The organism is Pseudomonas sp. BYT-1 (assembly GCF_023611805.1).
Lineage (GTDB): Bacteria > Pseudomonadota > Gammaproteobacteria > Pseudomonadales > Pseudomonadaceae > Aquipseudomonas > Aquipseudomonas guariconensis.
In genome coordinates this window covers 4,327,869-4,383,886 of record NZ_CP072559.1, presented here as the reverse complement: position 1 = coordinate 4,383,886, position 56,018 = coordinate 4,327,869, and the positions used below count along the sequence as shown (strand labels likewise).

Annotated in this window: 50 protein-coding genes, 2 tRNA genes and 1 rRNA gene (2 of these 53 cut by a window edge); 27 read left to right on the top strand and 26 right to left on the bottom strand. The window is 62.0% G+C overall.

Annotation, left to right across the window (positions count from 1 at the left end; translation table 11 throughout):
* A protein-coding gene (locus tag J5X93_RS20525) for a cold-shock protein (protein ID WP_043213073.1) crosses the window boundary here: on the bottom strand, positions 1 to 114 show its 5' portion. The gene continues 99 nt to the left of window position 1, outside the view; only the first 114 of its 213 coding nucleotides appear in the window; its start codon is at positions 112 to 114; its stop codon lies off the left edge, out of view.
* Between the two features lie 326 nt (positions 115 to 440).
* On the opposite strand from J5X93_RS20525, the gene dcd reads away from it, so the two are divergent.
* Entirely contained in the window at positions 441 to 1,007 is a 567-nt protein-coding gene (dcd, locus tag J5X93_RS20520; protein ID WP_043213075.1) for a dCTP deaminase, read from the top strand.
* Between the two features lie 97 nt (positions 1,008 to 1,104).
* The gene (locus J5X93_RS20515) at positions 1,105 to 1,335 is read left to right on the top strand and encodes a hypothetical protein (protein WP_080642124.1); all 231 of its coding nucleotides are present in this window, start codon (positions 1,105 to 1,107) and stop codon (positions 1,333 to 1,335) included.
* A 21-nt stretch (positions 1,336 to 1,356) separates the two neighbouring features.
* Here the strand turns inward: J5X93_RS20515 and J5X93_RS20510 are convergent, their stop codons facing one another.
* The 8 genes from J5X93_RS20510 to J5X93_RS20475 all read right to left on the bottom strand — a co-directional run bounded on the left by J5X93_RS20510 (position 1,357) and on the right by J5X93_RS20475 (position 9,677).
* Positions 1,357 to 2,472, bottom strand: a complete 1,116-nt coding sequence (locus J5X93_RS20510; protein ID WP_102081837.1) for a succinylglutamate desuccinylase/aspartoacylase family protein — start codon at positions 2,470 to 2,472, stop codon at positions 1,357 to 1,359.
* Between the two features lie 107 nt (positions 2,473 to 2,579).
* Complete coding sequence (locus tag J5X93_RS20505) at positions 2,580 to 4,238, bottom strand: ATP-dependent DNA ligase (RefSeq protein WP_250033952.1); 1,659 nt, start codon at positions 4,236 to 4,238, stop codon at positions 2,580 to 2,582.
* Complete coding sequence (locus J5X93_RS20500) at positions 4,235 to 5,248, bottom strand: ligase-associated DNA damage response exonuclease (protein ID WP_043213082.1); 1,014 nt, start codon at positions 5,246 to 5,248, stop codon at positions 4,235 to 4,237. The genes J5X93_RS20505 and J5X93_RS20500 overlap by 4 nt, the downstream gene beginning before the upstream one ends.
* 118 nt (positions 5,249 to 5,366) lie before the next feature.
* On the bottom strand, positions 5,367 to 7,808 hold the full coding sequence (locus J5X93_RS20495) for a penicillin acylase family protein (protein WP_102081839.1): 2,442 nt from the start codon (positions 7,806 to 7,808) through the stop codon (positions 5,367 to 5,369).
* A 203-nt stretch (positions 7,809 to 8,011) separates the two neighbouring features.
* A complete protein-coding gene (locus tag J5X93_RS20490; RefSeq protein WP_011532538.1) occupies positions 8,012 to 8,215 on the bottom strand; it encodes an SEC-C metal-binding domain-containing protein in 204 nt (67 codons plus the stop codon).
* 7 nt (positions 8,216 to 8,222) lie between these two features.
* Complete coding sequence (locus tag J5X93_RS20485; protein ID WP_043213087.1) at positions 8,223 to 8,699, bottom strand: LEA/WHy family protein; 477 nt, start codon at positions 8,697 to 8,699, stop codon at positions 8,223 to 8,225.
* A 2-nt stretch (positions 8,700 to 8,701) separates the two neighbouring features.
* Positions 8,702 to 9,178, bottom strand: a complete 477-nt coding sequence (locus J5X93_RS20480; RefSeq protein ID WP_043213090.1) for a YchJ family protein — start codon at positions 9,176 to 9,178, stop codon at positions 8,702 to 8,704.
* Positions 9,179 to 9,182: 4 nt separating this feature from the next.
* Positions 9,183 to 9,677, bottom strand: a complete 495-nt coding sequence (locus J5X93_RS20475; protein WP_043213092.1) for a DUF6231 family protein — start codon at positions 9,675 to 9,677, stop codon at positions 9,183 to 9,185.
* A 158-nt stretch (positions 9,678 to 9,835) separates the two neighbouring features.
* On the opposite strand from J5X93_RS20475, the gene J5X93_RS20470 reads away from it, so the two are divergent.
* The 4 genes from J5X93_RS20470 to J5X93_RS20455 all read left to right on the top strand — a co-directional run bounded on the left by J5X93_RS20470 (position 9,836) and on the right by J5X93_RS20455 (position 12,450).
* Entirely contained in the window at positions 9,836 to 10,525 is a 690-nt protein-coding gene (locus J5X93_RS20470; protein WP_043213095.1) for a PA1041 family peptidoglycan-binding anchor lipoprotein, read from the top strand.
* Positions 10,526 to 10,611: 86 nt separating this feature from the next.
* Positions 10,612 to 11,328 (top strand): PA1041 family peptidoglycan-binding anchor lipoprotein, encoded by a 717-nt coding sequence (locus J5X93_RS20465; RefSeq protein ID WP_043213096.1) that lies wholly within the window; start codon positions 10,612 to 10,614, stop codon positions 11,326 to 11,328.
* 95 nt (positions 11,329 to 11,423) lie between these two features.
* Positions 11,424 to 11,699 carry a DUF1145 domain-containing protein gene (locus tag J5X93_RS20460; RefSeq protein ID WP_090345063.1) on the top strand — a complete coding sequence of 92 codons (276 nt, stop codon included), beginning with the start codon at positions 11,424 to 11,426 and terminating at the stop codon, positions 11,697 to 11,699.
* Complete coding sequence (locus J5X93_RS20455; RefSeq protein ID WP_102081840.1) at positions 11,692 to 12,450, top strand: hypothetical protein; 759 nt, start codon at positions 11,692 to 11,694, stop codon at positions 12,448 to 12,450. Before J5X93_RS20460 ends, J5X93_RS20455 begins: the two co-directional genes overlap by 8 nt.
* A gap of 313 nt (positions 12,451 to 12,763) precedes the next feature.
* On the opposite strand, the gene J5X93_RS20450 is transcribed toward J5X93_RS20455, so the two are convergent.
* Positions 12,764 to 13,228 (bottom strand): CopD family protein, encoded by a 465-nt coding sequence (locus tag J5X93_RS20450; protein WP_043213103.1) that lies wholly within the window; start codon positions 13,226 to 13,228, stop codon positions 12,764 to 12,766.
* A gap of 98 nt (positions 13,229 to 13,326) precedes the next feature.
* Between J5X93_RS20450 and dinG the strand changes: the two genes are divergently transcribed.
* The 5 genes from dinG to pdxH all read left to right on the top strand — a co-directional run bounded on the left by dinG (position 13,327) and on the right by pdxH (position 20,816).
* Positions 13,327 to 15,471, top strand: coding sequence for an ATP-dependent DNA helicase DinG (gene dinG, locus J5X93_RS20445; protein WP_102081841.1), 2,145 nt, complete (start codon positions 13,327 to 13,329; stop codon positions 15,469 to 15,471).
* A gap of 75 nt (positions 15,472 to 15,546) precedes the next feature.
* On the top strand, positions 15,547 to 17,772 hold the full coding sequence (locus tag J5X93_RS20440) for a beta-galactosidase (protein WP_102081842.1): 2,226 nt from the start codon (positions 15,547 to 15,549) through the stop codon (positions 17,770 to 17,772).
* 154 nt (positions 17,773 to 17,926) lie between these two features.
* A complete protein-coding gene (locus J5X93_RS20435) occupies positions 17,927 to 19,072 on the top strand; it encodes a serine hydrolase domain-containing protein (RefSeq protein ID WP_102081843.1) in 1,146 nt (381 codons plus the stop codon).
* Positions 19,073 to 19,171: 99 nt separating this feature from the next.
* A complete protein-coding gene (locus J5X93_RS20430; protein WP_043213109.1) occupies positions 19,172 to 20,149 on the top strand; it encodes an OmpA family protein in 978 nt (325 codons plus the stop codon).
* A 19-nt stretch (positions 20,150 to 20,168) separates the two neighbouring features.
* A complete protein-coding gene (gene pdxH / locus J5X93_RS20425) occupies positions 20,169 to 20,816 on the top strand; it encodes a pyridoxamine 5'-phosphate oxidase (RefSeq protein WP_043213110.1) in 648 nt (215 codons plus the stop codon).
* On the opposite strand, the gene J5X93_RS20420 is transcribed toward pdxH, so the two are convergent.
* Positions 20,813 to 21,046 carry a hypothetical protein gene (locus J5X93_RS20420; RefSeq protein WP_043213111.1) on the bottom strand — a complete coding sequence of 78 codons (234 nt, stop codon included), beginning with the start codon at positions 21,044 to 21,046 and terminating at the stop codon, positions 20,813 to 20,815. The genes pdxH and J5X93_RS20420 overlap by 4 nt on opposite strands.
* Positions 21,047 to 21,192: 146 nt before the next feature.
* On the opposite strand from J5X93_RS20420, the gene J5X93_RS20415 reads away from it, so the two are divergent.
* A complete protein-coding gene (locus J5X93_RS20415) occupies positions 21,193 to 21,657 on the top strand; it encodes an outer membrane lipoprotein (protein WP_043213112.1) in 465 nt (154 codons plus the stop codon).
* A gap of 67 nt (positions 21,658 to 21,724) precedes the next feature.
* Here J5X93_RS20415 and nhaA read toward each other — a convergent pair whose 3' ends face one another.
* From nhaA to J5X93_RS20370, 9 genes are all read right to left on the bottom strand, one after another.
* Complete coding sequence (gene nhaA / locus J5X93_RS20410) at positions 21,725 to 22,915, bottom strand: Na+/H+ antiporter NhaA (protein WP_102081844.1); 1,191 nt, start codon at positions 22,913 to 22,915, stop codon at positions 21,725 to 21,727.
* Between the two features lie 221 nt (positions 22,916 to 23,136).
* Positions 23,137 to 24,750 carry an NAD(P)/FAD-dependent oxidoreductase gene (locus J5X93_RS20405; RefSeq protein WP_043213115.1) on the bottom strand — a complete coding sequence of 538 codons (1,614 nt, stop codon included), beginning with the start codon at positions 24,748 to 24,750 and terminating at the stop codon, positions 23,137 to 23,139.
* Between the two features lie 104 nt (positions 24,751 to 24,854).
* Complete coding sequence (locus J5X93_RS20400) at positions 24,855 to 25,529, bottom strand: COG3650 family protein (RefSeq protein WP_102081845.1); 675 nt, start codon at positions 25,527 to 25,529, stop codon at positions 24,855 to 24,857.
* Positions 25,530 to 25,721: 192 nt separating this feature from the next.
* Positions 25,722 to 26,941, bottom strand: a protein-coding gene (locus tag J5X93_RS20395; RefSeq protein WP_102081846.1) for an IS3 family transposase whose coding sequence is annotated in 2 segments (ribosomal slippage) — positions 25,722 to 26,593 and positions 26,593 to 26,941 — 1,221 coding nt in all. Because the reading frame shifts where the segments join, the coding sequence is not laid out codon by codon here.
* 100 nt (positions 26,942 to 27,041) lie between these two features.
* Entirely contained in the window at positions 27,042 to 27,743 is a 702-nt protein-coding gene (locus tag J5X93_RS20390; RefSeq protein WP_043215137.1) for an ABC transporter ATP-binding protein, read from the bottom strand.
* Positions 27,744 to 28,511, bottom strand: a complete 768-nt coding sequence (gene livG / locus J5X93_RS20385) for a high-affinity branched-chain amino acid ABC transporter ATP-binding protein LivG (RefSeq protein ID WP_043215134.1) — start codon at positions 28,509 to 28,511, stop codon at positions 27,744 to 27,746. It abuts the gene before it with no gap.
* The gene (locus J5X93_RS20380) at positions 28,508 to 29,764 is read right to left on the bottom strand and encodes a high-affinity branched-chain amino acid ABC transporter permease LivM (RefSeq protein ID WP_043215133.1); all 1,257 of its coding nucleotides are present in this window, start codon (positions 29,762 to 29,764) and stop codon (positions 28,508 to 28,510) included. Before J5X93_RS20380 ends, livG begins: the two co-directional genes overlap by 4 nt.
* Positions 29,761 to 30,684: a high-affinity branched-chain amino acid ABC transporter permease LivH gene (livH, locus tag J5X93_RS20375; RefSeq protein ID WP_043215131.1), complete on the bottom strand. Its 924-nt coding sequence runs from the start codon at positions 30,682 to 30,684 to the stop codon at positions 29,761 to 29,763. Before livH ends, J5X93_RS20380 begins: the two co-directional genes overlap by 4 nt.
* Before the next feature lie 221 nt (positions 30,685 to 30,905).
* The gene (locus tag J5X93_RS20370; protein WP_043215128.1) at positions 30,906 to 32,024 is read right to left on the bottom strand and encodes a branched-chain amino acid ABC transporter substrate-binding protein; all 1,119 of its coding nucleotides are present in this window, start codon (positions 32,022 to 32,024) and stop codon (positions 30,906 to 30,908) included.
* Positions 32,025 to 32,381: 357 nt separating this feature from the next.
* Here J5X93_RS20370 and J5X93_RS20365 point away from each other — a divergent pair, with 357 nt between their 5' ends.
* Positions 32,382 to 32,687, top strand: a complete 306-nt coding sequence (locus J5X93_RS20365) for a DUF2288 domain-containing protein (RefSeq protein ID WP_043215123.1) — start codon at positions 32,382 to 32,384, stop codon at positions 32,685 to 32,687.
* Between the two features lie 223 nt (positions 32,688 to 32,910).
* On the opposite strand, the gene J5X93_RS20360 is transcribed toward J5X93_RS20365, so the two are convergent.
* Positions 32,911 to 35,091: a hypothetical protein gene (locus J5X93_RS20360; RefSeq protein WP_043215121.1), complete on the bottom strand. Its 2,181-nt coding sequence runs from the start codon at positions 35,089 to 35,091 to the stop codon at positions 32,911 to 32,913.
* Positions 35,092 to 35,216: 125 nt separating this feature from the next.
* On the opposite strand from J5X93_RS20360, the gene J5X93_RS20355 reads away from it, so the two are divergent.
* Positions 35,217 to 36,104: an NAD(P)-dependent oxidoreductase gene (locus tag J5X93_RS20355; RefSeq protein WP_043215117.1), complete on the top strand. Its 888-nt coding sequence runs from the start codon at positions 35,217 to 35,219 to the stop codon at positions 36,102 to 36,104.
* Here the strand turns inward: J5X93_RS20355 and J5X93_RS20350 are convergent.
* On the bottom strand, positions 36,004 to 38,268 hold the full coding sequence (locus tag J5X93_RS20350) for a putative bifunctional diguanylate cyclase/phosphodiesterase (protein WP_102081847.1): 2,265 nt from the start codon (positions 38,266 to 38,268) through the stop codon (positions 36,004 to 36,006). The genes J5X93_RS20355 and J5X93_RS20350 overlap by 101 nt on opposite strands.
* A 227-nt stretch (positions 38,269 to 38,495) precedes the next feature.
* On the bottom strand, positions 38,496 to 41,342 hold the full coding sequence (rapA, locus tag J5X93_RS20345; RefSeq protein ID WP_250033949.1) for an RNA polymerase-associated protein RapA: 2,847 nt from the start codon (positions 41,340 to 41,342) through the stop codon (positions 38,496 to 38,498).
* Between the two features lie 116 nt (positions 41,343 to 41,458).
* Between rapA and J5X93_RS20340 the strand changes: the two genes are divergently transcribed.
* The 7 genes from J5X93_RS20340 to J5X93_RS20315 all read left to right on the top strand — a co-directional run bounded on the left by J5X93_RS20340 (position 41,459) and on the right by J5X93_RS20315 (position 46,332).
* Positions 41,459 to 42,157, top strand: a complete 699-nt coding sequence (locus J5X93_RS20340) for a M949_RS01915 family surface polysaccharide biosynthesis protein (protein WP_090345079.1) — start codon at positions 41,459 to 41,461, stop codon at positions 42,155 to 42,157.
* A 105-nt stretch (positions 42,158 to 42,262) separates the two neighbouring features.
* Positions 42,263 to 42,592: an aspartate-semialdehyde dehydrogenase gene (locus J5X93_RS20335; protein WP_102081848.1), complete on the top strand. Its 330-nt coding sequence runs from the start codon at positions 42,263 to 42,265 to the stop codon at positions 42,590 to 42,592.
* A gap of 60 nt (positions 42,593 to 42,652) precedes the next feature.
* The gene (locus tag J5X93_RS20330; RefSeq protein WP_090345081.1) at positions 42,653 to 42,811 is read left to right on the top strand and encodes a hypothetical protein; all 159 of its coding nucleotides are present in this window, start codon (positions 42,653 to 42,655) and stop codon (positions 42,809 to 42,811) included.
* Positions 42,812 to 42,945: 134 nt separating this feature from the next.
* Positions 42,946 to 43,062, top strand: a complete 117-nt coding sequence (gene ccoM / locus J5X93_RS28345; RefSeq protein WP_043215106.1) for a cytochrome c oxidase subunit CcoM — start codon at positions 42,946 to 42,948, stop codon at positions 43,060 to 43,062.
* Positions 43,063 to 43,271: 209 nt separating this feature from the next.
* A complete protein-coding gene (locus J5X93_RS20325) occupies positions 43,272 to 45,260 on the top strand; it encodes an FUSC family protein (RefSeq protein ID WP_102081849.1) in 1,989 nt (662 codons plus the stop codon).
* Positions 45,247 to 45,453, top strand: coding sequence for a DUF1656 domain-containing protein (locus tag J5X93_RS20320; protein WP_043215762.1), 207 nt, complete (start codon positions 45,247 to 45,249; stop codon positions 45,451 to 45,453). Before J5X93_RS20325 ends, J5X93_RS20320 begins: the two co-directional genes overlap by 14 nt.
* A gap of 12 nt (positions 45,454 to 45,465) precedes the next feature.
* Complete coding sequence (locus tag J5X93_RS20315; protein WP_070575119.1) at positions 45,466 to 46,332, top strand: efflux RND transporter periplasmic adaptor subunit; 867 nt, start codon at positions 45,466 to 45,468, stop codon at positions 46,330 to 46,332.
* Between the two features lie 8 nt (positions 46,333 to 46,340).
* On the opposite strand, the gene J5X93_RS20310 is transcribed toward J5X93_RS20315, so the two are convergent.
* Positions 46,341 to 47,099, bottom strand: coding sequence for an SDR family NAD(P)-dependent oxidoreductase (locus tag J5X93_RS20310; RefSeq protein ID WP_102081850.1), 759 nt, complete (start codon positions 47,097 to 47,099; stop codon positions 46,341 to 46,343).
* Positions 47,100 to 47,213: 114 nt separating this feature from the next.
* Here J5X93_RS20310 and J5X93_RS20305 point away from each other — a divergent pair, with 114 nt between their 5' ends.
* The gene (locus J5X93_RS20305) at positions 47,214 to 48,131 is read left to right on the top strand and encodes a LysR family transcriptional regulator (protein ID WP_102081851.1); all 918 of its coding nucleotides are present in this window, start codon (positions 47,214 to 47,216) and stop codon (positions 48,129 to 48,131) included.
* On the opposite strand, the gene J5X93_RS20300 is transcribed toward J5X93_RS20305, so the two are convergent.
* Positions 48,070 to 49,284: a GAF domain-containing sensor histidine kinase gene (locus tag J5X93_RS20300; protein WP_102081852.1), complete on the bottom strand. Its 1,215-nt coding sequence runs from the start codon at positions 49,282 to 49,284 to the stop codon at positions 48,070 to 48,072. The two genes, J5X93_RS20305 and J5X93_RS20300, sit on opposite strands and share 62 nt — an antisense overlap.
* Before the next feature lie 175 nt (positions 49,285 to 49,459).
* Between J5X93_RS20300 and J5X93_RS20295 the strand changes: the two genes are divergently transcribed.
* The gene (locus tag J5X93_RS20295) at positions 49,460 to 49,780 is read left to right on the top strand and encodes a DUF2025 family protein (protein WP_043215770.1); all 321 of its coding nucleotides are present in this window, start codon (positions 49,460 to 49,462) and stop codon (positions 49,778 to 49,780) included.
* A 9-nt stretch (positions 49,781 to 49,789) separates the two neighbouring features.
* Here the strand turns inward: J5X93_RS20295 and J5X93_RS20290 are convergent, their stop codons facing one another.
* A complete protein-coding gene (locus J5X93_RS20290) occupies positions 49,790 to 52,372 on the bottom strand; it encodes a bifunctional diguanylate cyclase/phosphodiesterase (RefSeq protein ID WP_182816216.1) in 2,583 nt (860 codons plus the stop codon).
* A gap of 302 nt (positions 52,373 to 52,674) precedes the next feature.
* Between J5X93_RS20290 and J5X93_RS20285 the strand changes: the two genes are divergently transcribed.
* From J5X93_RS20285 to J5X93_RS20270, 4 genes are all read left to right on the top strand, one after another.
* Complete coding sequence (locus J5X93_RS20285) at positions 52,675 to 53,769, top strand: MBL fold metallo-hydrolase (RefSeq protein ID WP_090345095.1); 1,095 nt, start codon at positions 52,675 to 52,677, stop codon at positions 53,767 to 53,769.
* A 512-nt stretch (positions 53,770 to 54,281) separates the two neighbouring features.
* Positions 54,282 to 55,818, top strand: a 16S ribosomal RNA gene (locus J5X93_RS20280).
* Between the two features lie 85 nt (positions 55,819 to 55,903).
* Positions 55,904 to 55,980 (top strand) — tRNA-Ile (locus tag J5X93_RS20275).
* Positions 55,981 to 56,002: 22 nt separating this feature from the next.
* Positions 56,003 to 56,018 (top strand) — tRNA-Ala (locus tag J5X93_RS20270) (it continues 60 nt past the right edge of the window).

Sequence of the window (56,018 nt, the reverse complement as noted above, 5' to 3'; positions counted from 1 at the left end):
AGCCTGGATGGCCTTGAAGTGTACGAACAGATCGTCACCCGACTGAGGGGTGATGAAGCCGTAGCCCTTCTCATCGTTGAACCACTTGACGGTACCGGATTGGCGGTTGGACATGGTATGTCTCCTTGGACAAAGTAGATTTCGGCACAGGAACACCCTGGCCGGGACTGAGTGCAAAGAGAGCGGAAAATTCAGCGATGGGCCGATAGGAATCGTGCATCAAACAGAGATTCTCGGTGTCACGTGCAGCACAGTGGCGCCACCTTAACCCACTTTCCCCGACCTGCCAATGGTCAATGACGGCTTTGTCGAAAATCGGATCGGCGGCGGCTGCAGCTCCCGTCCGGCGCGGGATTGCGGGATGGAACTTTGCCGTAGCCGCCGGGACCGGTAAGATGCGCGTCTCGTTTTTCACCTAGCACTTTCAGGACACTCCCGCCATGAGCATCAAATCGGACAAGTGGATTCGCCGCATGGCGCAGGAACACGGCATGATCGAACCGTTCGTCGAGCGCCAGGTGCGCGGCGGCGAGGACAGCCGAGTCATTTCCTTCGGCGTGTCCAGCTACGGCTACGACGTGCGCTGCGCCGATGAATTCAAGGTCTTCACCAACATCAATTCGGCCACTGTCGACCCGAAAAACTTCGACGCCGGCAGCTTCGTCGACGTCAAGAGCGACGTGTGCATCATTCCTCCGAACTCCTTCGCCCTGGCCCGCACCGTCGAGTACTTCCGCATTCCGCGCAATGTGCTGACCATCTGCCTGGGCAAGAGCACCTACGCGCGTTGCGGCATCATCGTCAACGTCACGCCGCTGGAACCGGAGTGGGAGGGTCACGTGACCCTGGAGTTCTCCAATACCACCACCTTGCCGGCGAAGATCTATGCCAATGAAGGCGTGGCGCAGATGCTCTTCCTCGAATCCGATGAGGAGTGCGAAGTGTCCTACAAGGATCGCGGTGGTAAATACCAAGGGCAGCGCGGCGTCACCCTGCCACGCACCTGAGGCGACGAGCGCGGGGAATTCCTCGTCCGCCAGGCACTCCAATGGCTAGAACGATCCGGTGCGCATGACGCGCATCGGGCATCGCCGGGAGCCGCCAATGAAACTTCACCCCGCAATCAGTGCGAAGCTCGCCGTCCTGCAGCCCAACCAGATAGGGCTGCTGGCTTGGTCATTGCTGGCGCACCCTTCAACGCCCGTACAAGCCGGTGGCGTACCCCATCAGCCCGACCCCGACACACCTCAGCCCCCGGATCCTGGCGAGTCGCCACCCATGGAGCCGGGAGAGCCGACCTTGCCTGACGAACCACCTCCTTCGCCGGTGGCCTGAGGGCCAGCCAGCACGACGGGCTCAGTTGGCCAGCAGGTAACCGCTGCGACAGACCTGCTCGCCCGCCACGTGGGCGACGACCATGCCCGCTGTGGCCATGCGCCTGACGCTGCGTGCATAAAGGAGGCCAGGCTGGGTATTGCGCACCGCGGTCACCCGGTCGTTCAGCGGATCGATGACTTCCGCGATCAGCTCGCCCGCCTCCAGGTATTGGCCGGGTGTCGCGTGGAAGACCAACAGCCCGCCCAACGGCGCCACCACAGGCTCCACGGCGGCCAGCGGCGTTGCCGGGTACGCCAATGGCGGCAGGGCGGGCGCTTCTCCTGAAATCACCCCAGCATGGGTCAGGAAATTGAGTATCCCTTGGCAATCCTGAGTGGCCAGGTCGTGGCTGACATCTGCCTGCCCGCGTAGCTCGACAGTCACAGAGAAACTGCCCAGAGGGATGGGGAACTGCTTGCCAAAACGTTGCTGCAACTGCCACCACACCAGGCTGAAGCATTCATCGAAAGACTGGCCGCCGGAGTCCGTGGCCAGCAGGCTGGCCTGCACGCCCAGATAGCGGGCCAGCGGCTCTACCTGATCCCAGGCCTCCGGTGTGGTGTACAGATGCTCCACGGCCTCGAAGTCGCAATGCAGGTCCAAAACCATATCGGCATCGCACGCCAGGCGTTGCAGGGTCAGGCGCTGGGATTGCAGTGGGGTGCGCGCGGGATGCGCATCCAGGCCCCGGCGCAGGTACTCGCGGATCAGGGCCAGGTTGTGCGAAGGATCATGGGTCAGATGGCCCTCGATCTGATCGCCGATACTGTCGGACAAATCAACGAAGTTGCGGTTGAAGTTTTCGCCACTTTGCAGCTCGAAGCGCCCCAAGGGCGCGTCCAGGAGCACCTGTTCCAGGCCCACGGGGTTGGCCACCGGAACGAGGATGATCTCGCGTTGCAGCCGCCCGTCCTGTTCCAGCTCCAGCAAACGGCGCTTCAGGTGCCAGGCCACCAGCATGCCGGGTAGCTCGTCGGCATGCAGTGACGCCTGGATGTACACCTTGCCACCGCCGCGAGGGCCGAAGTGGAAGCTATGAAGCTGGCGGGCAATGCCCGGGACAGGGGACAGCAGGTCGTGGGTCGAATGATGCATGGTGGTCCTGGCTGAAGTGGCGAATACGGTCTGCGATGACAGTCGGCAGAAAGATAGAAGCATAACTTCTGCCGTTGCGCAGCTTCCTTGCGCGGGTTTGCCCGCACTCAGGCAAGCAAGGCCTGCAAGGTGGCCAGGTCGTCGGCTTCTTGCACAGGTTTGTCATGGCGCCAGCGCAGCATGCGCGGAAAGCGCACCGCGATGCCGCTCTTGTGGCGTTTGGACAAGGCAATACCCTCGAAGCCCAGCTCGAACACCAGTGTCGGGGTCACACTGCGCACCGGGCCGAAGGTTTCCACCGTAGTCTTGCGGATGATGGCGTCGACTTGGCGCATTTCTGCATCGCTCAGTCCGGAATACGCCTTGGCGAAAGGCACCAGGGTGCGTCCGGGAGTCCCCGGTGGCCCGTCCCAGACGGCAAAGGTGTAATCGCTGTACAGGCTGGCACGACGGCCATGACCGCGCTGGGCGTAGATCAACACGGCATCGACGCTGAAAGGATCGATCTTCCACTTCCACCACAGGCCCATGTCTTTGGTGCGGCCCACGCCATAGAGGGCATCGCGCTGCTTGAGCATCAGACCTTCGACGCCCAGACTGCGTGACTGCTCGCGCTGGCGGGCGAGGTCATGCCAGTCGCTGCCCTGTAGCAACGGTGACAGCAGCACCGGGGCCAGTGGGTACTGCTGCGTCAGGTGTTGCAGTTGGGCCCGACGTTCATGTTGAGGCCGGTTGCGCCAATCTTCACCCTGCCATTCGAGCAGGTCATAGGCTTGCAGCACCACCGGCGCCTCGGTGAGCAACTTCTTGCCCAGCGTCTTGCGGCCCAAGCGCTGTTGCAGCAGGGCGAAAGGTTGCACGGCGACATCGCCGGCTTGGCTGCCCGGTTTCCACACCAGGATTTCACCATCGAGCACTACACCGTCAGGCAAAGTGGTGGCCAGGCTGTGCAGTTCCGGAAAGCGCTCGGTGACCAGTTCCTCTCCCCGCGACCATATCCACAGCTGGCCATCGCGCTTGACCACCTGTGCGCGAATGCCATCCCACTTCCACTCCGCCTGCCAGGCAGACACCGGGCCGAGCAACGTCTCGAACTGCTCGACGGGAGCCTGCAGCGCGTGGGCGAGGAAGAACGGGTAGGGCTGGCCGCCGCGTTGGCGATGTTCGTCGGCAGATTCGGCGGCGATCAGCTGCAGGTAGTCTTGCGCCGTCGTGCGGTGGCTGAGATCGGTATAGCCCACCAGGCGCTGCGCCACGCGTTTGGCATCCAGACCGGCGAGCTGGGCCAGGGCGCGGGTCACCAGCAGTTTGGACACCCCGACGCGGAAGCTGCCGGTGATAAGTTTCAGGCATAGCATCAAACCGGGCCGATCCAGCTGCGACCACAAGCCTGGCAGGCGTTGACGGATGGTTTCCGGCGGTAGGCCGCGCAGGGACAGCAGGTGCTCCTCGACCCAAAAGGCCAGTCCCTCGTCATTGCCATGCGGGTTGTCCGGGAGCACCAGGGAAATAGTCTCTGCCAGATCGCCCACAGCCTGGTAGCTTTCTTCGAACAGCCAGTCGGGCAAGTGCGAAAGTTCAAGGGTGAGCTCGCGCAGCAGACGGGTAGGGACCATTTGCCGCGGACGGCCGCCGGCCAGGAAGTACACGGCCCAGGCTGCATCCTCGGCAGGTGCGTCTGCGAAGTAGTCGCGCAGGGCCTCGAGCTTGGCATTGCTGGATGTGGTCGCGTCCAGGCGCAGATAGAGCTCGGCGAAGGTCTTCATGTGCCAGCCTCGGTGTCGGTCTCGTCCTCGTCGCCGTATTCGGTAGCGAAGGCGCGGGCATCGAGGCCCTGTTCGTTGAGGTAGCGCACCAACACATCGACCGAGCCGTGAGTGACCATCACCCGCTCGGCGCCGGTCTGCTCGATCGCCCATAGCAGCCCCGGCCAATCGGCATGATCGGAGAGCACGAATCCGCGGTCCACGCCGCGGCGTCGTCGGGTGCCGCGCAGGCGCATCCAACCGCTGGCCAAGGCGTCACTGTAATCGCCGAAGCGCTTCATCCAACTGCTACCGGCCGCCGAAGGCGGAGCCAGCACCAGGGCCTGGCGCAACATCGGATCGTTGCGGGGGATGTCGCCTGCATAGTGCGTCGGGGCCAGGTGCACGCCCGCTTCCCGATAGACGCGGTTCAGAGGTTCCATCGCGCCATGGACCAGAATTGGGCCGGCGTGCGGGTCCAAGCCGTGGAGGATCCGCTGGGCCTTTCCGAAGGCATAGCAGAACAGCACGCTGGTTTTGCCCTGTTCACGATTGGCCCGCCACCAGGCATCGATCTGCGCCATCACCTCGGCCTGAGGTTGCCAGCGGTAGATCGGCAGGCCGAAAGTCGACTCACTGATGAAGGTATGGCAGCGCACCGGCTCGAACGCAGCGCAGGTGCCGTCCGGCTCGATCTTGTAATCTCCCGAGGCGACCCAGACCTCGCCTCGGTATTCCAGGCGCACCTGGCCCGAGCCGAGCACGTGGCCAGCGGGGTGAAAACTCAAGGTCACGCCCCGGTGTTCGAGGCGTTCGCCATAGGCAAGCGTCTGCAGCTGGATGTCCGGCCCCAATCGGCTGCGCAGGATGCCTGCACCGGGGGCGGCAGTCAGGTAATGGTGATTGCCGGGCCGGGCGTGATCGCCGTGGCCGTGGGTAATCACTGCGCGGTCCACCGGGCGCCACGGGTCGATGTAGAAATCACCGGGCGGGCAATAGAGGCCTTCGGGGCGGGCGATGACGAGATCCATAGGCGTGCCGGTTGGCTAAGGGCTTGTAACCTCAGAGCACGACAGGGTCACGGAAGTTCTTGGTGAAGGAACCGCGAGCGTCCAACGGCGGACGTCGCGGTTCAAAGGGGGCTTGCGATCAGCGGCCAGGGACCAGGGTGAGTCGCTGCGAGCCATAGGCGCGGGAGAAGTTCTGCTGTTGCAGCGGCAGGTTCATGAAACGGCCCTGGAACCAGGCGTCCAGGCCATCGCTGTAATGCCGGCTCGCCGGGTTGCCGGACTGGCCATTGCTCGTCAGCACCTGCAGCGGTTCGGCCTGCCCGAAATCGACGATCATGCGCGCCGATGCCGGCAGGTAGGTATCGAAGCTGCCGCCCCAGGCATAAGGCGTCAGCGCCAGAGTGCTGAAATCGCCGCCTGCGGCCATGGGGTTGCGGCTGATGGCGTCACCCAGGCCATGGTAGGTCGGTGCTGGCCAGCGATACTGGTGCAGCTTGCCCCATTGCCAGGCGCGACGGTCGCTGCCCAGCTGGGCGACGCCAGCATCCACGGCCCCCGCCAGGCTACGGGCGAGAATGGCAGGCTTGTCTTCTTTTTGCGGCGTGTTGCGGTCATCCCAGAACGGGCTGTCCTCGCGGCCCAGCAAGTGGTCGGCCTGGGCCGAGTAGGAAAGCTGCGCATTGCCGATGAACGCTTGCCAGGCCGGGCTGGACTCCGGGCCCAGATCGTCGAGGAAGGTCTGGCGAGCGACCTCCTGCAGGAACAATGCATACAGCGCGGCATCGGCCGATACCGGGCTCAGGCGGCCATCGAAAGCCTTTAGCCGGGTCAGTGCTTCACGCGCTTTGTCCCGCTGGGCGGCCGGTAATGCGTCGATCGCTTGAGTGAGCGACTGGGCCATGCCGGGGGCGTCGAACATCTGCTTGAGTTTGTCTGCCAGCAGAGCGACCTGGTCGTTCTGCAGGGCCATCAGGCTACGGCTGTCGTGGCGGCCGTTGCCGGCCAGCTGGGCCAGGCGCTCGGCGCGCTCGGGGTAGTACCAGGTGTTGGACAGCTGCATCCCGTAGCCACGTGGCAGGCTGCGTTGGTTGGCATGGCCGACCCAGCCGGCGACCGGGTCCTGGTCGTAAGGGTGCAGCATTGGATCGGCGTAGCCATCCCAGTCGTAACGGCTATCCCAGCCGGGCGAGGGCAGCAGGCCCTGGCCTTCGCGGCGATTGGGGTAGCGGCCGCTGACCTGCCAGCCGATGTGCTGCGGTTCGGCGAAGACGAAGTTCAGGGCAGCGGCGCCGACTTCACGGGTATTGTCGAAGGCCCGCTCCACCGACGATGCGCGGGTCAGGTCGAACAGCGCGTCAAGGCTGCGATCGCCTTTGAGTTGTGGCAGGTTCAGGGCCAGGCCGAGGCTGGCATTGGCCGGTTGGCTGAGCAGAGTGCCGTGGCGGGTGTCGTACATGACTTCACGCAGGGGACGTTGACCGCGGACGAAGAAGGTTTCGCTGCGTGCGCGGGCAGGTTGCCACTTGCCATCGGCCAAGTAGCTCACCTGGCTGCCCTGGTGACGCAATTGCTCCAGATACAGGTCCTGGTTGTCGGCCATCACCGCGCTGCTGCTCCAGGCCAGCTTGCCGTTGTAGCCGGCGAGGATGATGGGCAGGCCCGGCAGTGCCAGGCCTGCGACTTGATACTTGCCGGTGTGGATCTGTACCGGGGCGAGGGCCCACGTGGCGCGGCTATCGCTGGCCAACAGGCTCTTGCCGCTGCGGCTGCGTTGCGGCGACAGTGCCAGGTTGGCCGAGCCGGGGCTGCCCAGCAGGCCCAGGTCGGCGAGCTTCTGCCCTGCAGCGCCCAAGCGCTCCAGGCCTGGCAGTTGGCTCTTGAGGTTCAAACCCTTGAGCTTGTCCAGTTCGGCTTCGGCCAGTGGCTCGTCGGGAGCACCTGGCAGCAGCCAGGCGAGCTTGTCGCTGCCGACTTTCTGCGCCAGGGTCAGGGCGGTCAGTTCTTCCTGCAGGTTCACCGACTGGCTGAAGGCATACAGGCTGAAGATCAGCGCCGAGTCCTCAGGCTTCCAATATTCCGGGCGATAGCCGCTGCGGGCCAGGTCCGCAGGCAACTTGTCGCGGTAACGGAACAGATAGGCGTTGACGCCGCGGGCATAGACCTCGAAGAACCGCTTCAGGCGTGGCGAGGCGTCGGCGTAAAGCTGTCCAGCGCTTTGCTTGAGGTTGGCAGCGCGCATCAGACGATCGATGTCCAAGGCGTCAGGGCCGGCCAGTTCAGCCAGGCGCCCTTGGGCCAGCAGGCGCATGGCGACCATCTGCTCGATGCGATCGCCGGCCTGCACGTAGCCCAGGCTGAACAGGGCATCATGGAAACTGCTGCTTTCGATCAGCGGTGCGCCCATGGCGTTGCGGCGTACCGAGACATTCTGTGCCAGGCCTTTGAGCGGTTGCACACCAGTGGTCGGAGGCACGCTGTCCTGGTAGCCGCCCACCTGACAGCCGGCAAGGCCGAACATGCCGAGCACGACGGCAGCGGGGCCGAACCGAAGGCGGAAGGGGGGAAGGACGGGGGCTGCCATGACAAGGCTCCTGCAGGGCGTGGCGGGATTCGGAAAGGCGCTACGTTAGTGAGCGCGCGGTCGCCATGCAAGGTGCCTGTAGGCTTTATTTTCAGGGGGCTGCCCAGTGGTTGGCCGGACCTGAAGTTTCAAGCTTCAAGTCAAAGCAGGTCGAGGGCGAGTCTGCTTTTTCTTGTCGCTTGAAACGTGCCGCTGCCGCGGGGTCAGGCCCCGTGGCACTTCTTGAATTTCTTCTGGCTACCGCACGGGCACGGGTCGTTGCGGCCAACGTCTTTCAGAGCGTTGCGCACCGGCTCCTGATGGCCATGGTTGCAGTGCGGGCCGTGCACGTGGCCGTGGTCGTGATCATGGTGATGGTCGTGACCGTGGTTGCAGTCCGGGCCATGAACATGGGGTTGCTGGGTCATTGCAGGGTTACTCCGGTTGAAGATCGCCGGGGATTATCTCACCACTGCGCGACAAGTGCAGGTCCCGATGGATGATCAGTCCCGTGTGCAGTTCGGCTTGCAGGCGGTAGTGCAGAGGCTGCTCGCGCTTGAGCATCTTGGCCAAGGGCTTGAGCTTTTGCCACAAGTTGGTTCGGGCCGTGATCTTGAACGTGCGCTGGGCGTGGCCGCCGACGCTTCGCCACAGGCTGGCTTCATCCTGCACCAGCAACAGGTCGTTCAGGCGTACCGAGTAGTCCAGGCTGCGGATGAACAAGCGGCTGTCGTTGGGGTTTTCGACCCGCACGTGGAGAATGAACTCCTGTTGCAGCAACCGGGCCTTGACCGTCTCGACCCGGACCAGGTGCACCTGCGGTTCGCGCCATTCGTCGTCACCCCAGCTCGCACAGCCCGCCAGGAGCGTCATCAGCAATGACAGGGCAAGCAGGCGGGCCAGGGTGCTCATGGTCAGCTACCAATGTAACTGGCGCAGCATTTCTTGAACTTCTGTCCGCTGGCGCAGGGGCAAGGGTCGTTGCGTCCGGCCTTGAGTGAAACTGTCGGGTCGATGAAGTACCAACGACCACTGTTCTGAACGAAGGCAGAGCGCTCGCGGTGCTGGTGATCGCCGTGCTGGTCATGCCAGCGTGCGGTAAAGCTGACGAAGGCGTGCTCAGGCTGTCCGCCCAATACCTCGGCGTTCTCGACCTCTAGGCCAAGCCAGGTGCTCTGGGCGCTCCAGGCAGCGATCGCGGCGCGGTCCAGGCCGGCCTGCTGGGCCGGCAGGGTGGTGTCCACCAGATAGTCGACCAAGCCCAGCACATAGGCGCTGTAGCGCGAGCGCATCAGGGCCTGGGCGTCGGGCGCCGGGGTGCCGGCATGGTATCGCCCGCAACAGGCATCGAGCAGGTTGCCACTGCCGCATGGACAGACCGAGACACTCATTGAATCACCACCAGTACTTGCCGAAGTTTTCAGGGTTTGCCCAGAACTTGGCGTTGAGCCAGTCCGGGACCTGCTTGTAGTCATGTAGATCATAGGTGAACAGGCTCAATACCTGCTCGTCTCGCCGGAACTTCTCGCTGGCCGACAGCGCCAGGGCGAAGAAGTCCGTGTCCTGCCAGCCGCAGGCTTGCAGGTCGGCGAGCACTGCGACCCGGCTGGCATTGAGGTTGCGGATGCCGCCGAGCAACTGAAGGCCGGTGCGCTTGGGCAGGTGCTCCAGACAATCCACCAGTACCGCCAGGTCGAAGCGCTGGGCGGCGGCCGGTGCGGGCAGCGGGCCTGGCGGGACCACTTCGATATGCACTTGCGGATGCGCCTGGGCGAAGGCTTCCAAGGCCGGGAAGCGCGTGCCCACCAGCAGCAGACGCTGGGGTGTGAAGCGCTCGAGCAAGGCTGCCAGGGCCTGCTGTGGGGTGCGCTGGGAGAAACTGTCGGTCATTGCCAATCCTCGTTCAGGTCGTCCTAGCCTATCGGGCCGGGCGCGCTCGGCAAAGAGGCGTGGTGCCCTGTGTGGCTTATTGCTGGCAGAGAGGAAGCGGGCGGTCTTTACTCCGAAGGATCGGTCTTATGCCGATTCCCCCTAGGAGATGCGACAAAATGAGCATAGTACGCACAGCGATACCCCTGGTCCTGCTCACCAGCGTGTTGACTGGTTGTGCAGGTTTGCAAAAAACCGACTGGCCGAAGTGTGCTGCCGTCGGGGGTGTAAGTGGCGCAGCCCTCGGCGCCATCGAGAGTTCCACTTGGGCGGGTTGGGGCGCGCTGCTTGGCGGTGGCCTGGCGGCGGGCTACTGCTGGGCCCACGGCGATGGCGACGAAGATGGCGATGGCGTACCGGACAGCCGGGACAAGTGCCCTGGCACGCCACGCGGTGTACAGGTCGATGCCAACGGCTGCCCACCGGCACCGGCGCCGGTCGAGGAGGTGGTGGTACAGAAGGAAGAGGTCATCGTCATCCGCGACGTGCACTTCGAATTCGATTCCGCCCGCCTGACTGCCACCGACAAGGAGCGACTGAACACCATTGCCACCCGACTGAAGCAGGAAGCGCCCAGCGCCCGCCTGACCGTCACCGGACATACCGACAGTGTGGGTTCTGATACCTACAACCAGAAACTGTCCGAGCGCCGTGCGCATTCGGTCACCGACTATCTGGTCGAAAGCGGTGTGCCACGTAGCAGCTTCGTTGCGGTGGTAGGGGCCGGGGAGTCCCAGCCGGTTGCCGACAACGCGACGGCTGATGGCCGTGCCATGAACCGCCGCACCGAGATCAAGATCCAGCGCTGACGGCATGCGCCCATGCCTTGAGCAGTGGCATGGGCGCGTCTTTACTCGGGTGACCGGTAGAGACCGGTGACACAGGAGCATTGATCATGGGTGTTATGTCGAAGGCGGCGTTGCCGCTGGTGCTGGTTACAGGCCTGCTCGCCGGTTGTGCCACCCACAGCGATGGCAGCGCGCCCCTCAATCAAAGGACCTGGCCCCTGTGCAGCCTGCTAGGCGGGCTGGTCGGCGGCGGCCTGGGTGCCATCGAGAATTCCAGTTGGGCTGCCGGTGCCGGAGCGCTCGGCGCCATCGCCGGTGGCTTGATCTGCTACGCCCAGGACGGTGACGGGGATGGTGATGGCGTGTTCGACCGTCGCGACCGCTGCCCTGATACCCCGGCCGGGACGTCGGTCAATCACATGGGCTGCCCGTTGCCGCAGTATCCGACAACGCCACCGGCAGGCGAAGCGCCGGTGCCTGAGGTCATTACCCTGGATGACCAGGGGCAGGTGCTGTTCGCCTTCGACTCGGCACAGTTGACCGTCGAGGCCCAGCAACGCCTGCGCGCCTTGCTCCCTCAGCTGAGCGATCCGCAGGTGACCCGTATCAAGGTCATTGGCTTTACCGACAGCGTCGGCACCGATGCCTACAACCAGGGCCTGTCTGAACAGCGTGCCGGCAGTGTCGCGGAGTTCCTGATCGCTCAGGGTCTGGCCGCGGACAAGGTGACCAGCCAAGGCCGCGGCGAAAGTGAGCCTGTGGCCGACAACGACACAGAAGAAGGTCGGGCTCGTAATCGACGGGTAGAACTGCACCTGAATTGACACCTCTAGCGCCTACCCTGGCATAGGTTTACTGTTGGCTGCACGGCCTGCTCGCTCGGGCCTTGCAGCCATAACAACAAATTCAGGGGGCGGGTATGAAATTCATCCTGGGCCTGGGCAAGGCTCTGACGGTGGTGTTCTGGTGGGTGGTGCTGGTGAACCTGTTCATGCCGCAACCGCTGCCGTTCAATCTGTTACTCAATGCCGTGGGGATTTTCCTGCTGAGCCTGCACTGCCTGGAAGTGCTGTTCTTCAATGCCAGCTTGCGCGGGCGTAGCCACCGTTGGTTCGATCGGCTGCAGATCCTGCTGACGGGCATTTTTCATGTCATGTCCATTCCCAAGCCCTTGGAGACGCCACGCCATGCGTAAGGTGATGTTGATGCTGGCGTTGACCAGTCCCATGGTCCAGGCCGAAAGCCTGGACGTTGCGGCCCATTCGGTGCTGCGCCTACCGAACAAAGCGAGCAGCGTGCACCTTGAGCAATTGCAGATCGCCGATTCGGCGACACTGTTGCTGCCCGCGACGCTGACGGAACTGAAGGTGGATCGTCTGGTGCTGGGGCGCGATGCGCGCATAGCCATTACCCCCGCCGAGGCCCCTTTGCGTATCGAGACCGGTGTTGCCGAGCTGGGTGACGGCAGCGAAATCAGTGCCACCGGCGCTGCCGGCACTTATGAACGCGCCGCTCGGCCTGGGCGGGATCTGGAACTCAGGCTGAACGGGTTGCAGGCGCAGCGGCTGTCGATCGATGCCCGAGGCGGCGCCGGTGCGCCAGGCTATGTCGGGCTCGATGGTGCCAACGGCAAAGCCGGCGGTTGTACCTGGGGCCAGGCTAGCCGCGGCGCTAATGGAGACGACGGTGGAAACGGGCATGATGGCGCTTCCGGTGGGCGCATTCGCCTGGCTGTGCCGGAGGGGTTCCCGCCGGAGCGTATCCAGGTTCGGCTCGATGGCGGTGCGCCGGGCAAGCCGGGTGCGGCGGGCAAGGCTGGCTTGGGCGGCGCCAGCAAGGGATGCCTTGTTTATCGAACCGACGCCGGTGCGGATGGGCGGCCAGGCGTGGAGGGGCAGCCCGGGTTGGCAGGAGCGGCTGGGGAGTTGGTCCTGGAGCGCTTATGAGTTGATTCTTGGGGCGAAGCTGGTTCAGTTCGTCCCAAGCACCTCCACTCGGCGCGCTGATGGTGGCCCGTTTGGGACGGTGGAGCGACCCTCAACCATTCAAGCTGGTGCCGCTGCGCGGCCCATCGCAGGCTTCGCCAGCGCCAGGTTCTGTGCTGTTTCGCCTTTGATGCGCGATAGTCCAGGCGCTATCAATGGCGACCTCAAGGCCGCGTGGAGGTTTATGTAGAGCTGGCGCGCAGTGCCCTTCGGCGTGAGCCGAAGTCGCGAGATGGAGGCTTGCACCGCTAGCCGGAGAAGCCCAAGCACAACCTCAAACCAAAACCCGCGAACTGGCCACCACCACAACCAAAATCCCCAACAGCAAATTAACCCCGACCATTCGACGAATCTGCCCAAGCACGCCAGCCCCCGTCGCCCAGTCCTCAGCCGTCACTGCCGCCCGCAGCTGTGGCAGCAACAGCGCCTGAACCCGCATGAACAACGCAAACATGGCAATCCCACCCCCAATCATCACCTGGATGTAACGCGGTGCGGTCTCGAAGCCATTGAAGCGCAGGTGCAACATCCCGATACCGCTTATCGCAAGAATGACCACTGCCAGCCAGACCCATCGGAAGAACCGTCGGAAAACTTCCACCCACAACTTCAGTCGTGCAGGCCCTTCGAGGGCTGAAACCGCCGCTGGCCGCAGTACCAGCCAGGCGAAGAACATACCGCCGACCCAAACCAGGGCCGCGAGGACATGCAATGTGTAGGGCAGGGCAAAGGCAAGCATCCGGATCTCCATGCGGCATAAAGGGCAATAGCGGGGTATGATAGCCGGCCCATGCGAAACACTGAAAATTTATCCAGCCCTCCGGGCGCCTGCAGACCATGATCAGCAACGAACTCAAAGCCACCATCCAGGGCGCCTACTCGCGTTTTCTCGAAGCCAAGAGCCTAAAGCCCCGCTACGGCCAGCGCCTGATGATCGCCGAAGTGGCCAAGGTGCTCGGCGACATCGCCTGTGACGATGAAGGACGCCGTGCAGGCGAGCCCGCCGTGGTCGCGGTCGAGGCCGGTACCGGTACCGGCAAGACGGTCGCCTACAGCCTGGCCGCCATTCCCGCCGCCAAGGCTGCCGGCAAGCGGTTGGTGATCGCCACAGCAACCGTCGCCCTGCAAGAGCAGATCGTCTTCAAGGATCTGCCCGACCTGATGCGCAGCAGCGGGCTCAACTTCAGTTTCGCCCTGGCCAAGGGCCGTGGCCGCTATCTGTGCCTGTCCAAGCTCGACATCCTGTTGCAGGAGGGGCATGCCCAATCGGCCACCGCGCAGCTGTTCGAGGAAGAGGGCTTCCGCATCGAGGTCGATGAAAAGAGCCAGAAGCTGTTCAACAGCATGATCGAGCGGCTCGCCGGCAACCGCTGGGACGGCGACCGCGACAGCTGGCCCGAGGCACTCGAGGACCAGGACTGGGCCCGTCTGACCACCGACCACAGCCAATGCACGGGGCGCCACTGCCCGAACTTCCAGCAGTGCGTGTTCTACAAGGCCCGTGAGGGTATGGGCAAGGTCGATGTGATCGTCACCAACCATGACATGGTCCTGGCCGATCTGGCCCTGGGCGGCGGTGCCGTATTGCCCGATCCGCGCGATACCATTTACGTCTTTGACGAAGGCCATCACCTGCCGGACAAGGCCATTGGCCACTTCGCCCATTACTCGCGGCTGCGCTCGACCGCGGATTGGCTGGAGCAGACCGCCAAGAACCTCACCAAGCTCTTGGCTCAGCATCCTTTGCCGGGTGACCTGGGCAAGCTGATCGAACAAGTGCCGGAACTGGCGCGGGAAGTGCGTACCCAGCAACAGTTCATGTTCACCCTGTGCGAGCAGGTCGCGGATTTCCGTCCCGGTGAAGACATGGAAGGCCGGGAGCGTCCACGCTACCGCTTCGAGGGCGGTGTGGTGCCGGAGCAGATTCGCGAGGTTGGGATCGAGCTGAAGAAAGGCTTCGCCCGTCTCAATGATGTGTTCACCCGGCTGGCCGACCTGCTCAAGGAAGGCATGGACGGTGAGGTCAACATCGGTATCGCCAGTCATCAGGCCGAGGAATGGTACCCGCTGTTCGGCAGCCTGGTGACCCGTGCCCAGGGCAACTGGGAGCTATGGACCGCCTTTACCACCGAGGACCCCGAAGACAGCCCGCCCATGGCGCGTTGGCTCACACTTGCCGAAAGTGGTGCGCTGTTCGACATCGAGGTCAACGCCAGCCCCATTCTGGCTGCTGAAATGCTGCGTCGCAGCCTGTGGAACGTCGCTCATGGCGCCTTGGTGACCTCCGCGACCCTCACTGCCTTGGGTAAATTCGATCGATTCCGCATGCGCTCGGGCCTGCCACGCGATGCGATCACCTGTGTCGTACCCAGTCCGTTCGTGCACGGCGATGCAGGCCTGTTGCGGGTCCCTGACCTGGGAGCCGACCCGCGCGACGTGCCGGGACACACTGCAGCCATCATCCGCGAACTGCCGGGCATGCTCGAGGAGGCCCGTGGCGCGTTGGTGCTGTTCTCGTCGCGCAAGCAAATGCAAGACGTGTTCGATGGCCTGGATCGAGACTGGCGCAAGCTGGTGCTCATCCAGGGCAATCTGTCCAAGCAGGAAACCCTGAACAAGCACAAGGCGCGCGTAGATGACGGCCAGCACAGTGTGCTTTTCGGCCTGGCGAGCTTTGCCGAGGGTGTCGACCTGCCCGGCGCTTACTGCGAACACGTGGTCATCGCCAAGATCCCCTTCGCCGTACCGGACGATCCGGTCGAAGCGGCCCTGGCCGAGTGGATCGAAGCCCGTGGCGGCAACCCGTTCATGGAGATCGCCGTCCCCGACGCCTCGTTGCGCTTGATCCAGGCCTGCGGTCGCCTGCTGCGTACCGAGCAGGACCGCGGGGTGATCACGTTGCTCGATCGTCGCCTGGTCACCCAGCGCTATGGCAAGGCTATCCTCAATGCGCTGCCGCCGTTCCGGCGGGAAATTTCCTGACGGTCGCGGCTCGGCTACGACCTGCTGTTCATTACCTGTCACGGACCCATGGTCCTGAAGGAGAGCTTCAACCCTATGATCCGCCGCACCCTGCCTGCCGTTCTCGCCCTGTTGTTCAGCTCGCCCTTGCTGGCCGGGCAGCAGACGTTGTTCAGTTTCGTGCGTCCGGCAGCGGTGGTCAATGTGACTACAGCCGATGCCCATATGCCGCAATACAACGCCGAGCAGACCACTGAAGGCGAGGTGCTGCGGCGCGTGGTGTTCAACCCAGTGCAGCAGCCGACCTTGCGCCTGAGCCCGCAGAATGGCGCCTGGGATTGGTCAGCCGGCCAGGCCCTGACCCTACGATTGCAAAGCGCCATGGACTGGGCATTGACTGTGGACGTAACGGTGCAGAGTAGCGACGGTCGCACCCTGAGCAGCCGTATCGACCTACCTGCGGGCCCTGCTCAGACGGTGCTGGTGCCTTTGCGGGCCCGTTCGCCATTGAGCCAGGGCATGCGCGCCGGGCCGCCAATGCCCTGGATGTATGAGGGGCAGCGCGTATTGCTCGCCAGCAGTGCAGGGGAGGTGGATCTTGCGCAGGTGGTTGGCGTCAGCCTGAGCATCCCCAATCCGAAGGTGGCCCAGAGCCTGCTGATCGAGAGGGTCGGTATCCAGGACGATGACCAGGTCTTCACGGCCGCCTACGAAGGGCTGCTCGACGCCTACGGCCAGTCTACGCGCGGGCGATGGCCTGAAAAAATCACCAGTGATGAGCAGTTGAAAGCCGCCCGAGGACGTGAGCAGCAGCAGCTCAAGGGCTGGCTTGATGCCCGCGGCAAACAGCAGCTCGATGCCTACGGGGGGCTGCTGGCCGGGCCTGCATTCGAAGCCAAAGGGTTCTTTCGAACCGAGAAGCGCGACGGACGCTGGTACCTGGTGACGCCGGATGGGCACGCGTTCTATTCCCTGGGCGTCAATGCAGTGGCCGCCGATGGCGGGCGTACATATGTGGCGGGCCGCGAAAGCATGTTCAAGGCTTTGCCTGGCGAGGGTGAACCGCTGGCAGCCTTCTATGGGCAGGGTAACAACGACGATGGCAATGCCTCATCCCAGGGGCGCAATTTCAAGCAAGGTCGCTGGTTCGACTTCTATGCAGCCAATCTATACCGCACCTATGGCGAGCCTTGTCCGGCAAGCCCAGCGGTGCCGTGCCCACCAGCCTCCCTGGATGCTGCACGCTGGCAGGCCCATACCTTGGACCGGCTGCAGGCCTGGGGCTTCAACACCCTGGGCAACTGGAGCGATCCGGCGCTGGGGCAGGCTCGGCGGATGCCCTATACCCTGCCGTTGTCAATCGTCGGCGACTACACCAGCATCAGCACCGGCATGGATTGGTGGGGCCGCATGCCCGATCCGTTCGACCCGCGCTTTGCCATGGCGACCGAGCGTGCGGTCGCCATCGCGGCTCGGGATCACCGTGATGACCCATGGCTGATCGGCTACTTCGCTGACAACGAACTGGCCTGGGCGGCCCCTGGCGAAGACCCCAAGGCCCGCTATGGCCTGGCTTACGGCACCTTGCGCCTGACGACCGATGTGCCGGCCAAGCGCGCCTTCCTCAAACAGTTGCGCGACAAGTACCGCAACCAGCAAGGTTTGTCCAAGGCTTGGGGCATCGACCTGCAGGCCTGGGAGCTGATGGAAGACCCTGGTTTCGAAGCGCCTTTGCCGAACCCCGAGCATCCCGAGATTGAGCGCGACTACCAGTACTTCCAGCAGGTATTTGCCGAGACGTATTTCAAGACCATCTCCGACGCGCTCAAATGGCATGCACCCAACCACCTGTTGCTGGGCGGTCGATATGCAGTGAGCACCCCGGAAGCGGTCAAGGCCTGCGCCGAGTTCTGCGACGTGCTCAGCTTCAATTTCTATACCCTCAAGCCTGAGGACGGCTATGACTTCGCTCGCTTGGCTGAACTGGACAGGCCCGTACTGGTCTCGGAGTTCCAGTTCGGCTCGCGCGATCGTGGACCGTTCTGGCCGGGGCCGGTGGAGGTCGCAAGGGAGGAGGACCGTGGGCCGGCCTATGGCAACTTCCTCAAGGCGGCTCTGGGCCAGCCGATGATCGTCGGTGCGCACTGGTTCCAGTACCTTGATCAGCCAGCCAGCGGGCGCCTGCTCGATGGGGAAAACGGCCACCTTGGCCTGGTCGCCATCACCGACGTGCCGTATCCGGGGTTTGTGGAGGCGGTGCGCAAGAGCAACCAGCAGGCGCTCGAGCACCTACGCAAAGGCCTGGAGCAGCCTGTGCAATGAGGGCAGGGCCGCTAGGCGGCTATATGGCAGTACCAACAGAGCGTAGCGGCCCCGTGCCACGTATGACCATCCGGCCACATTCAGTTTGCAAATTGGCCAACTACTGGAACAATGCACAACTTTCGTTGAGATGAGTCGTACGGAGAGCTGTCGGGTGCAGATCCAGGGTCACTATGAGCTGAAGTTCGAGGCGGTGCGAGAAGCCTTCGCCGCGTTGTTCGACGATCCCCAGGAGCGTGGTGCGGGACTGTGCATCCAGGTTGGCGGCGAAACCGTGGTGGATCTGTGGGCCGGCAGTGCCGACAAGGACGGCCGCGAGGCCTGGCACAGCGACACCATCGCCAACTTGTTCTCGTGCACCAAGACCTTCACTGCCGTCACCGCGTTGCAACTGGTCGGGGAGGGCAAGCTCAGCCTGGATGCTCCTGTGGTGCGCTACTGGGCTGAGTTCGGCCAGGCCGGCAAAGCGTCCGTGACCTTACGCCAATTGCTCAGCCACCGGGCTGGCCTACCGGCCATTCGCGAACTGCTGCCGGCCGAGGCGCTTTACGACTGGCAAGCCATGGTCGACGTCTTGGCAGCCGAAGCCCCCTGGTGGACGCCGGGCACCGAGCACGGTTATGCCGCTATCACCTATGGCTGGCTGATCGGTGAGCTCATCCGGCGTGTCGATGGGCGTGGCCCAGGCGAGTCGATCGTCGCCCGTACTGCTCGTCCCCTGGGGCTGGATTTCCATGTCGGTCTGGCCGACGAAGAGTTCCATCGCGTGGCGCACATCGCCCGCGGCAAGGGTAACCCCGGCGACGCGGCGGCCCAGCGCCTGCTACAGGTGACCCTGCGTGAGCCCGAGGCCTTGTCCACTCGTGCCTTCACCAATCCCCCGGCCATTCTCACCAGCACCAACAAACCTGAGTGGCGACGCATGCAGCAGCCAGCGGCCAATGGCCATGGCAATGCCCGTAGCCTCGCGGGGTTTTACGCCGGCCTGCTCGACGGCAGCTTGCTGGAGTCGGAACTGCTCGATGAGCTGACCCGTGAGCACAGCCTTGGCCAGGACCGAACCTTGTTGACCCAGACACGCTTCGGCCTGGGTTGCATGCTCGACCAGCCTGATGTGGCCAACGCGACGTTCGGATTGGGCGCCCGGGCCTTCGGTCACCCAGGGGCCGGCGGTTCGGTCGGATTTGCCGATCCGGAGTACGACGTAGCCTTTGGTTTCGTGACCAATACGCTGGGCCCCTATGTGCTGATGGACCCTCGTGCCCAGAAGCTGGTACGCGTTCTTGGCACTTGCCTTTGATCGGGTAGTGCGGGTAATGCCCAGGCCCTTTGACTATCCTCAATGCCAACGCCTGATGTGTGTTGGCAAAATTTCTTTCTATTTCATGGTGTATCGCTGATGTCTTCACATAAAACCTTAGCACTCGCTCTGTGCCTGGCCGTTACCGGCTGTGCCCAGCATTCGCAAAATGCGTCGAGCGACGCAGGCCACAGCTGGTGGCCGTTCGGCTCGGACAAAGTGGCCGAGCAGGAAGTGAAGGAAGCCGTGACTGAAAAGGTGGCCAAGGCCGATGCCAAGTCCGAGAGCGGCAGCCGCTGGTGGTGGCCGTTTGGCGGGGACGACAAGCAGGCCAAGGGCCCGGTTGCACCCAAGATCGACCAGAAGGCCACCCAGGCCTGGCTCGATGAATACGAGCCAAAGCTGCGTGAAGCCATCAAAGACAGCAAGTTCGAGTTGGAACGCCGTGACAACGTGCTCGCGGTGACCATCCCCGTGGACGGCTCCTACAACCCGGATCGCCCTAACATGCTGCTACCGATGACCCTGGGCCCGATCACTCGCGTGGCCAAGACCGTCGAAACCGACCCCAAGACCGCCGTGCTGATTCTCGGTCACGCCGACACCAGCGGCGCCGCCGCAGCCAATCAGAAGCTCAGCCTGGAGCGCGCAGCTTCGGTATCGGCGATTTTCCGCCTCAGCGGCCTGCAGCGTGACCGCTTGACCCTCAAGGGCATGGGCTCGGTAATGCCACGTGCTGCTAACGACAGCGCCGAAGGCCGCGCTCTGAACCGCCGCGTTGAAATGCTGCTGACCCCGCAGAACACCATGGTTGCGCTGCTGGCCAAGTACCAACAGGCAGCGCCTGCACCTGCGCCTGCGTCGATGGTTGCCACCCAGGACGCTCCGGCTCCCGCAGCCAAGGCAGCCGCCGGCAAGCCTGCGGCGAAGGCAGCCGCCAAGCCGGCCGCCAAAAAGCCAGCCGCCAAGGCCAAGGCTCCTGCCAAAGCTACTGCGAAAAAGAAAGCCGCACCGGCCAAGCCGGTTGCAAAGAAGGCCACGACTGAAAAGAAAGTAGCCTCTGCGAAGACCAATTGATCGTCAAGGAAACGCAGTCATGACCCAATCTCTGGCCGATATGCGGCGCGACTACACCCGTGATGGCCTGGCCGAAGCCCAGGCACCGGGTGAGCCGTTCGCCTTGTTCCACCAGTGGTTCGGCGAAGCCGTGAAAACCGAGCAGGCACCGGTTGAGGCGAACGCCATGACCCTGGCCACTGTCGATGAGCAAGGGCGTCCCCATTGCCGGGTGCTGTTGCTAAAGGGGCTCGACGAGCGTGGTTTCACCTTTTTCACCAACTACGACAGTGCCAAAGGCCAGCAACTGCTGGCCAATCCATACGCTGCCATGACGTTTTTCTGGCCGGCGCTGGAACGCCAGGTGCGTATCGAGGGGCGGGTGGAAAAGGTTACGGCCAAGGAGTCTGACGACTATTACCAGGTGCGTCCGCTGGGGAGTCGCCTGGGGGCCTGGGCTTCGCCGCAGAGCCGAGTGATTGCCGGTCGTGAGGAACTCGAAGGCCTGGTCAAGGCTACCGAGGCGCGATTCTCCGATACTCAGCCCCACTGTCCCGAGCATTGGGGGGGGTATCGCCTGCTGCCTGAGCGTATCGAGTTCTGGCAGGGGCGCGCCAGCCGGCTGCATGATCGTTTGAACTATCGATGGGTAGAGGGTCAGTGGCTGCGTGAGCGCCTGGCGCCTTAACCTGTGTAAGCGGCGGCCTGGCGTTCAAGCCAGGCTGCCAATTCCTTCCGCTTGATCTTCTGTCCCCGCGCCTGCTCCAGGCAATCAAGCATGTAGGCCCGTTTGACCGGGTCCTCGCCCGCCAGTGACAAGGCCAGGTCGCGGTCCATCCAGCGGCGCATGCGCACATACAGCCACCAATGGAAGTACAGGCCTGTAACAGTCACCACAACGACGATGAAGTAATCCATGGCTATCCTTGGTTTTCGATAGTCGAGCCCGCAATGGGGTGTGCAGGCTGTACTGCAGCTGAATAAAAGCAAATTTGTAACGTCTGTGTCGTGACAGTCATCAACGCGCGGGGTCTAATGGACACCTGACTTATGGAGAGTTTCCCATGCGTAAATCCGTTTTGCTGGTGGCGAGTTTCACCACCATGTCGCTGCTGCTCGGCGGTTGTGCTTCCAGTCTGACCGGCGACAGCTATTCCCGAGATGAGGCCCGTCGCGTACAGACCGTGCGTATGGGCACCATCGAGTCCCTGCGTCCGGTGAAAATCGAAGGCACCAAGACCCCTATCGGTGGTGGTGCAGGTGCCGTGGTCGGCGGCGTGGCGGGTAGCGCCATTGGTGGCGGTCGCGGCAGCATCGTCGCCGCCGTGATCGGTGCCGTGGCCGGTGGCCTGGCAGGCTCCGCCGCCGAAGAAGGCCTGACCCGCACCCAGGGTGTGGAAATCACCGTTCGTGAAGACGATGGCAGCATGCGTGCCTATGTGCAGCAAGTGCAGCAGAACGAAATCTTCCGTGTGGGTGAGCGCGTGCGCATCATGACCGTCGATGGCACTAGCCGTGTGACGCACTGATCGTTCTGTGGCAATGAAAAACCCCGACTCGGTTTACGCCGGTCGGGGTTTTTTATTGCCGTAGTGTTCAGTTGATGGGCTTGCGACTGGCCATCGCAGTCATTGCGTAACCGATCAGGGCCGCGAACAGGGAGCCGGTCAGGATGCCCATGCGGTCCATGCCGGCGAACTCGCTGTCCCCAGGTACGAAGGCCAGGGAGCCGACGAACAAGCTCATGGTGAAGCCGATGCCACACAGGGTCGCAACACCCAGCACCTGCCCCCAGTTTGCGCCTGCAGGCAGCGCAGCCAGGCGCAGCTTGACCGCAAGCCAAGTCAGGCCGAACACGCCGACCGTCTTGCCCAACACCAGGCCGACGGCGATACCCATGGGAACCGGATGAGTGAAGCTGTCCAGGTTCATGCCCGCGAGAGAGACACCGGCATTGGCAAAGGCGAACAGAGGCAGGATGGCATAGGCGACCCAGGGATGCAGGGCGTGCTCCAGTCGCAGCAGTGGCGAGGAGGCGGCGTGGCGAGTGCGCAGTGGAATGCACAGGGCCAGGGCCACTCCGGCCAGGGTCGCGTGGACGCCGCTCTTGAGCACGCAGACCCAGAGGATCAGGCCCACCAGCAGGTAGGGTGTCAGCTTGATCACGCCCAGCCGGTTCATCGCCAGCAGGGTCAGCAGGCAAGCACCCGCCAGCATCAGCGAAACGTTCGACAGGGTACCGGAGTAGAACAGGGCGATGATGACGATGGCGCCCAGGTCGTCGATGATCGCCAGGGTCATCAGGAACAGTTTCAGCGACACCGGTACCCGCTTGCCGAGCAGCGCCAGCACGCCCAGGGCGAACGCGATATCGGTGGCGGTGGGAATGGCCCAGCCGGCGATGGCAGCCGGGTTGTCCCGGTTGATCAGCCAATAGATCAGCGCGGGCACCACCATGCCGCCAATGGCTGCGGTGGCCGGGAGGATCACCTGGGAAGGTTTGGACAACTGTCCCTCGATGACTTCGCGCTTGACCTCCAGACCGATCAGCAGGAAGAACAGCGCCATCAGGCCATCGTTGATCCACAGCAGCAGAGGCTTGGCGATCTGCAGGGCGCCGACCTGCACGGCGACCGGCACGTCGAGCAGGCCGCCATACAGATACGAAAGGGGAGAATTGTTGATGATCAGGGCAAGGACCGCCGCGGCGATCAGTAGCAGGCCACCGGCGGCCTCCAGCTGGAGAAAACGGGTAATGAGGGTACGCACGGCCTGACGGGTCTCCATGAACGGGCTCGGATGAAAAAGACGTACACCCTAGCGTGGGGGCGTGGGGTATTGGAACAAAAACGCCCTGCGCTTTTGTTATAGGTTTTTACGGCTCGATCTGCGAAGCCTAAAGGGCTTTTGCCGGACACGGTGATGGAAAAAGTCTGGCGGGTGTGAGGGTTCTTTCTGATCTTTGAACTCAGTTGAGGGCTGTGCTGCAGCCCTCGTTTCCATTTGAGTCAGGCATCGAGACCGAGCATGTCCCGTGCCACGGCTTCGGCGATACGAATGCCATCGACGCCTGCGGAAAGGATGCCGCCGGCATAGCCTGCGCCTTCACCTGCCGGGAACAACCCCTTCAGGTTGAGGCTTTGGTAGTCCGCACCTCGCGTGATACGCACCGGCGAGGACGTGCGTGTCTCGATGCCGGTCAGCACGGCGTCGTGCAGGTTGTAGCCCTTGATTTGGCGATCGAACGCCGGCAGCGCTTCGCGGATGGCCTCGATGGCGAAGTCCGGCAGGCTCGGCGCCAAGTCGCCCAGGGTCACACCTGGCTTGTAGGAAGGTTCAACGCTGCCCAGTTCAGTAGAGGGACGGCCGGCGACGAAATCGCCTACCAACTGCGCAGGCGCCTGATAATTGCTGCCGCCCATCACGTAGGCATGGGACTCTAGGCGTTCCTGCAGTTCGATACCCGCCAGCGGGCCGCCCGGGTAATCGCGCTCCGGATCGATGCCGACAACGATGCCGGAGTTGGCGTTGCGCTCGTTACGCGAGTACTGGCTCATGCCGTTGGTGACCACTCGGCCCGGCTCGCTGGTGGCGGCGACCACGGTGCCGCCCGGGCACATGCAGAAGCTGTAGACCGAGCGGCCGTTCTTGGCATGGTGCACCAGCTTGTAGTCGGCAGCGCCCAGCTTCGGGTGCCCGGCATATTTACCCAGGCGCGCCTTGTCGATCAGTGACTGCGGGTGTTCGATGCGGAAGCCGACCGAGAACGGCTTGGCTTCCATGTAGATGCCTTTGGCATGGAGCATGCGGAAGGTATCGCGAGCACTGTGGCCCAAGGCCAGGACCACATGGCGCGAGTGCAGTTGTTCGCCGCTCTCCAAGACCACGCCGGTCAGTTGACCGTCATCGATCAGCAGGTCGGTGACCTTTTGCTCGAAGCGGACTTCCGCGCCCAGGGCAATCATGTCCTGACGCATCTGCTCGACCATGCCGGTCAGTCGGAAGGTGCCGATGTGCGGTTTGTTGATGTAGAGGATTTCTTCTGGCGCACCGGCCTTGACGAATTCTTCCAGGACCTTGCGGCCATGGTGGTTCGGATCCTTGATCTGGCTGTACAGCTTGCCGTCGGAGAAGGTGCCGGCGCCGCCTTCACCGAACTGGACGTTGGACTCGGGGTTGAGCACGCTCTTGCGCCACAGGCCCCAGGTATCCTTGGTGCGCTGGCGTACTTCCTTGCCACGCTCCAGGATGATCGGGCGAAAGCCCATCTGCGCCAGCAAAAGGCCTGCGAAGATGCCGCAAGGGCCGAAGCCGACCACGATCGGCCGTTCCTGCAGGTCGGTAGGTGCATGACCGACGAACTTGTAGCTGACATCGGGGGCAACGCCGATGTTGCGATCGTCAGCGAACTTGCGCAGCAGTTGCGCTTCGTTGCTCGCTTCCAGGTCGATGGTGTAGATGAACAGCATTTCGCTGTTCTTCTTGCGGGCATCGTAGCTGCGCTTGAACAGGGTGAAGCTGAGCAGTTGTTCATCGGTGATGCCCAGGCGCTCGACGATCGCGTCACGCAGGGCTTCATCGGAGTGGTCCAGGGGCAGCTTCAGTTCGGTGATTCGTAGCATGGCAGGGTCCAGTATCCCGGCCATGGGGCGGCCGGCGGCTTTACACAAACCGCCAAGTATAAGCTGTTAGCCTTCCTGACTGGAGGATAAAAGCGCCCCGGTGATCAGTTGTCGCGGGCACCGCCGTAGTAGCCGCAGCCTTGCAGTGTCTGGCCATCGATACGCAGCTCGGCGCGCAGATGGCGAACAGCTCCGGTGGCGCCATCGATGCAGCGTTGCGGGGCGACCCACAGCTCGATGCGTTGGCCGTTGGCTTCGCTGGACAGGCTCAAGCCACCGCCAGGCATCTGCTCTTCCAGGTAAGGTAGAGGCAGTGGGTCCTTGCCGACACGCTCCAGCACCATGCCCTTGCCGCTGGCCTTGATCGCCCAGTCCGGCTCGTGGCCGTCGGCGCGCAGGGTCAGTTGCTTGAAGTTGGGGTCTTCGCAGGCCTGTGTGGAAGGTTCGAGGCGATACAGGCGTTGCACTTCCAGGCGGCCGTCGTTGTTGGCCTGCTTGGTGCCGGTCAGGCTGCCGCGCACATCGGCGAACAGCTTGTCGCCTGCGTCGTCGGCCAGATTGGCAGCCTCCTGCAGGATGCCGGTGCCGGCAGCATCGCTGACCACGAAACGGCGGGCTTCATTGCAGGGTTTGAACAGCAACTGGCCGCCCCCGGCGCTCAGCTCGCCCTGCATGCGGGTGGTGCCGATATTCGGATCGACCGGCTTGTCCGCCATGAGCTGACAGCCGGCGAACAGCGGCAGCAGGGTGACGAGCAGCAGGGGAGGGGTCAGACGCATGGGGCGGGCTCCGAAAACGTTGCAAAAGAGCTGGCCACGTTACTCAGGCTGGACGTCTATCACAAGCGTGGGGTTGATTGTGCCGGCTCGTTCGTGGGTAAAACGGGAGGGCATGCCCGGTGGATGAGGCGCCTGCCTTTCAGTGTCTAGTCCTGAAATAGGTTTACACCTGTTCAGGTAGGCCGGTAGGCCTCAAAACGCCCGATGCACCGCATCGGGCGTTTTGTGTTTCAGGGCCATGTGAGGCCGCTCCGTGTTATAGATCTGCACGGCCTCATCAACCATCTTCCGTGCCTGCTCCAGATCTTCTGGGTTACTCAGCAACAGCTCTGTTTTGAGGATTCCGTTGATGCGCTCGGCTAGAGCGTTCTGGTAGCAGTCGTACCCGTCAGTCATCGAGCAATGAACTCCGTGCCTTGTATGCAGCGACTGGTATAGCGCTGAGCAGTATTGAATACCGCGGTCGGAGTGATGGACTAACGGCTGGTGGCGCCGCCGCTTGCGCAGGGCCTGTCTAAAGGCTTGTGCAACCGACTCGGCATGTAGGCTTTCATGGACATGATGGCCAACAATCTTTCTGGAATATGCATCCGTTACCAGGCTCAGGTACAGCGGGCCGCTTCTGGAGGGCAGGTAGGTAATATCCGCCACCCAGACGTGCTCTGGCCCTGACGGAACTACCTGATTTGGGCCTGCTTTGAGAAGATTGGGATGACGGTAGAAGCGATGATAGCTTTGGGTTGTCTTGTGATACGCCCGCTTGGGCAGCACCAGCAAGCGGCGCTCGCCCAAAACCTCAAACAGCCGGTCTCGGCCAACTTGGACTCGTTTATCAGGCTGGCAATGCAGCAGATAGTGCAGTTTCCGTGTTCCCAGTCGCGGCTGACGCATCCGGATTTTCTGAACAAACTCGACAACCCGATCTGCCTGATGAGCTTTACTGTCGGCAGCTCGATTGCGCTTGTAATAAGCCTGCCGGCTAATGCCTAGAAACTGACAAGCCCTGGCAATGCTCAGTCCTGCGACTTGACCTTGCGAGAGGACTTGCCGGATCGCTTTTTTACGACCGATACACCGTAGTCATTCTTCAGGACATCAACGACGGTCTCAAAGAACTGAGCCTTCTGGCTCATCAGCTCAAGCTGCTGCTCAAGCTCTTTGATCCGCTGCTCTGGAGTGAGCGTTTTGGGGTCGGACATCGCGAAGCTCCTCTCGGCCCGGATCGACGCCCCTTGGCTCCAATCCTGCCGACCATGCTTACGCAACCATACCAGAACTGTAGATTTGCCCTGGATACCGTACCGCTCCTGGGCCTGAGTACAGGTCAATTCACCTTTTTCGACCTGATCCACTACAGCCAATTTAAAAGTCAGCGAGTAATCACGCTGTGTTCGCTTCACACCATGCACCATCGAGGTCTCCAGATTCTCGGGGGAAAGGTGTAAACCTTATTCAGGACGGGACACAGGCATGAAAAAAGGGCCCGAAGGCCCTTTTTCAATCGTAGGTCGATCAGCCGCCCAGATAGGCGTCGCGCACCTTCGGGTCGACCAGCAGCGCTTCACCGGTACCCTGCATCACTACCTTGCCGTTCTCCAGCACATAGGCGCGGTCGGCGATCTTCAACGCCTGGTTGGCGTTCTGCTCGACCAGGAACACCGTCACGCCGTCACGGCGCAGTTGTTCGATGATGTCGAAGATCTGCTGGATGATGATCGGCGCCAGGCCCAGCGAAGGCTCATCGAGCAGCAGCAGCTTGGGCTTGCTCATCAGCGCCCGGCCGATGGCCAGCATTTGCTGCTCGCCACCGGACATGGTGCCGCCTCGCTGTACGTAGCGTTCCTTCAGGCGCGGGAACAGCTGCAGAACCTTGTCCAACTGCTCCTGGTAATCGCCCTTGTTGGTGAAGAAACCGCCCATTGCCAGGTTCTCCTCCACGGTCAGGCGGGCGAACACACGGCGGCCTTCCGGCACCACCGCGATGCTCTTGCGCATGATGTGCGAGGAGGGCTGGCCGACCAGTTCCTCACCCAGGTACTTGATGCTGCCGCTGTGGGCCTGGGGCGAGCCGCAGAGGGTCATCAGCAGGGTGGATTTGCCGGCGCCGTTGGCGCCGATCAAGGTGACGATCTCGCCCTGGTTGATCTCCACGTTGACGCTGTGCAGCGCCTGGATCTTGCCGTAGAAGGTGGAAACGTTCTCGAACTTCAGCATTTACGCCTCCCCCAGGTAGGCCTTGATCACATCAGGGTTGCCGCGAATTTCTTCCGGCGTGCCATCGGCCAGGGGCGTGCCCTGGTTGATCACCACGATGTGGTCGGAAATGCTCATCACCAGTTTCATGTCGTGCTCGATCAGCAGCACGGTCACGTTATGGGATTCGCGCAGGTAGGCGATCAGGGCCTTGAGGTCCTCGGTCTCCTTGGGGTTCAGGCCGGCGGCTGGTTCGTCGAGCATGATGATCCGAGGCTGGGTCATCATGCAGCGGGCGATCTCCAGCCGGCGTTGCTGGCCGTAGGCCAGGGTGCCGGCGGTACGGTTGGCGAACTCGGTCAGGTTGACCTTCTCCAGCCAGTACTGTGCGCGCTCCATGGCCTCCTTCTCGCTGCGGCGGAAGCTCGGGGTCTTGAACAGGCCTGCGAAGAAGTTGGTGTTCAGGTGGCGGTGCTGGGCGATCAGCAGGTTTTCCAGGGCGGTCATTTCCTTGAACAGACGCACGTTCTGGAAGGTCCGTACCACGCCTTTGCGAGCGATCTCATGGCCGGCCAAGCCCTGGATCGGCTGGCCGTCGAGCAGGATGGTGCCACCGCTGGGCTTGTAGAAGCCGGTCAGGCAGTTGAAGACGGTGGTCTTGCCGGCGCCGTTCGGGCCGATCAGCGCCACCACTTGTTTCTCCTTGACGGTCAGGCCCACGCCGTTGACCGCCAACAAGCCGCCGAAGCGCATGCTCAGGCCGCTGACTTGCAGAATTTCGCGGCTCATCGACGCAGCTCCATATGGGGACGTTGCATAGGCAGAAGGCCTTGCGGACGCCAGATCATCATCAACACCATCAGGGCACCGAACATCAACATCCGGTACTCGCTGAACTCACGCATCAGCTCCGGCAGCAGGATCATCACGATGGCCGCGAGGATCACGCCCAGCTGCGAACCCATGCCGCCCAGCACGACGATGGCGAGGATGATCGCCGACTCGATGAAGGTGAACGACTCCGGTGTCACCAGACCCTGACGGGCGGCGAAGAAGCTTCCGGCGAAACCTGCGAAGCACGCGCCGAGGGTGAAGGCCGACAGCTTGATCACGGTCGGGTTCAGGCCCAGTGCACGGCAGGCGATCTCGTCCTCGCGCAACGCTTCCCAGGCGCGGCCGATCGGCATGCGCAGCAGGCGGTTGATGACGAACAGCGCCAGCAACGCCAGCAGCAGGGCCACCAGGTAGAGGAAGATGACCTTGTTGATCGAGTTGTACGGCAGGCCGAAGAACTCATGGAAGGTCTGCATTCCCTCGGCGGCGCGGCGTTCGAAGGTCAGGCCGAAGAACTCCGGCTTGGGGATGTTGCTGATGCCGTTGGGGCCGCCGGTCCAGTCGGTGAGGTTACGCAGGAACAGGCGGATGATCTCGCCGAAGCCGAGGGTCACGATCGCCAGGTAGTCACCGCGTAGGCGCAGCACCGGGAAACCGAGCAGGAAGCCGAACGTGGCGGCCATCAAGCCGGCGATCGGCAAGCATACCCAGAAGCTCCAGCCCAGATAGTGCGAGAGCATGGCGTAGCTGTAGGCGCCGACGGCGTAGAAGCCGACATAACCCAGGTCGAGCAGTCCAGCCAAGCCGACCACGATGTTCAGGCCAAGGCCCAGCAACACGTAGATCAGGATCAGTGTGGCGATGTCGACCGCGCCGCGCGAGCCGAAGAACGGCCATACGAGCGCCGCGACGATCAAACCCATGATCACATAGCGCTGGGTTTTGGGCAGGGTCAGGTAGTTGCTGACGGCCGGAGGGATCAGTTTGCGATCCGAGCGGCGGCCCATCACCGAGTTCCATTGCTTGTCGAACAACACGCGCAGGAACATCAGTACCGAGCACACGGCGATGATGCTGATGGTGAACGAGCCCTGGCTGTGCACGGCCAGGCTGATGCCGTCGATGCTCAGTTTCAGGCCCAGTACCGGGAAGGCCACCGCCCATACCAGCAAGGCGCTGAAGAACGCCTGTTTGAGATTTCTGTTCATACTTTTTCAACCTCCGGACGGCCCAGGATGCCGGTCGGCCGGAACAGCAGGACAAGAACCAACAAGCCGAACGCCACGACGTCCTTGTACTGGTCGCCGAAGATATCGGCACCAAACGCTTCGGCCACGCCCAGCACCAGCCCGCCGAGCATGGCGCCCGGGATGCTGCCGATGCCGCCCAGTACCGCCGCGGTGAAGGCTTTGAGGCCCACCAAGAAGCCGGCGTTGGGGTTGATAACCCCGTACTGCATGCTCAGCAGCACGGCCGCCACCGCCGCCAGCGCGGCGCCGATGACGAAGGTCAGGGCGATGATGTTGTTGGTGTTGATGCCCAGCAGGTTGGCCATCTTGATGTCCTCGGCGCAGGCACGGCAGGCGCGCCCCAGACGGGAACGGGAGATGAACAGGGTCAGGCAGGTCATGGCCACCAATGTGACCACGAACACCAGGATCTGCATGTAGGACACCAGGACTTCCTCCGCACCGCCCGGCCCGAACGAGAAAGCGCCCGGAATCAGGTTGGGGATAGATTTGTCCTTGGAGTCCTGGGAAAGCAGGACAGTGTTTTGCAGGAAGATCGACATACCGATGGCAGAGATCAGCGGGATCAGGCGGTTGCTGTTGCGCAGCGGCCGGTAGGCGACCCGTTCGATGCTATAGCCATAGGCACTGGTGACGAAGATCGTCGCGACGAAAGCGACGGTCATCAGGATCGGCAGCGAATGGATACCCATCATGGCCAGGCCCGCAAGGGCGATGAAGGCCACGTAGGAACCGATCATGTACACCTCGCCGTGGGCGAAGTTGATCATGCCAATGATGCCGTACACCATCGTGTAGCCGATGGCGATCAAGGCATAGGTGCTGCCGATGGTCAATCCATTAACCAGTTGTTGGAAGAAATGGTAGATCTCAGGCATTACAGCGCTCCTAAAAACCTGATTTGCATTCGCTGGCGGGTGGTGAACCCGTCCCGCATCGTGGGCTTGGCAACGATGACAGGCACGGCCAGGGAACCGCGGGTGACGGTTTTAAGATTTTCAGGTGAACCCCCTCCCGGATCGCGGGAATCGGGCCCATGAACCTCGTAAAACAAAGCCCACTGCTCACACAGTGGGCTTTCGGTTAGCTAGTCACGCTGTTACTGGGGGGAGACTTCGGTCTTCGGCTTGCCGAAGTGCCATTCGTAAACCACGAACTTGAAGTCCTTCAGGTCGCCCTTGTCGTCGAACGACAGGTCGCCGGTCGGGGTCTTGAAGGTGCCTTTGTGGATTTCGGCCGCGACTTTCTCGGCGTCGTCGCTGGTGCCGGCGGCCTTGATGCCGTCAGCGATCACCTGGACGGCGGAGTAAGCCGGGAACACGAACGGGCCGCTCGGATCCTGGTTCTTGGCCTTGATGCCGTCGACGATGGCCTTGTTCGCAGGGTCGGCGTCGAAGGACTTGGGCAGGGTGACCAGCAGGCCTTCGGAGGCATTCTGGGCAATCTGCGAGATGGAATCGTTGCCGACGCCTTCTGGACCCATGAACTTGGCTTTCAGGCCTTTTTCCTGGGCTTGGCGCAGGATCAGGCCCAGTTCTGGGTGATAGCCACCGTAGTAGACGAAGTCGACGTTGTTCTGCTTGAGCTTCTGGATGATCGAGGAGAAGTCCTTGTCACCAGCGTTCAGGCCTTCGAAGACAGCGACCTTGACGTTCTTGCCTTCCAGGGTCTGCTTGACCGCGGTGGCGATGCCTTCGCCGTACTGCTGCTTGTCGTGCAGGACCGCGACGACCTTCGGTTTGACGTGGTCGGCAATGTAGTTGCCGGCGGCAGGGCCCTGGGCGCTGTCCAGGCCGATGGTGCGGAAGATCAGCTTGTAGCCACGGGCGGTGATTTCCGGGCTGGTGGCAGCCGGGGTGATCATGATCACGCCTTCGTCTTCGTAGATATCCGACGCAGGCTGAGTGGAGCTGGAGCACAGGTGGCCGACCACGAACTTGACGCCATCGTTGACCACTTTGTTGGCGACCGCAACGGCCTGTTTAGGGTCGCACGCGTCGTCGTATTCCTTGGCCTCGAGCATCTTGCCGTCGATACCGCCTTTGGCGTTGATGTCCTCGATGGCTTTTTTCGCGCCGATGAACTGCATGTCGCCATACTGGGTGACCGGACCGGTCTTAGGGCCGGCGATACCAATCTTGATGGTGTCGGCGGCAAACGAATGGCTGGCAACCCCGGCCAGAACCATTGCGGCGAACAGCTTGGAAATCTTGATCATAGTGCTCCACTCATTCTGTTGTAATTCTTATAGTCCTGGCGGCCAGGGCTACAGATCGGGCGGCTCCGGCATGGCCACGCCATGTCGCAAGCCTACCTTCCCCCGGAACATGTCCCGGAACTGTACCGGTACAGTGTAGAGCGCCCTTCGAGCGCTTGAAAAGCGGGCGAAAAGCGCGACTTTCTCCGGGTGTCGCCTGATCGAAACAAAGATACAGAAAAGCGCCATTACTTTGCCTGCATCCTTGGCCCCACCCCACAACTTCGGGACTGATCGACCAATTTACGTATTTGAAACCGGGTTTTTCTGCAAAAATGCCGGCCTTTTCAAATGCCACATTTCTGCCGGTAGGAACCCATGACTGATCAAGCAAGCACCCTCTATGCCAAATTGCTCGGCGAGACGGCAATCATCGAGTGGAAAGCATTGGAGCGTTTCTGGGCCAAAGGTGACCTGATTTGGGTCGACCCCAGCCTGGACCTGATCGCTGTTGCCGAGGCGATGGCCGAGAATCGCAGCGAGATCTTTGCCAAGTGGCGCAATGATGGCACTGTGGCGCCCGTCACCGCAGAGCAGGCGCTGGACCTGCAAAGCCGCGATCCAGAGATCTGGGCGGTGGTCGTTTCGCCGTTTATCGTGATCCAGGTAAAAAAACCGGAATAAGCACGGGCGTTTTTAGTGCGCAAAAACGCACAGCGCGCCACAAGGGTGCGCATTGACGCTCACGTAAGGTGGAAACAAGTAACAACGGCGCCGTGGTTCGGCGTGGCGGTAACAGTTTACGGCATGCGTAATGCACATCCCGCTTCAGCCTTGGCCAGCGCCAGTTGAATCCCTGGAGCTGGCCAAGCCTGCGATGGGCCGCGACGCGGCCCCAAGCGGTCCGTTAGTAATCTACCCGCCCGGTATGGTTGTTCAGAGAGATGACCCGGGTCTTGCCAATCCGGTGGCGGAAGATCTCGCGCAGGTATTTCACTGCTTTCTTCACGCACTCGCGTGACAGGCGGATGTCGTTGATCGAGACGAAGCGGCTCTTGTCGTTGATCAACTCGCGGTACTTCTTCTCGTACATCGGTTTGATCGCGTACCAGTTGGTGTCGAGGATCTTGGCCGGGTTTTCGAACTCGTTGAGCAGGTCGTCGATGCGTTCTTCGGCGAAGTGCTCGCTGGTGATGAATTCGAGGATGGCGTTGTCCAGCGTGTCGTCGAAGCGGTACGGGGTACGCGCGAAGCAGCGCTTGATGAAGGCCACGATCAGTGTCAGGAAGTCGTCCGACAGGCACGGACTCTTGGCGATCAGGGTGGTCAGCGACAGATTCGCCGAGGCGCCGATGACCAGCGCGTAGCGCTTGAGCGTGGTATTGGGGAACAGGCTGTTGAGGTGGGTCTTGAGCCGGTTCAGGTCCATGTACGACAGCTTGTAGTCCTTGGGCAGCGACACGATCGACACCACCGAGGAGCAGTTCTTGAAGAAGTGCAGGTCATGCAGGGCCGCGGCGTCATAGCCGGAGGCTTGGTATTGCTCGAGCGCCGCGCGGTAGCGACGCGATTCGATCGGCAGCAGGCTGATCCCTTCGATGGCTTGGGTCTGCTTGTTGAAGTGCGGCAGGTCGATGGAGCGGAAGAACAGATCGTCGATGTCCAGCCGCGGGCTTTCTTTCTCGAACACCTTGAACTTGTCCGAAGCCGGCGCAGGGCGCTCCGGCACCACCGACTCGGCATAGGCGATGGCGACCGGGCCTGCCAGGCTCATGAACAGGTCGTTGGCGTCCAGGCGAATGGTTTCGCCAATGTCGATGCCGGCGCGACGGAAGTAGTTCTGGTCGTAGTCGGTGGTCACGGCCTGGGCCGTAAGGATGTTGAAGATCTGCTGGGAGATGTACTGGTTGGCGTGCTTCTCCATGGCGTTGACGTCGATGTTCTGGATCGTGCCGTCGTCGCTTTCCTCGGCGTAGCGCATGATGTCGTTGGAGATGAGCATCATGGCATTCCAGGGGCGGATGCGCCCCATGACGCTGGCTTCGCTGCTGTCTTCGTTATCGAAGTTGTACGAGAAGTCCCATTCTTCCGACAGGTACTTGCACAACAGGCGCCCGGCATTGATGTGCAATGCCTCGGACATCTCGCTGCGGTGGTCGGAGATATTCGGCAGCACGCAGATGCCGCTGGTGAAGATCGGTTCGAAGACGAACGAGTGACCGCTCTTGCCGTCGTTCTCGTCGGCTGGCTTGGTATCGAAGGTCTTGTTCATGTACGAGTACTGCTGGGCCAGGCCGAATTCCGAGGCCATGCCCGAGCCGGTACCGCCGCCGGCGCTGAAGATGTAGAAATACAGGCGCGACTGGTTGGCTTTGATGCCGCAGGAGTCGATCAGGTACGAGTGGATCAGTTTCCAGTCGGCGCTGGAGAAACGCTGGGTGTCCTTGTTGAGGATGATTTTGGCCAGGTACTGGCCTAGGATCGGCGCATTACCGGCCCCGCCGGCGTGGACCTCGGACAGATCCATGATTTTCATCTTGCTGTAGTCACGCAAGAATCCACCGCGCTCGCCTTGGCGGGAGAAGCGGATGCGCCCGGCAATGTCCTTGTCCAGGTCACCGAGCATCACCAGCGGCTCCACCAGAAACACCGGCTTCATGGCCTTGTTCTGTACCAGACGCAGGTTCTGGCGGATCCAGCGCGCTGGGCTGTAGCCAGTTTCGCCTTTGTGCCGATCCTCGTTGTTGAACTCGTTGAGGAAGAATGTCCGGGCGTTGTAGACCAGCTCGGCCACGTCAAGGGCGATGTTCGAGCCACAGCGGCCCAGGCCGATCAAGCACACCGAAGGGAACTGCTGCTCCAGGCGCAGCTGGTTCTCATCCTCGGCATGCAGGTTCTGCGGAAACACCAGATCGCGCAGGCCATCGAGATTATCGAGGATGCGTTGGATGTCCGGTTCGGTGTAGTACAGGTATTGCTGCGTGGGCACACTGCGCAACGGCGCGAGGTCCCGGGCGGCACCCGTGGGCAGGGGGGAGGGGATCGACGACTCGGGCACCGCATTGGCAGAAGTAGTTGTTAGGGTCATAGTGCGCCATTTGCCTTGGGTGGTGGGCCGTCGGACAAGTTATGTCATCTAGCCATCACGGGTGGGATTACGCGACTGTATCGTCTGTTTGTCATGCTTCTTTAATCGTCTGCTTGGAGTAGTTCATGAGTACTGCATTGCCTTCGCTGGGGTTCGCCGGAATCGGACTGATGGGATTGCCGATGTGCCAGCGCTTGCTGGCGGCGGGTTACCCGTTGACGGTCTGGAACCGCAACCGGCAAAAGTGCGCCGAACTGGTGGCGGCCGGTGCGCGCCAAGCCGCCAGCCCCGCCGAGTTGTGCCGCGACACGGATATCGTGCTGCTGTGTCTGGCCGATACGGCTGTGGTGCGGGAGGTGGTATTCGGCGAGCAAGGTATTGCCCAGGGCGGACGTGCCGGCCAGCTATTGGTGGATTTCTCCAGCCTGGAGCCGACCGCTACCCGTGAGATGGCGGCCGAGCTTGCCGCGCTGTGCGGCATGGCCTGGCTGGATGCGCCGGTCTCCGGCGGTACTCCGGGCGCCGAGGCCGGCACGCTGGCGATCATGGTGGGAGGCGAGGCGCAGGATCTGGAGCGCGTGCGCCCAGTGTTGTTGACCCTGGGGCAGCGGGTCACGCACATGGGCGGTGTGGGGGCAGGCCAGGTGACCAAGGCCTGCAACCAGATGATCGTGGCGTGCAACGCGCTGGTCATCGCCGAGGTTGTCGCGCTGGCCGAGCAATCGGGCGTTGACGCTCGCCTGATCGCCGAGGCCCTGGCCGGGGGCTTTGCCGACTCCAAGCCACTGCAGATCCTGGCGCCTCAAATGGCTGAGAGTCGGTTCGAGCCGATCAAGTGGCATGTGCGCACGCTACTCAAGGACCTGGATACCGCAGTGAAATTCTCGCGCGAGCAGGGTTCGGCGACACCGGTCAGTGGCCTGGCTGCGCAACTGATGCGCTTGCACGGTAGCCAGGGGTATCTGCAAAAAGATCCGGCGACACTGGTAGAGCTGTATCGCAACAAGGACTGAACGTTGGCGCTTGGCCGTCGAGGCGCTCGAGGATCGGCTGAAGTTCGGCCAGGGGCACCGGGCGGCTGAGCAGGTAGCCCTGCAGGAAATCACAACCGTGGGCGGCGAGGAAGGCATGCTGCTCGGTGGTCTCGACGCCCTCGGTGACGACCTGCAGGTGCAGGGTGTGGGCCATGATGATGATCGCCTGGACAATCTCGCGATCCTTCTGGCTCCCCGGCACGTCCTGGATAAACGACCGATCGATCTTGAGTACGTCCAGCGGCAGGCGCCTGAGGTAGGCCAGTGATGAATATCCAGTGCCGAAATCATCGATCGACAGGGCTACGCCTTGGGCGCGGATGCGCTTGAGCAGGCTGACGACCCGCTGGATATCGCCCATCAAGGCATTCTCGGTAACTTCCAGCTCCAGTTGACGAGCGGACACGCCGGCCTGGAACAGCGCCCTTTCCACTTCATTGGGCAACTCCTCGCGGCCAAGGGTCACCGCCGAGCAATTGACCGTGACCTTGAGGTTGCTATAGCCGTGGTGATTGAGCTGCGCCAGGTCATGACACGCCCGGCGCAGTACCCACAAGTCCAGGTCGGCGATCAAACCGTTGGTTTCGGCGATACCGATGAAACGGTCCGGGCTGAGCAGGCCGTGCTGGGGGTGCTGCCAGCGCACCAGGGCTTCGAGCTTTGCGACCTGGCCATTGTGCAGGTCGAAGATCGGCTGGTAGTGAACGCACAGTCCTCGCTCTTCGAGCAGGGCCACGCGCAGCTCTTCTTCCAGTTGCAACTCCAGTGTCGCGCGCGTCTTCAGGCTGCTGTTGAAGAAGTTCAGGCTGTTGCGCCCGCAACCCTTGGATTGGTACAGCGCCAGATCGGCATTCTTGAGCAGCTCTTCGGCCGTGCGTCCGTCATCAGGGAAGATGCTGATGCCGATGCTGGTGGTCATGACCATGCGCCGGCCGCCTAGGTCGATCGGGTCCTTCATTCTCTGCATGATGCGCTGGGCCAGGTGGCGTGCTTCGTCGCGGTTGTTGAGGCTGGTGACGATGCAGAACTCGTCTCCGCCAAAACGGGCTACCAGATCCTGGTTACGGGTTGCGGCCTTGATGTGGCCGGCGATGACCTTGAGCAGCTCGTCGCCTGCGGCGTGGCCAAGGCTGTCGTTGATCCGTTTGAAATGATCGATGTCCAGGAACATCACCGCCAGCCGGTTTTCGCTGTTGGCGTGTTCACACAGGCGTTCGGCGAAGACTTGGTTGAAACCGCGGCGGTTGACCAGGTTGGTAAGGGCATCGTAATGGGCGGCCTGCTGCAGGGAGGCGCGCGCCTGGTCCAATTGGCTGAGCAGGACATTGACCCGACGCAGGTCGTGCTCTTTGCTCTGCAGTTTTCTGTCGGACAAGGCGGCGCTGATGCTGCTACCGCTGATCAGAAGGGTAATCAAGGCGACGGTCAGGCCCAATTGCAGACTGTTGTCGGCCGAAGGCAGACGCAAGGCAGTGTCGACGGGAACCACCAGCGTCATGGCAGCCATGTTGATGAAATGCGTGCCGATCAGGCCGCCTGCTATCAGCAGGCTGGCGGCGTACTTGCTGGCCAGATGCAGGGTGCCGCTGCCTCGGCTGAAAAAACGTCCCATCGACAGCACCAGCAGGCTGGCGCCGAGGGTGACGGCCAGCGCCAGGAACGTCAGGACGGGTTCGTAGAATTGGTTGGCGTTGATCTTAAGGCCCGCCATCCCCGCGAAATGCATGAGCACGATGCCCAGCCCGGTCAGCAGGGCGCTTTGCACGTAATGGCCCAGACGCATTTCGTCCCGATCGAGACTGTTCATCGCGAACCAGGCGGTGAGCAGGGCGATCAGCAGTGACAAGCCGGTCATCGGCACGTCGTAGCGAATATCGACCGGTGCCTGCAAGGCCAGTGTGCTGATGAAGTGCAGCGCCCAAATGCCGGCGGCCAGACAACAGGCGCCCAGCACACGCCATTGCCGTCGGGCCATGGGGTCTTCGCTCTGGCTCTGGCGTTCGGCCATGTCCAGCGTCGCGAAACAGGCAATGCAGGCCACCCCATAGGCCAGCAGAACCAGCAGGGGGTCATGGCGGCAGTCCAGGAAGATCTGGCCGGTAGTTGGCAGCTTGGCGAACAATTGCAGTCCCAACCACTCCATTGCATGCCTCTTCGTCGAGTTCGCACTCGTCCCCAAAAAAGCCGGTGGAGACCGTTCTGCAGCAGTATAGAAATGAGTGGTTAAGCCTTCCTGATTAATGGCACTTTGATTTCAACCATTTGGATATTGGCTTAATAGCGCGCGGATCTAAGCTTGGCGGTGAGCGCCAGCGCCTACAGGTCGTCGAAACACGGTAGGCGCTGGCGAAGCCTGCGCGAGGATGCAGATCAGCCCGCGACCAAGACGCGGATCGCCTCCAGGCGCAGGGCGGCTTTTTCCAGCATGGCCAGGCCTTCTTCGCGCTGCTTGCGCAGGGCGTCGATTTCGCTGTCGCGTACGCTCGGGTTGACGGCCTTGAGTGCGGTCAGGCGGGCCAGTTCTTCGTCAGCTTCGGCGGCCAGGCGGCGCTGCGCCTCGGCCACGCGCTCTACATGGCTAGGCATGACCTTGGCTTCGCCGCTGGCGATGCGCTTGGCCAGTACATCGCGCTGGGCTTGGACGAACTTGTTGGCGCTGGCCTTGGGCACGCTTTCCAACTGGTCATTGAGGGTTTCGAAAGCCACACGAGGGCTCAGGTCGTTGCCGTTGGCATCGAGCAGGCAGCGCAGGGCCGCCGAAGGCAGGTAACGACCCAGCTGCAGGCTGCGAGGGGCGACCACTTCACTGACATAGAGCAGCTCGAGCAGCACGGTGCCAGGCTTGAGCGCCTTGTTCTTGATCAGCGCCACCGCGGTATTGCCCATGGAACCGGACAGCACCAGATCCATGCCGCCCTGGACCATCGGGTGTTCCCAGGTCAGGAACTGCATGTCCTCGCGCGAGAGCGCCTGGTTGCGGTCATAGGTGATGGTCACGCCTTCGTCGTCGCCCAGCGGGAAGCTGGCGTCGAGCATCTTCTCGCTCGGCTTGAGGATCAGCGCGTTTTCCGAGTGGTCTTCGCTGTCGATGCCAAAGGCGTCGAACAGGGTTTCCATATAGATCGGCAGGGCGAACTGGTCGTCCTGTTCGAGAATCGCCTCCACCAGCGCCTGACCTTCGCCCGCACCACCGGAGTTGAGCTCCAGTAGCCGATCGCGGCCGCTGTGCAGCTCGGCTTCCAGACGCTCGCGCTCTGCACGGGCTTCATCTACCAGCGCCTCCCAGGCCTTGCTGTCGCCCCCTTCGAGCAGCTGCAGCAGGCGCGGGCCGAACTGGTGCTGCAAGGCGTTACCCGTCGGGCAGGTGGCCAGGAAGGCGTTAAGGCCCTGGTGGTACCACTGGAACAGGCGCTCCTGCGGGCTGTCCTGCAGGTAGGGGATGTGCAGCTCGATGGTGTGTTTCTGGCCGATACGGTCCAGGCGGCCGATGCGCTGCTCGAGCAGATCGGGGTGGGCCGGCAGATCGAACATTACCAGGTGGTGGGCGAACTGGAAGTTGCGGCCTTCGCTGCCGATTTCCGAGCAGATCAGCACCTGGGCGCCAAACTCTTCGTCGGCGAAGTAGGCAGCGGCGCGGTCGCGCTCCAGGATACTCATACTCTCGTGGAACACCGTGGCCGGAATGCCGGAGCGCACGCGCAGAGCGTCTTCCAGGTCCATGGCGGTCTCGGCGTGGGCGCAGATCACCAAAACTTTGGTGCGCTTGAGCATCTTGAGGGTGTCGATCAGCCAGTCGACCCGCGGATCGAAGCGCCACCAACGCTCGTCGTCGCTGGTTTCGCCCTGGGCCTGGAAGGCCACTTCCGGATAGAGCTCGGCACGTTCGCCGCTCGGCAGATCGTGGTATTGCGCCGGATTGGCCAATGGGTAGGGGTGCAGCTGGCGCTCCGGGAAGCCCTGGATCGCCGCGCGAGTGTTACGGAACAGCACGCGGCCGGTACCGTGGCGATCGAGCAGCTCACGGATCAGGCGTGCGCTGGCCTGGCTGTCGCCGTCGGTGACAGCGGCCAGCAGCGCTTCGCCCTCGGCACCGAGGAAGCCTTCGATGGTGGCGTGGGCCTTGGGTGACAGACGGCCTTCGTCGAGCAGTTCCTGAACGGCTTCGGCAACCGGGCGATAGTGCTCGCTCTCGGCGCGGAAGGCGGCCAGGTCATGGAAACGGTTGGGGTCGAGCAGGCGCAGGCGGGCGAAGTGGCTGTCCTGGCCCAATTGCTCGGGAGTGGCGGTGAGCAGCAGCACGCCCGGGATGACTTGGGCCAGTTGCTCGACCAAGGCGTACTCGGGGCTTGCCTGTTCTTCGTGCCAGACCAGGTGGTGCGCTTCGTCGACGACCATCAGGTCCCAGCCAGCGGCGAACAGAGCGTCCTGGGCCTTCTCGTCTTCGACCAGCCACTCCAGCGCCACCAGCGCGAGCTGGGCGTCTTCGAACGGGTTGCTGGCGTCGCTTTCGATGAAGCGCTCCGCATCGAACAGCGCCACTTGCAGGTTGAAGCGCCGACGCATTTCCACCAGCCACTGATGCTGCAGGTTTTCCGGCACCAGGATCAGCACGCGGCTGGCGCGCCCGCAGAGCAGCTGGCGATGGATCACCAGGCCTGCTTCGATGGTCTTGCCCAGGCCTACTTCGTCGGCCAGCAGTACCCGTGGCGCAATGCGGTCAGCCACTTCACGGGCGATGTGCAACTGGTGCGCGATCGGCTGGGCGCGGCAGCCGCCCAGACCCCACAGGGTCGAGAGCATCTGTTTGCTGGTGTGCTGCAAGGTGTTGTAGCGCAGGGAGAACCACGACAGCGGGTCGATCTGCCCGGCGAACAGGCGGTCGCTGGCCAGACGGAACTGGATGAAGTTGGACAGCTGGGTCTCCGGCAGGACTCGCGCTTGGTTCTGGCCGTCGAGGCCGTGGTAGACCAGAAGGCCATCGGCGTCCTCGACCTCGCGCACGGTCAGCTTCCAACCCTCGAAATGAGTGATCTGGTCGCCAGGCGAGAAGCGCACGCGGGTCAGCGGCGCATTGCGCAGGGAATACTGGCGGGTGTCGCCAGTGGCCGGGTAGAGCACGGTCAGCAGGCGGCCATCCTGCGCCAGGATGGTCCCCAGGCCGAGCTCGGCTTCGCTGTCACTGATCCAGCGTTGCCCCGGTTGATACTGCTGCGCCATACTGCCTGAACTCCCGCGATGAAAAGCCGGCTATGTTAACGGATAGGGCCGGTTAGACCAAAGAGTCTAGCTGTTCATCGACGAATACCGTTGCACAACGAGGGCCCCACGCCACCATGCTTGCCAAGCACCGCTGGTTGTATGCCTCCCTGGCCCTGAGCAGTTTGTTGCTGGCTGCCTGTGACCAGAAAAACTTCGAGACCTTGCCGCCGATTCCCGCCGAGCAGCTGGAAGTGCTGGGCGTGCAGACCCCGATCAAGAGCGTGCATTTCCGTGACCGTGACGGCGAAGGCCTGCTGGTGCTCAGCCGAACCGACGGCCAGGCCACCGACGCCGAAACCGAGCAGGAAGTCGACAAGGTGGTGCTCAAGGCCACCCTCTATGGGCGTAGCGCGCAGGCGGATGCGTTCAAGTCCCGCTGGCAGATTGAACAGGAGACCAGTTGCCCGGGGTTGGATCTGGACGTGGACTTCTACACCGATGTCAGTGATGTCAGCGACCTGAACAAAGATGGCGTCGCCGAACTGACCGTGGCCAGCCATGCCTTCTGTGGTGGCGGTATCGATCCCCATGACATCGCCATCGAGATGCGCGAAGGGCAGGCGGTCTACAGCATTACCGGCCAGTCACTGATCACGCCGGCCGGTGAGGAACCAGTCGGCGGCGAGCGCGAGGACAGCGCCTCGCTCAAGAGTGCGCCGCAGGTGTTGCGCGATCATATGGATGCGGTGTGGCAGCAGGTCTACAAGCGGCCCTGGAGCGAAACCAGTCCATCGGCCGATGAGCCGACCGAAGATGACGTCGAGGTCCAATGAAGGCGGTGTCCTATACTCCGGGCACCTGACCATGAAGGGGCTTGCGAGCGGTCGCTCAAGGCGGCCGGGCGTTGGCCGATACAAGGGTAACAGGAGACGATTTCCATGCTGCCGCCCATCATTCCGCTCAGCGCCGCACCGGTGACTTCGCAACAGGATCCGGTCAAACAGACCCCGCCCATTCCGCCGGTGGTCCCCGCGCAGCCCAGCTCGAGCGACGGCACCATCGATCTGCGTCACCAGCGCGACCCGCAGGAGCAGGCCCTGTTGTTGCGCGAAGAGCAACGCCGGCAACAACAGCAGCGTCAGCAAAAAGGTCAGGACGAGCCGTTCAGCGCCGTGCCGGATGATGAGCTTAACGCCGACAACACTGTACCGGTATCGCCGCTGGGCGAGCGACCGCGCCAGGGGCTGCTGGTGGATATCGAAGTCTGAGCTGGTCAGCATCGGCGTCAGGCTTCATCATGCAAGCCTCTGCTGTCAGTCGAGCCTGCCATGAGCCAAGACAACCTGATCGATTTCGATGCCGAGCGCAGCAAGCGCATCCATGACCTCAAGGAAAAGCGCCTGAACGAAGTGCGCCAGGCCTTCGAACAGGCCATGCCGTTGGGCAAATCCAAGAAGAAGCCCAAGGGCAAGCCGAAAAAACGCTGAAATTTGACGCATGTCAAATCTGTACACGCCTCGCGTGCCCGCCCCCGGGCACCATTGACGCCCGTCAATTTTTTCCACTCCCGCATTCGTTACCTTGCATCCATCGGACAACGGCAAACGAACGGGAGGCCGACATGTTCTTCGACAACGTGGTTATCGCCGGTGTGGTAACGGTCGGGTTGATGTTGGTGTTCTTCGCCGGTCTGGGCATTTTCATCTGGAAGGACTCGAGCAAGCGCAAGTCGCGCTGATCCTTCCCGATTCACGAGCACGCAAGGCATTTAGGGCGACTTCGGTCGCCCATTTTTTTGCCTGTGTTTTCGCTATCCGCGTAACTGCTGATGCAGATGGAGCGGGAGTGGATCCAGAATGATGCTTAGCTAGCTAATCAAACGATTCCGCTTTATCCTTGCGCCGTTGTCTATCTTTCATCCATTACCGCTGCGCAAGGCCCGATTCCGTGCCCATCACCCTCACGGCCCTTTTTGCTCCCACCCCCCTCGCTGTCAAGTTCGCCATCAAGACCTTGCTCGGTGGGGGGCTGGCGCTGTGGCTGGCCATGCGTTGGGGCCTGGAGCAGCCTTCCTGGGCGTTGATGACGGCTTTCATCGTGGCCCAGCCGCTGTCTGGCATGCTGGTGCAGAAGGGCTTGGCCCGGTTGGCCGGGACCTTGGTAGGCACGTTCATGTCGGTGGTGTTCATGGGGCTGTTCGCCCAGACACCGTGGTTGTTCCTGCTCACTTTGGCGTTGTGGCTGGCGCTGTGTACGGCGGCGTCCACTCAATTACGTAGCGCCTGGGCTTACGCCTTCGTGCTGGCCGGCTATACCGTTGCGATCATCGCCTTGCCGGCGATCAACCATCCGCTGCAAGTGTTCGACCAGGCGGTGGCACGCTGCACGGAGATCTGCCTGGGGATCGTCTGCGCCACCGCCACCAGCGCCTTGCTCTGGCCGCTGCGGGTCGAACAGCAGCTCGCAGGCCAGGCACGCCAGGCCTGGCAGAACGGCCTGCAGGCGTGCAGTGCCATGCTCGGTGGCGAAGACGAAGCGCGTAAGGGGCTGTTGGAAATTCTGGGACGAATCGTTGCCATCGATGCCCAGCGCGAACACGCCTGGTTCGAAGGACACCGCGGCCGTCAGCGCGCCCGGGCCATTCGTGGATTGAGCCAGAAATTGATGATGCTGCTGCGTATTTCGCGATCGGTGCGGCGCCAATGGAGCCAGCTTGACGAGACCGAGGCCGGTCGGCTGGCGCCATGGCTGGATGAGGTTCGCGCACAGTTGATCACGCCTGAACCCGCGAACCTGCTGCTGTTGCGCCAGCGCCTCTGGGATGCAGCTCATGACGGGCAGATCAGCTCTGCCGAGCATTACTGCCTGGCGCGCCTGACTCTGTTGCTGGATTTTGCCATGGCTGCGACCCAGGCTTTGCAGGACGTGGAGCAGGGCAGGGCTCCCAAAGAAGTGTCCCAGAGCCTGGCCGCTCACCGGGATTTGCCGTTGGCGCTGTTGTTTGGGTCGCGCAGCGCCTTGGCGTTCCTGGCCATGAGCAGTTTCTGGCTGGCCACTGCATGGCCGGCGGCACCGGGTGGATTGGTGCTCACTTGTGTGGTCTGCAGTTTGTTCGCCAGCCGTGAGAACGGTGCGCAGATCGGGCTGAGTTTCCTGCGCGGGATTCTCCTGGCAATCCCAGTGGCGTTTCTGGTGGGACAGATCCTCCTGCCACAGTGGAGCAGCTTCGCGATGCTATGCCTCGGGATGGGCGTGCCGCTGTTCTTCGGTGCTTTGGGCATGGCGCACCCGCGCACAGGCGCCACGGCGACCTCTTATTGCCTGCATTTCATCGTGCTGGTGGCGCCACTGAACACCATGCATTTCGATGTGGCTGCCATGCTCAACAGCGCCCAGGCCATGTTGATCGGTGTGGGGGCGGCGGTGTTGGCGTTTCGGCTGCTGGTGCTGCGTCATCCGGCCTGGCTCGGTCGGCGCCTGCGCAAGGCGACTCAGGGCGATCTGGTGCGCCTGACCCGCCGTGACCTGCGGGGAGCCGATAGCTGGTTCGGCGGGCGCATGGCCGACCGTCTGATGCAGCTGGCGCGACACGCCAGCGAGCTGCCGGAGGCTGAGCGCAAGCGTTGGGACGATGGGTTGCACGGCCTGGATATCGGCGATGAGCTGGTGCATCTGCGCATGTGCCTTGCCGTCGCTCAGGCGCCGTTGGCTGCAGCCGAGCGTCATTACTTGCAACAGTTGGAAGCAGTGCTCGCCAGCGGCCCGGCGCCGGGCCGTGGTCAGCGCCTGGACGCGGCCAGCGAGCAATTCATCGAGGCCCTGCGTCGCCAGCCGCCAAGCGACCCGCTGCACCTGGCTATTGGCGCGGTGCTGCAACTGCAAAGAAGCTGGGGCAAGTGGTGCCGCCGGCAGGAGGAAATCCATGGGCTTGCGTGAGTGGGCGCTGGGCGGCGTGTTGCTCAGCCCGTTTCTGGTCTATGTGCTGATGGCCCTGGCGCTTACCGGATTGCTGCGTCTGGTGGTGCAGGCCACGCCTTTGGGGCGCTGGATCTGGCACGAAGCATTGTTCGATGCCGCATTGTTCGTTTGTGTTCTGTCCCTGGTGGTGCACCTGCTAGGGCCTTTGTAAGGAGTGAAGTCCATGCGTACAGCCGTACGTACCCTGGTCACCCTGTGTGTGGTGGCGCTGGCGGTGTTCGCCGGTTACCAGCTCTGGCAGTACTACATGCTCACCCCCTGGACGCGGGACGCACGGGTCCGCGCGGACGTGGTGGTCATCGCCCCGGACGTCTCCGGATGGGTACGCGAGCTGAAGGTCCATGATAATCAGCAGGTCAAGGCCGGCGATGTGCTAATGAACATCGACCGCGAGCGCTTCCAGGCCGCCTACGACCAAGCCAGCGCTGTGGCCGAAACCCGTGCCCAGCAATTGCGCCTGCGTGAGCGCGAGGCGGCCCGGCGTACTGCGCTCGGCCCAGAGGCCATCAGCGCTGAGCTGCGCGAGAACGCCCAGATCAACGCGGCGATCGCCCGTGGTGAACTGCACGAAGCCCAGGCACAGCTGCAGGTGGCCAAGATAAACCTGGACCGCAGCGAAGTGCGTGCGCCGCGCAGCGGGCACATCACCAACCTGCGTCTGGCCCAGGGCAACTACGTTAACACCGGGCAATCGGTGATGGCCTTGGTGGACGACTCGACTTTTTATATCCAGGCCTATTTCGAGGAGACCAAGCTGCCGCGCATTCGCGTGGGCGACCCGGTCAAAGTCTGGTTGATGGGCGCAGGTGAGTCGATCGATGGGCACGTGGAAAGCATCAGCCGCGGCATCACCGACAGCAACAGCAATCCCGACAGCCAGTTGCTGCCGGAGGTCGAGCCGACCTTCAACTGGGTGCGCCTGGCCCAACGGATCCCGGTGCGCATTCGTCTTGACCAGATCCCGGAGGGCATGAACCTGAGCGCGGGCATGACGGCCAGCGTGCAGGTTCATGAGCAGGCGCAGCGCTGAGCGCCGGCTTAGAGGAACATGCCGCCGGATACTTCCAGCCGTTGGCCGGTAATCCAGCCGTTGCCGTCTTCGAGCAGCAGGGCGATTGCCGCGCCGATGTCATCGGGCAGACCGACCCGGCCCAGGGCTGTGTTACCGGCAATGAAGTCATTGACCTGCTGGTTGTCGCGAACCACGCCACCGCCGAAGTCTGTCTCGATCGCCCCAGGGGCCAGGATGTTCACACGAATGCCCCGGGCTCCTAGCTCCTTGGCCTGGTAGCGGGTGAGCACCTCCATCGCACCTTTCATGGCCGCGTAGGCGGCATAGCCAGGCAGGGCGAAGCGGGTCAGGCCGGTGGAGATATTGACGATGCGCCCGCCATCGACCATCAGCGGCAACAGGCGCTGGGTCAGGAAGAACGGCCCTTTGAGCTGGATGTTGAGCAACTGGTCGAACTGGGCCTCGCTGGTCTCGGTGAACGGCACGTTCAGCCCGATGCCGGCATTGTTCACAAGAAAGTCGAAACGCTCCCGGCCAAAGTGCTGTCGCAGGGTCTGGTCTACACGCTCGGCGAAGGTCGCGAAACTGGCGTTGTCACTCACATCCAATTGCAGCATGGCGGCTTTCACTCCGGCCTGTTCCAGGCGGCGTGCGAGCGCTTGGGCTTCGTCGGCCTTGCTGTGGAAGGTGCCGATGATGTCGATGCCTCGCGCGGCCAAGTGTTCTGCGGTGTTCTTGCCCAGGCCTCGGCTGGCGCCGGTGATCAAAGCGAGTTTGCGGGTCATGTCGGTTACCTCGTTGATGGCTGTGGGTAACAGACTATTGGTCTGCACAGGGGTGATAAATCCGGTATTTATGGAAATACTGTTCGAATGTTTTGGACAATGAGCGACGTTTCAATGAACAAGCTGGAGCTGCTGCGCACTTTCGTCAGGGTCAGTGAACTGTCCAGTTTCACCCTGGCCGGCGACAGCCTGGGGTTGCCGCGATCAACAGTGTCTGAGCAGATTCGGGCGCTAGAGCATCTGCTGGGCACCCGGCTGTTCAACCGCACCACCCGACGTGTGCAGGCCACTCAGGACGGCATGCTGTTGTATGAGCGCAGCAAGAATCTGCTGTCGGGCATGGAAGAAATCGAGGGGCTGTTTCGTGCTGACGATGTTGATCTGACGGGGCGTTTGCGCATCGATTTGCCGACCATGATGGCCAGGCAAGTGATCATTCCGGCGCTGCCTGGGTTCCTGGATCGCTACCCGCGTCTGGAGGTCGAGATCAGTTGCACCGACCGGCGGGTTGATCTACTGCGCGAAGGCTTCGACTGTGTGCTGCGAATTGGTGTGCTGAACGACCTGGACGTGGTGGCGCGACCGGTTGGCCAATTGAGCATGCGCAACTGCGTAAGCCCAGGGTACCTGGCGCGTTACGGTGAGCCGCGCAGCCTCGAGGATCTGGCTGAGCATCGCCTGGTTCATTACGTCGGCACCCTGGGCGCGCGCAGCCCAGGGTTCGAATACGAGCGCAACGGACAAGTGCATGTCCAGGCCATGACGGGTGCCGTGACCGTGAACAACGCCGAAGCCTACTCGGCGGCCTGTCTGGCAGGCCTGGGGCTGATCCAGGTGCCCGCTGTGGGCGTCGCCAACCATCTGCGCAGTGGTGCGCTGGTCTGTGTGCTGGAAGGGTTTCAGGCCCAAGCCATGCCGGTGTCGTTGCTGTACGCCCGGCAGCGGCATGTACCGCGCCGAGTCCAGGTGTTCATGAACTGGCTGGCCCAGGTGCTGGCGTCCCAGGTCGATCCACAGGCAGACGAAAACTGAACAGCGTCCCCGTCTGCGGGTTGGACACGACGTCCATACGCCCACCGTGGGCCAGAGCAATCTGGTTGGCGATGTACAGCCCAAGGCCCAGCCCTTGTTGCGGCCTGTTGGAGAGCGGCCGGGAAAACGGCTGGAACAATTGCGCCAGGGTATGCGCCGGGATCGGCTCGCCCAAGTTGTGCACGCTGAGCACGAAATTGCCGTCACGTACGGCGGCGGTGATGGTCACCGGCCCATCGGGGGCGCCGTGGGTCAGGGCATTGGCAATCAGATTGGAAAGTAGCTGCATCACTCGTTCCCGGTCGCAATACAGTCCGCCCAGATCGCCGATGTTCAGCACCATCTGGCGCTGCGGATGGACACGCTGCAATTCCGAGGCGACGTGGCTGAGCGCGCCATGCAGATCGTGGCAGGGCTGCACGTTAAGTGTGATGCCGGCACCGAGGCGACCACGGGCAAAGTCCAGCACATCACGCACCAACTGCGAGGCACGTTTGCCGGAGGTTAGGATGTGTCGTGCGATGACACGGTTACGCTCATCCTGCAGGCGCTGGATGAGCAGTTCGGCACCGGCGGTGATGGCGAACAGCGGATTGCGCAGATCATGACCGAGGACGGCGATGAACTGCTCGCGCACTTCGGCCATGGCCCGTTCCTTCTGAAGGGCGCGCTCGGTGCGCTGGGCGCTTTGTTCGCTTTCTATCTGGATCGCCAGCAGCCGGGCAAAGGACTCCATCATGGGCTGGATTGCGCTGCCTTTGAGCGGTGCGGGCTGTGAGTCGAAGGCGATGATGGTGCCGAAGAAACTGCCATCGGTGCGCAGCACCGGCACCGAGATGTAGCTTTCGAAGCGGTAGATCCGCGGTGCGTGATGCTGGCAGTACTGCTCGTCCAGGCTGGCTTGGTCGATCACGATGGTCTGCTGGCTGCTGCGGGTTTCCTGGCACAGGGTAGTGGTCACGTCCAGTTCATCACCAGGTCGCAGGCCCATGCCCAGGTTGTCCAGCACGGCGCAGGCGACCCAATTGTTCTCGGTGACCCGTGCTACGGCAGCAAAACGCAGGCCTGTGGTCTCGCAGATCACTTGCAGGATGGCCGGAACGGCGTTGATGCGGCCAATGATGGCGATGTCGGCACTGAGGTCGATGGCCATGACGGTCCGATGTCCGTGGCGGTAGGAAGATCAGTCTAGCGGGCCGATGGTGGGAGCATGGAAAAACTTGGCGAACGGTCTGCCACTTGCGCTAGGCTGGCCGTGCGCGTCGCCCGAGAAGAGGCGACCGCTCCCGCCCGGCGTGCGTCCTTTCGACATCAATTGCGAGGTACGTATGACCATCACATCCCTGGATATCTGCAATGCCGCCGACCAGCTCATCGGCTTCGTCGGCTACCACGGCAAGCGCGGCACCCATATCGTGCGCTTTAGCGAAGACGCCTTCGGCATGGATGTGGCCGATGAAAGCATCACACCCTGCAGCGAATTCGTCTGGCGCCCTGTGCAAGGCGCCCGCATGGCCCTGTGCCGCGAGCGCCTGGCACTGTTGTTGGCCCAGCATGTGGATGATCGGCTTAATATCGGCGAGCCGCTGCGCCTCTACCTGCGTCGTGGGGATCTTCCGGAGATCATCGCCGAGCGCCGGTTGCGTTGAATGCAAGGCTCAGAGCGCGCCACGCTGGTCGCTGCGCGCCTTGAGCAAACACTCGAAATGCTGGCGATCCAGCGGGCGGCTCAGGTAGTAGCCCTGGACTTCGTCACAGCGATCCTTGGCCAGCAGCTTGAGCTGTTGCTCGGTTTCCACTCCTTCGGCGGTCACCTCCAGGCCCATGGCCCGGCCCAGGTTGATGATTGCCTGAACCACGGCGCGATCGTTGCCGCTCGGGTTGCCTAGGCCTGCGATGAATCGCTTGTCGATCTTGATGCTGTCGAACGGGTAAGTCCGCAAGTAGCCCAGGGAAGAATAGCCGGTGCCGAAATCGTCCATGTTCAGGCGTACGCCGAGCTCCTTGAGGGCGAGCATGGTGCCTAGGGCGCCCTCGATGTCGTTGAGCATGACGTTTTCGGTGATTTCCAGCTCCAGGCGCTGGGCCGGAAAACCCGTGTCCAACAGGATTTCGCGTACATCCGCCACTACGTTGCTACGGGAAAACTGCGCCGGCGAAAGATTGACCGAAACCAGCAGGTCCTGGGGCCAGTCTCGGGCGCTTTGGCAGGCCTCGCGCAGTACCCATCGGCCGAGGGCGACAATGAGATCGCTTTGTTCGGCTAGAGGAATGAAGGTATCCGGGCCGAGCAGACCTTCCTGGGGATGCTGCCAGCGCAGGAGCGCTTCGACCGAAACGATCTGAAGGTCCCGCAGGCGATACCGGGGTTGATAGTGAAGCACGAATTCTTCGTGTTTCAGGGCGCGGCGAAGGTCGTTCTCCAATTGGCGGCGATACTGGATCTGCTGATTCATCTGCGCATCGAAGTAACGCCAAGTGTGCTTGCCTTCGCCTTTGGCCTGGTAAAGGGCGATGTCGGCGCAGCGTATCAGCTCCCCGGCATCGTAGCCTTGGGCGCGGCTCTGGGCGATGCCGAGGCTGGCGCCGATGTGCAGTGCTTGGTCTTCGAATAGGATGGGCTGCTGCAGCAGATCGATCAGTCGGGCACAGAAGCGATCGACTTCGCTGTGATTGTCCAGTCCACTGAGTACCAATACGAACTCGTCTCCGCCCAGGCGTGCTACCAGGTCACCTTCGCGGGTGGTATCGCGCAGGCGCGTGGCGACTTCCAGCAGCACGGCATCGCCAGCGGCATGGCCAAGGGCGTCGTTGATCGGCTTGAAGTTGTCCAGATCCAACAACAGCAAAGTCAGTGGCGGCGCGTCGCTGCCACGCAGCAGCGCCTGTTCCAGGTGGCGGGCGAGCTTGTTGCGATTGGCAAGGCCGGTGAGGGCATCGTGCATCGAAAGGTGCTGGATACGCGCATGGGCGTCCACTTCGTCGGTGATATCGCTGGCGGTACCGCGAAAACCGTTGTGCTTGCCCTCGAACAGGATCGGCCGAGCCGAGATCCGGCAATAACGGTTCTGGCCGTTGTGATCCCGGTAGGCGCAACGCAGGTTGGCCAGCTGCTGCGGGTCGGCCTGCGCCTGGCTGTCCAGCCAGGAGGAGAGGGGAGTGGTGTCGCAAGACAGTAGTTGGTTCAGCGGCTGGCCCAGCCAATCTTCGACGGCGTAGCCGGTGACTCGCACGAAGCGTTGGGACAGGTAGGTCAGGCGCTGTTGGCGATCGGTTTCCCAGATCCAATCGGACGCTGCCTCAGCGACGGCGCGAAAACGCTGCTCGCTGGCCTCCAAGGCCTGGTTGCTCTGCTGCAGGCGTTGCAGGCTCAGCTCGACGGCACGCGAGCCCTGCAACACCTGGCGAAACAGGTAGAGCATCACCAGCCCCAGTACCAGCAATGCCCCAGACAGAGGTGGGAGTACCGCCCAGAGCAATTGCCTGCCCGGTTGCGGGCTGCTCCAAGCCAGGCTGTAGCCGGTGTCGCCCAGCGTGATGCGAGGATGGCTGCGGGCATCGATCGCGTCCTTTTCCAGGTGCAGGTCGGTCAGGCCGGCGCCTTTACCGAGCTGGGAGAGCTTCGGTCCGGTCAGTTCATCGACGAACAGCATCACCGGTGCGTCGTCCACCTCGCTTGGCTCGACGTCTTTGTCCGGGCGTACGGCGGCGGCGCTGAGCACGGCCGGTGAACCGTCGAGCAACACAAACTGGGTCACCTGTTCCCGAGCAGGGGCCGCCGCGCGGGCCTCGGTGATAATCGCCGCCAAAGGTCCATCGATGAGGGCGCTGGCCGGCGAGTCGGTCGGCTTTCCTCTGAGCAGGGCATAAGTGGTGCGCTGGTCGTCCACCACGAAGACACCTTCGTAACCACTGGCGGTGTACAGTGAATCGCCGATGTTCTTCTCTTCGTAAGCCCAATGCCAATCGACCTGGCCGGCCAAGTGCTGGTAGGCGGCATCCCACACCGCATAACTGGACAGGAACTGACGCGAAGCCTGCAGTCGTTGTTCCAAGGCCTGGGTAGCCTGGAACGTGCTGCGTTCCTGCTCCTGTCGATCGAGAATTCGGGCAATGTTAAACAGTGCGCCTAGAGTGACCAGAGCGGCGAGTATAAACAGCAGGGAAAAACCAATGATCAGGCGACGAACCTGCAAGCGCGGAGCAGGGGTGCTGGGCGAAGAGTCGACATGCCTGTCCATGCGCGAGAGCTCCTTGATGAACTGCATCCCTGGTGCGCGGCGGCCTGGGGCAGGTTCAGTCAGGATAGGCCAGCTTGCGCGTGGCAGCGCCGTCCTGGGAGAAATTCACTTGGTCACGTTTTTCGCGCTTGGCTGCACTGTTCGGGAGACTTGGGGTCGGCTGTACAGGGGCCCAGCCCGCTACTGTTGTGTGTGGGGCACGTTTATCGCATAAGCCGCATTAATGTTGTTCAGCATCAATTCATCGATGAAAAATGGCCTCGCAGGCTATTTCACGGTTAAGCCAATCACTGTGGAGTACCATGAACGCCTTGCTTTTGGTCGGAGTGCTACTGCTCATGTTGCCCCTTGACTCTAACGCTGGTGGGGCGGCGCCCCATCGGGATGGGCGTTTTCATAACCAGGCCATCCTGCCTCAGGACGGCGCTCTGAAAAAACTGCGTATTGGCTTGAAGTACCTGTTCCTGCGCAAGCCCCCCGGAACACGCCCGACCGCATCCATCAGCCTGCAGCCGATGACCCGTCAACAAGTGCTTGATGCGCCGGACCACAGCCTCTGGCGCCTAGGGCATTCGACGGTACTGCTCAAGCTGCGCGGACGCTTCTTTATTACTGACCCGGTGTTCGCCGAGCGCGCCTCGCCCGTGCAATGGGCTGGGCCGCTACGTTTCCATGCTCCGCCCCTGAGCCTGGAGGAGCTGCCGCCGTTGACCGCAGTGATTCTTTCCCATGACCACTTCGATCACCTCGATGAACAGACGATTCGCCAGCTGGCGCCACGTACCGGGTTGTTTCTGACACCGCTTGGCGTGGGAGATCTCTTGATCAGTTGGGGGGTGCCTGCAGCCAAGGTGCGTCAGCTGGATTGGTGGCAGGAAATCGAGGTTGAAGGCATTCGCTTGGCGGCAACCCCGGCGCAGCACTTTTCAGGACGTGGTCTGTTCGACAGCAATCGCAGGTTGTGGGCGTCCTGGGTGGTAATGGATGAAGCGTTGCGTCTGTTCTTCAGTGGAGATACCGGCTATTTCGACGGCTTCCGTCGGATTGGCGAGCGCTACGGGCCGTTCGATCTGACGTTGATTGAAACCGGTGCCTACAACCTGGCCTGGCCCAACGTGCACATGCAGCCGGAGCAGAGCTTACAGGCCCACCTTGACCTGCGCGGGCGCTGGTTGCTGCCAATTCATAATGGAACCTTTGACTTGTCCATCCATGGATGGCAGGAGCCATTCGAGCGCATTGTTGCCCTGGCCTCGCAAGCGCAGGTGCGTTTGTCCACGCCACAAATGGGTGAGCGGGTCAGCCTGGATTCCCCGCATGAGGGACAGAACTGGTGGCAGCCGCGGCCGGTTCGTGAGCGGGGCAGGATGATCGAACGAGATGTTGTGACACGCTAAGGACATTGTTTTGAAGTTTTTGTGAAATAACTGTTGACGGGGTTTCGAATCCCCTTATAATGCGCCCCACTTCCGACGCAGTCGAAACGCAAAACTCCTTGATAATCAACGAGTTGAACGCTTCAGGTAGTATCGGAAAGGGCTTCGGTCTTCTGATCGGTAGCGGTGAAAAAGGCAGTTGACAGCAGGTTTTAACGCTGTATGATTCGCCTCCCGCTACGAGAGATCGCAGCGAGTTAAGCGGTTGAAGTTGAACGGGTTTCTCGGAAAAAACTTCAAAATAAACGCTTGACAGACTTAGAGGAAAGCGTAGAATGCGCGGCCTCGGTTGAGCAAAGCGCTTAACCAAATCGCTCTTTAACAATCGAATCAAGCAATTCGTGTGGGTGCTTGTGAGTATGGACTGATCGTCGCCAAGATTATCAGCATCACAAGTGGCCATGCGAGAAATCACATAGTCATTTGAGATTGCTGAGCCAAGTTTAGGGTTTCTTAAAAACCCAAGCAGTATTGAACTGAAGAGTTTGATCATGGCTCAGATTGAACGCTGGCGGCAGGCCTAACACATGCAAGTCGAGCGGATGACGGGAGCTTGCTCCTTGATTCAGCGGCGGACGGGTGAGTAATGCCTAGGAATCTGCCTGGTAGTGGGGGACAACGTTCCGAAAGGAGCGCTAATACCGCATACGTCCTACGGGAGAAAGTGGGGGATCTTCGGACCTCACGCTATCAGATGAGCCTAGGTCGGATTAGCTAGTTGGTGAGGTAAAGGCTCACCAAGGCGACGATCCGTAACTGGTCTGAGAGGATGATCAGTCACACTGGAACTGAGACACGGTCCAGACTCCTACGGGAGGCAGCAGTGGGGAATATTGGACAATGGGCGAAAGCCTGATCCAGCCATGCCGCGTGTGTGAAGAAGGTCTTCGGATTGTAAAGCACTTTAAGTTGGGAGGAAGGGCAGTAAGTTAATACCTTGCTGTTTTGACGTTACCGACAGAATAAGCACCGGCTAACTCTGTGCCAGCAGCCGCGGTAATACAGAGGGTGCAAGCGTTAATCGGAATTACTGGGCGTAAAGCGCGCGTAGGTGGTTCGTTAAGTTGGATGTGAAAGCCCCGGGCTCAACCTGGGAACTGCATCCAAAACTGGCGAGCTAGAGTATGGTAGAGGGTGGTGGAATTTCCTGTGTAGCGGTGAAATGCGTAGATATAGGAAGGAACACCAGTGGCGAAGGCGACCACCTGGACTGATACTGACACTGAGGTGCGAAAGCGTGGGGAGCAAACAGGATTAGATACCCTGGTAGTCCACGCCGTAAACGATGTCAACTAGCCGTTGGAATCCTTGAGATTTTAGTGGCGCAGCTAACGCATTAAGTTGACCGCCTGGGGAGTACGGCCGCAAGGTTAAAACTCAAATGAATTGACGGGGGCCCGCACAAGCGGTGGAGCATGTGGTTTAATTCGAAGCAACGCGAAGAACCTTACCAGGCCTTGACATGCAGAGAACTTTCCAGAGATGGATTGGTGCCTTCGGGAACTCTGACACAGGTGCTGCATGGCTGTCGTCAGCTCGTGTCGTGAGATGTTGGGTTAAGTCCCGTAACGAGCGCAACCCTTGTCCTTAGTTACCAGCACGTTATGGTGGGCACTCTAAGGAGACTGCCGGTGACAAACCGGAGGAAGGTGGGGATGACGTCAAGTCATCATGGCCCTTACGGCCTGGGCTACACACGTGCTACAATGGTCGGTACAGAGGGTTGCCAAGCCGCGAGGTGGAGCTAATCTCACAAAACCGATCGTAGTCCGGATCGCAGTCTGCAACTCGACTGCGTGAAGTCGGAATCGCTAGTAATCGCGAATCAGAATGTCGCGGTGAATACGTTCCCGGGCCTTGTACACACCGCCCGTCACACCATGGGAGTGGGTTGCACCAGAAGTAGCTAGTCTAACCTTCGGGGGGACGGTTACCACGGTGTGATTCATGACTGGGGTGAAGTCGTAACAAGGTAGCCGTAGGGGAACCTGCGGCTGGATCACCTCCTTAATCGAAGACATCAGCCTGCTGATGAGCTCCCACACGAATTGCTTGATTCTTTGAAGAAGACGATGCTGTAACGCGACCCTGTTATAGGTCTGTAGCTCAGTTGGTTAGAGCGCACCCCTGATAAGGGTGAGGTCGGCAGTTCAAATCTGCCCAGACCTACCATTAGCTTGGTGCAGATGACTACGGGGCCATAGCTCAGC

Bases quoted from the DNA above. Each gene is read 5' to 3' on its own strand.
- J5X93_RS20495 (WP_102081839.1), bottom strand. From the start codon at position 7,808: ATGGCAGCCCCCGTCCTTCCCCCCTTCCGCCTTCGGTTCGGCCCCGCT.
- J5X93_RS20335 (WP_102081848.1), top strand. From the start codon at position 42,263: ATGCTGCCGCCCATCATTCCGCTCAGCGCCGCACCGGTGACTTCGCAA.
- J5X93_RS20400 (WP_102081845.1), bottom strand. From the start codon at position 25,529: ATGCGTCTGACCCCTCCCCTGCTGCTCGTCACCCTGCTGCCGCTGTTC.
- J5X93_RS20480 (WP_043213090.1), bottom strand. From the start codon at position 9,178: ATGAGTGTCTCGGTCTGTCCATGCGGCAGTGGCAACCTGCTCGATGCC.
- J5X93_RS20295 (WP_043215770.1), top strand. From the start codon at position 49,460: ATGACCATCACATCCCTGGATATCTGCAATGCCGCCGACCAGCTCATC.
- J5X93_RS20490 (WP_011532538.1), bottom strand. From the start codon at position 8,215: ATGACCCAGCAACCCCATGTTCATGGCCCGGACTGCAACCACGGTCAC.
- livG (WP_043215134.1), bottom strand. From the start codon at position 28,511: ATGAGCCGCGAAATTCTGCAAGTCAGCGGCCTGAGCATGCGCTTCGGC.
- rapA (WP_250033949.1), bottom strand. From the start codon at position 41,342: ATGGCGCAGCAGTATCAACCGGGGCAACGCTGGATCAGTGACAGCGAA.
- J5X93_RS20340 (WP_090345079.1), top strand. From the start codon at position 41,459: ATGCTTGCCAAGCACCGCTGGTTGTATGCCTCCCTGGCCCTGAGCAGT.
- J5X93_RS20355 (WP_043215117.1), top strand. From the start codon at position 35,217: ATGAGTACTGCATTGCCTTCGCTGGGGTTCGCCGGAATCGGACTGATG.
- J5X93_RS20500 (WP_043213082.1), bottom strand. From the start codon at position 5,248: ATGGATCTCGTCATCGCCCGCCCCGAAGGCCTCTATTGCCCGCCCGGT.
- J5X93_RS20320 (WP_043215762.1), top strand. From the start codon at position 45,247: ATGGGCTTGCGTGAGTGGGCGCTGGGCGGCGTGTTGCTCAGCCCGTTT.
- dinG (WP_102081841.1), top strand. From the start codon at position 13,327: ATGATCAGCAACGAACTCAAAGCCACCATCCAGGGCGCCTACTCGCGT.
- J5X93_RS20390 (WP_043215137.1), bottom strand. From the start codon at position 27,743: ATGCTGAAGTTCGAGAACGTTTCCACCTTCTACGGCAAGATCCAGGCG.
- J5X93_RS20475 (WP_043213092.1), bottom strand. From the start codon at position 9,677: ATGACCGACAGTTTCTCCCAGCGCACCCCACAGCAGGCCCTGGCAGCC.
- J5X93_RS20405 (WP_043213115.1), bottom strand. From the start codon at position 24,750: ATGCTACGAATCACCGAACTGAAGCTGCCCCTGGACCACTCCGATGAA.
- J5X93_RS20430 (WP_043213109.1), top strand. From the start codon at position 19,172: ATGTCTTCACATAAAACCTTAGCACTCGCTCTGTGCCTGGCCGTTACC.
- J5X93_RS20310 (WP_102081850.1), bottom strand. From the start codon at position 47,099: ATGACCCGCAAACTCGCTTTGATCACCGGCGCCAGCCGAGGCCTGGGC.
- pdxH (WP_043213110.1), top strand. From the start codon at position 20,169: ATGACCCAATCTCTGGCCGATATGCGGCGCGACTACACCCGTGATGGC.
- J5X93_RS20455 (WP_102081840.1), top strand. From the start codon at position 11,692: ATGCGTAAGGTGATGTTGATGCTGGCGTTGACCAGTCCCATGGTCCAG.
- J5X93_RS20515 (WP_080642124.1), top strand. From the start codon at position 1,105: ATGAAACTTCACCCCGCAATCAGTGCGAAGCTCGCCGTCCTGCAGCCC.
- J5X93_RS20485 (WP_043213087.1), bottom strand. From the start codon at position 8,699: ATGAGCACCCTGGCCCGCCTGCTTGCCCTGTCATTGCTGATGACGCTC.
- J5X93_RS20305 (WP_102081851.1), top strand. From the start codon at position 47,214: ATGAACAAGCTGGAGCTGCTGCGCACTTTCGTCAGGGTCAGTGAACTG.
- dcd (WP_043213075.1), top strand. From the start codon at position 441: ATGAGCATCAAATCGGACAAGTGGATTCGCCGCATGGCGCAGGAACAC.
- J5X93_RS20510 (WP_102081837.1), bottom strand. From the start codon at position 2,472: ATGCATCATTCGACCCACGACCTGCTGTCCCCTGTCCCGGGCATTGCC.
- J5X93_RS20420 (WP_043213111.1), bottom strand. From the start codon at position 21,046: ATGGATTACTTCATCGTCGTTGTGGTGACTGTTACAGGCCTGTACTTC.
- J5X93_RS20380 (WP_043215133.1), bottom strand. From the start codon at position 29,764: ATGAACAGAAATCTCAAACAGGCGTTCTTCAGCGCCTTGCTGGTATGG.
- J5X93_RS20415 (WP_043213112.1), top strand. From the start codon at position 21,193: ATGCGTAAATCCGTTTTGCTGGTGGCGAGTTTCACCACCATGTCGCTG.
- J5X93_RS20450 (WP_043213103.1), bottom strand. From the start codon at position 13,228: ATGCTTGCCTTTGCCCTGCCCTACACATTGCATGTCCTCGCGGCCCTG.
- J5X93_RS20350 (WP_102081847.1), bottom strand. From the start codon at position 38,268: ATGGAGTGGTTGGGACTGCAATTGTTCGCCAAGCTGCCAACTACCGGC.
- J5X93_RS20440 (WP_102081842.1), top strand. From the start codon at position 15,547: ATGATCCGCCGCACCCTGCCTGCCGTTCTCGCCCTGTTGTTCAGCTCG.
- J5X93_RS20365 (WP_043215123.1), top strand. From the start codon at position 32,382: ATGACTGATCAAGCAAGCACCCTCTATGCCAAATTGCTCGGCGAGACG.
- J5X93_RS20505 (WP_250033952.1), bottom strand. From the start codon at position 4,238: ATGAAGACCTTCGCCGAGCTCTATCTGCGCCTGGACGCGACCACATCC.
- nhaA (WP_102081844.1), bottom strand. From the start codon at position 22,915: ATGGAGACCCGTCAGGCCGTGCGTACCCTCATTACCCGTTTTCTCCAG.
- J5X93_RS20300 (WP_102081852.1), bottom strand. From the start codon at position 49,284: ATGGCCATCGACCTCAGTGCCGACATCGCCATCATTGGCCGCATCAAC.
- ccoM (WP_043215106.1), top strand. From the start codon at position 42,946: ATGTTCTTCGACAACGTGGTTATCGCCGGTGTGGTAACGGTCGGGTTG.
- J5X93_RS20470 (WP_043213095.1), top strand. From the start codon at position 9,836: ATGAGCATAGTACGCACAGCGATACCCCTGGTCCTGCTCACCAGCGTG.
- J5X93_RS20330 (WP_090345081.1), top strand. From the start codon at position 42,653: ATGAGCCAAGACAACCTGATCGATTTCGATGCCGAGCGCAGCAAGCGC.
- J5X93_RS20370 (WP_043215128.1), bottom strand. From the start codon at position 32,024: ATGATCAAGATTTCCAAGCTGTTCGCCGCAATGGTTCTGGCCGGGGTT.
- J5X93_RS20360 (WP_043215121.1), bottom strand. From the start codon at position 35,091: ATGACCCTAACAACTACTTCTGCCAATGCGGTGCCCGAGTCGTCGATC.
- J5X93_RS20460 (WP_090345063.1), top strand. From the start codon at position 11,424: ATGAAATTCATCCTGGGCCTGGGCAAGGCTCTGACGGTGGTGTTCTGG.
- J5X93_RS20315 (WP_070575119.1), top strand. From the start codon at position 45,466: ATGCGTACAGCCGTACGTACCCTGGTCACCCTGTGTGTGGTGGCGCTG.
- livH (WP_043215131.1), bottom strand. From the start codon at position 30,684: ATGCCTGAGATCTACCATTTCTTCCAACAACTGGTTAATGGATTGACC.
- J5X93_RS20465 (WP_043213096.1), top strand. From the start codon at position 10,612: ATGGGTGTTATGTCGAAGGCGGCGTTGCCGCTGGTGCTGGTTACAGGC.
- J5X93_RS20290 (WP_182816216.1), bottom strand. From the start codon at position 52,372: ATGGACAGGCATGTCGACTCTTCGCCCAGCACCCCTGCTCCGCGCTTG.
- J5X93_RS20285 (WP_090345095.1), top strand. From the start codon at position 52,675: ATGAACGCCTTGCTTTTGGTCGGAGTGCTACTGCTCATGTTGCCCCTT.